The organism is Variovorax sp. FW305-3-2-15-B-LB1 (assembly GCF_058787635.1).
In genome coordinates, this window is record NZ_JBYSZY010000003.1 from 56,700 (window position 1) to 112,341 (window position 55,642).

Here is a 55,642-nt window from a genome sequence, read left to right on the forward strand (position 1 = left end):
CGGCGGTCATGGTGGTAATCATTCGTGCATTCACTGCGTCGCTCGTTCGCACGCAGGCGGCGAACGGCATCGTGCGGCCGACAACGGCGGCGCTGGATGCTGCAACGGGGGAAAGTGAAAGGCACGACATGAGCCGGCGAGTGTACACGCGGTGCTTGCGGCACGCCCCGATCCGGGCAAACTAGGGCATGGACAAGCATTTCCTGACCCCCCTGTTCGCCCCGGCGTCGATCGTGGCCTTCGTCGGCCAGCCCAGCGATCCGGGGGGCCAGACCGCCTTGGGCCGCACGCTGCGCGAAGCCTTCCGGGCCGACCGCTTCGACGGCACGCTGCGCTTTCTGGACGTGCGCACCCAGGGCACGCTCGAAGAGCTGGCGCAGACGCATGCCGACCTGGCGCTGATCGCGCTGGCGCCGCACGACGTGGCGGCCGCCCTCGAGATCGCGGGCCGCATCGGCTGCAAGGCCGCGGTGGTCATCTCCACCGGCATCGCCGCCGAGCAGGCCGCGCAGTGGCGCAAGATCGCGCGCCGCGAAGGCGTGCACCTGCTGGGCCCCAACTCGCTGGGCTTCCAGCGCCCGCCGCTGCACCTGAACGCCAGCGTGGCCGGCCCGCTCGCGCGCACCGGGCCGCTGGCGCTGGTGTCGCAGTCGGGCGCGCTCACGGCGTCGATGCTCGACTGGGCACGGCAGAACGGCGTGGGCTTTTCGAGCGTGGTGTCGCTCGGCCCGCACACCTCGGTCGACATTCCGCAGGTGCTCGACTTCCTGGCCAACGATTCGAGCACGCACAGCATCATCGTGTACCTCGAAGGCATTGCCGACGCGCGCCGCTTCATGAGCGCGCTGCGCTCGGCCTCGCACGCCAAGCCGGTGGTGGTGCTCAAGGCGGGCCGCAAGCCGGCCGGCAACGAGGCCGCGCAGACGCACAGCGCGGCCATCGTGGGCAGCGACGACGTGTTCGATGCCGCCCTGCGCCGCGCGGGCGCGGTGCGGGTGCGCTCCTTCGTCGAGCTGTTCTCGGCCGCCAAGTGCCTGGCCTCGCGCTACCGGCCGGTGGGCAAGCGGTTGGCCGTGGTCACCAATGGCGGCGGCCCCGGCGTGCTCGCGGCCGACTGGATCAACGAGATCGGCCTCGACCTGGGCCGCCTCTCTGCACCCGCGCAGCGGTCGCTGCAGCCGTCGCTGCCGGCGCTCGCGTCGCTCACCGACCTCATCGACCTGTCGGAAGACGCCACGCCCGCGCACTTTCGCGCCGCCATCGACACCGCCTCGGCCGACAGCCAGATCGACGGCGTGCTCGCCATCTTCTCGCCCAAGGCCGGCGTCGACGCGGCCGCCACGGCGCGCGCGCTGGCCGACATTCCGCGCCCCATGCCCAAGCCGCTCTTGTCGTGCTGGATGGGCGACGCCTCGGTGGGCAATGCGCGGGCCGTGCTGGCCGAGGCCACCATCCCGAGCTTTCGCACGCCCGAGGCGGCCGTGGGCGCCTTCGGCAACATCGCGGCCTTCTACCAGAACCAGCAGCTGCTGCAGCAGACGCCGCCGCCGCTGTCGGCGCTGGCCAAGCCCGACATCGACGGCGCGCGCCTGCTCATCGAGAGCGTGCTGGCCGAGCGGCGCAAGGTGCTGACCGAGATGGAGTCGAAGTCGCTGCTGTCGTGCTTCCACATCCCGATCACGCGCACCCTGCTCGCGCGCAGCGCTAACGAGGCCATGATGATCGCCACGCAGCTGGGCTTTCCGGTGGCGCTCAAGATCGACTCGCCCGACATCTCGCACAAGTCCGACGTCGAGGGCGTGGCGCTGAACGTGATGAACGGCACCAGCGCGCGCGACACCTACCTGGAGATGATGGAGCGCGTGGCGCGCCTGGCGCCCGACGCCCGCATCAACGGCGTGACCGTGCAGAAGATGGTGCGCGCGCGGCGCGGACGCGAAATCTACGTGGGCCTGGTCACCGACCAGCCCTTCGGCCCGGTGATCGTCTTCGGGGCGGGCGGCACCATGATCGAGCTCATGAACGACCGCGCGATGGAGCTGCCGCCGCTGAACCAGTTCCTGGCGCGCCACCTCATCGAGCGCTCGCGCGTGGCCGAGACGCTGGGCGAGTGGCGCGGCGCCAGCCCCGTGAACATGGAGGCCATCGAGGACGTGCTGCTGCGCGTGTCCGAAATGGTGTGCGAGCTGCCCGAGCTGCGCGAGATGGACATCAACCCCATCATCGTGGACGAGCACGGCGCGGTGTCGGTCGATGCGCGCATCGTGGTGGACAGCAGCACGCAGGCCGTGGCGGGCCCGGTGGGCAACGGCTACCAGCACCTGGCCATCATGCCGTACCCCGCGCGCTACCGGCGCGAATGGCCGTTGCCCGGTGGCGGCGCGTACGTCGTGCGGCCGGTGCATCCGAACGACGCGCAGATGCTGCAGGCGCTGGTGCAGGGTTTATCGCCCGAGAGCCGGTGGTTCCGCTTCGTCTCGCGCTTCCATGAGCTGCCGCCGTCGATGCTGTCGCGCTTCACGCTCATCGACTACGACCGCGAGATGGCGCTGGTCGCCACCGTGATGGAACGCAGCACCGCGCCCGACGGCAGCATCCTCGAGAGCGAGCGCATCGTGGGCGTGTCGCGCTACATCACCAACCCCGACCAGACCAGCTGCGAGTTCTCGCTCGTGGTGGCCGACGAGTTCAGCGGCAAGGGCATCGGCTCGCGCCTCATGGAAAGCATCATCGACGTGGCGCGCGACCGCGGCCTCTCGGAAATGGACGGGCTGGTGCTGGCCGGCAACCCCGACATGCTCAAGCTGGTGCGGCGGCTGGGCTTCTCGGTGAAGTCCTTCCCCGAGGACCCGGACTTCAAGCTCGTGACCTACCCGCTGTAGCCCGACGGCGGCGGCTGCAACTCGACGAGAATCGGCCGCCCTCCACCTCCGCGTTTCTTCATGCTCCGAATCCTCCTGCGCTCCCTCGGCCGTCTGCTGGTGAGCTTCGCCGTGTTGCTGTCGGCCGCCTGGGCCTGCGCGGCCCTCTGGTACCAGTTGCCGATGGCGACGCCGCTCAAGGTCGGCGCGATGGTGCTGTGGGGCCTCTTCGGCCTGGCGGCGATCGTGCTGCTGTGGCGCGGCAAAGCCGGCCGCTCGCTGCTGGCCTACGCCATCGGCTTCGTCGTGCTGCTCGAGTGGTGGGGCACCATCGCGCCCTCCCAGCATCGCGAATGGGCCGACGACGTGGCGCGCCACCTGAAGCCGCGCGTCGAGGGCAACGTGGTCACGATGGAGAACGTGCGCAACTTCGACTGGCGCAGCGACACCGACTACACCGTGCGCTGGGACACGCGCCGCTACGACCTGGACCGCCTGCGCTCGGTCGACGTGTCGCTGTCGTACTGGACCGGCCCGGCCATCGCCCACACGCTGGTGTCCTTCGGTTTCGATGACGGCCAGTTCGTCACTTTTTCCATCGAGATCCGCAAGGAGCGCGGCGAAAGCTTCTCGTCCGTGGGCGGTTTCTTTAAGCAGTTCGAGAACAGCCTCGTGGCGGCCGACGAGCACGACATCCTGCGCGTGCGCACCAACGTGCGCGGCGAAGACATCTACATGTACCGCGTGCGCCTGCCGCAGGCCGAGATGCGTTCGCTGTTCCTGGGCTACGTGGGCGAGGCCAACGCCCTGGCGCGCGCGCCGAGCTTCTACAACACGCTCACCGCCAACTGCACGACCATCGTCTACAGCCTCGCCCGGCACGTCGTGCCCGGCCTGCCGATGGACTACCGCCTGCTGGCCTCGGGCTACCTGCCCGAGTACCTGCACGACGTGGGCGGCCTGACGCCCGGCCTGAGCATGGACGCGCTGCGCGCTGGCGGCCGCATCACCGACCGGGCCATCGCCACCGACCAGCAGCCCGGCGTGAACTTCTCGCAAGCCATCCGCCACGGCCTGCCGGGCGTGACGCCATGAGGCGCATCGGCTTCCTCCCCGCCCTGCTGCTGGCGCTGTCGCTGCTCACGGGCTGCGCGGGCGTCACGGTCGGCACCATCTCGCCGGCCGACTACCTGGCGCAGCGGCGCGGCGACGTGCTCACCACCGGCCAGCTCAGCAGTTCGGCGCAAGAGGTGCTGCGCGTCATCGGCTCCGATGCCGACCAGTGCCGCAAGGACGGCCGCGCCTGCCGCCAGAACCTCGCCACCTCCGCCGGCCTGAGCGACGAGCAACGCATGTCGGCGCTGTCCGAGGTGTGGCTGCAGCTCGCGCTGGCGGGCGGCGACGGCGGCTCGGCCGCGCAGCCCATGGCGCCCGAGGCCATCGAGGCCTGGCTGGAAACCGCGCGCCACGCCTACGCCTACCTGTTCCACACGGCGCGCAAGCCGCGCGACCGCGCCTTCGAAGACCGCCAGACGCAGGTGCGCGACTACTACAACTACGCCGTGCAGCGCGCCATCACCGGCCTGTTCAGCCGCTACCGCAAGAGCGACATGTCGGTGGCCGCCATTCCGCAGGTGAGCGGCTGGCGCATCGACGCCGACCTGTCGGCGCTGCAGCTCGCGCCCGACGCGCCCCCGCCCAAAGAGCTGATTCCCGCCGCCTCGCTGACCTTCTCGGGCCTGCGCAACATCTACCGCCGCGACGGCTTCGGCGCCGAGCTGGTCGCCGCGGGCGACGACCGCCCGACCGCGGTGCAGGCCGACGAAGACGCCCCGCCCTTCAGCGAGACGCCCTTCCCCGCCCTCACCGCGCTGCTGCAGTTCGACGGCGCCACGCTGCAGGACGTGCTGGCCACGCGGACGCTGCGCATCGCTGTGTTCGACCCCTACCGCACCAGCACGATCAAGCTGGCCGGCGAAGAGATTCCGCTGGCCGCCAACTTCACCTCGGGCTACGGCCTGTGGCTGGCCCGCTCCGACTTCGCGCTGCAGGCGCTGCGCAGCCTGCTCGGCGGCGCCGAGGGCCTGACCCGGCCGCACATCTACCTGATGCAGCCCTACGACCCGAAGCGGCGCACCATCGTCATGCTGCACGGCCTGGCCAGCAGCCCCGAGGCCTGGATCAACGTGGCGAACGAAGTGCTCGGCGACGAGACCCTGCGCCGCCGCTACCAGATCTGGCAGGTGTACTACCCGACCAATGCGCCGCTGCCGCTGAACAACCTCGCCATCCGCGAAGCCATCACGCAGACGCTGGCGCACTTCGACCCGCAGGGCCGCGCCGAGGCCTCGCGCAACGTCACGCTCATCGGCCACAGCATGGGCGGCGTGCTGTCGCGCCTGCTGGTGTCGTCGTCGGGCGACGTGCTGTGGGACGCGCTGCGCGAGGGCTACCCCATGCCGGCCGCGCAGCGCCGCCGCATCGAGGAAGGGCTGGGGCCCTACCTGCGCTTCGAGCCGCTGCCCCAGGTCAGCGACGCCATCTTCATCGCGTCGCCACACCGCGGCACCTCGTTCGCCAACAAGCGCATCTCGCGCTGGGTGGCCAACCTCATCACGCTGCCGGTGGCCATGCTGGGCCAGCTCAACGACATCTCGCGCGAGCTGATGCGCGTGGCGCCCAGTTCGCAGGACATGGGCCCGCTGCGCATTCCCAACAGCATCGACAACCTCAGCGACCGCGATGCGTTCGTGCGCCTGTCGTCCGGGTTGCCGCTGAGTCCGAAGGTGCGCTACCACTCGATCATCGGCAACGACACGCCCGGCCTGCCGCTGGCCGAGTCGAGCGACGGCATCGTGCCCTACACCAGCGCGCACCTCGACGGCGCGGTATCGGAGCTGGTGATTCCGTCGGCGCACAGCGTGCAGGAGCACCCGCTGGCGATTCTGGAGATCCGGCGCATCCTGCGCGAGCAGCTGCAGCGCGTGCCCTGAGGGCACTTCATGCCGTGACGAGCACGGCCGCAGCCGGTGCATGCCGCATGTCCGGCACCGCTGCCATCAGCGCCTGGGTGTAGGCGTGCTTCGGCGCATCGAGCACCTCGCCCGCGCTCCCCTGCTCCACCAGCCGCCCGCGCTGCATCACGCCCACGTCGTCGCACATGTGGCGGATCACCGCGAGGTTGTGGCTGATCAGCAGGTAGGTCAGGCCGAACTCGTCTTGCAGGTCGCGCATGAGGTTCAGCACCTGGGCCTGCACCGACACGTCGAGCGACGAGGTCGGTTCGTCGCAGACGATGAACTCGGGCTGGCTGGCCAAGGCCCGCGCGATGGCGATGCGCTGGCGCTGGCCGCCGGAGAACTGGTGCGGGTAGCGCCGACCGTCGTCGGGCGACATGCGCACGCGGCGCAGCGCCTGGGCCACGCGCTCGGCGGTTTCGTCGGCGCTGGCGGCCAGGCCCAGCACCTCGACCGGCTCGGCGATGAGCCGGTCCACGCGCCAGCGCGGGTTGAGGCTGGCATGCGGGTCCTGGAAGATCATCTGGAAGCGCCGGCGCAGCGCGGCCGTCTGCGCGGCGTCGCCCCAGCGGTCGATGCCGTCGAAATGCACCGTGCCGGCCGTGGGCCGCGTGAGGCCGGCGATCATGCGCGCCACGGTCGACTTGCCCGAGCCCGACTCGCCGACCAGCCCGAAGGTGCGGCCGCGCGCGATATCGAAGCTCACGCCGTCGACCGCGTGCAGCACTTTCTTCGGCTGGCGCGCGAGCGTGCGCACGAGCCAGCCGGCCGAGAGATCGAACTCGCGCGACAGACCCTGCACGCGGATCAGCGGCGGGCTGTCGGCCGGTGCTGGCGGCACCACGGTCTCGGCCTGCGCGGGCGGCAACGCGGCGGCCACGGAAATGTCCGCGCCGATCTCCGGCACCGGCAGCCGATGCAGCCTGTCGTGCACCGAGGGAATCGCGGCCATCAGTGCGCGCGTGTACGGCTCGCGCGGGTGGTCGAGCACCTGGCGCACCGGGCCGGTCTCGAGCACGCGGCCCTGGTACATCACCATCACGCGGTCGGCCGCCTCGGCGATCACGCCCATGTCGTGCGTGATGAGCATCGCGGCCGTGCCGCGCTCGCGGCAGACGCGCCGGAACACACGGATCACCTGCGCCTGCACCGACACGTCGAGCGCGGTGGTGGGCTCGTCGGCAATCAGCAGCTGCGGCTCGGCGCACAGCGCGAGCGCAATCGCCACGCGCTGGCGCATGCCGCCCGAGAACTGGTGCGGGTACTGGTCGATGCGGCTTTCGGGGTCGGGAATCTCCACGTCGGCCAGCAGCGCCAGCGCGCGCCGGCGCGCCTCCTGCTCGCTCACTGGCAGGTGCGTGCGGATGGTTTCGACGAGGTGCCGGCCGATCGGATAGACCGGGTTCAGGCTGGTCAGCGGGTCCTGGAACACGCTGCCGATGCGGCGCCCGCGCACGCGGCGCATGTCCTCGCCGCGCAGCGTGTCGATGCGCTCGCCGTGCAGCTCGACCGTGCCGCCCGCGATGCGCCCCGGCGGCGGCACCAGGCCGATGACGGCCGCGCCGACCATCGACTTGCCCGCACCCGATTCGCCGACCACGCCCAGGATTTCGCCCGGCGCGATCTCGAAGGAGACGCCGCCCAGCACCTGCACCGTGCCCCGGTGCGTGTCGAAGGCCACGTCCAGCCCGCGCACCCGCAGCACGGGCGTTTCGCCGCGGGGCGATGGCGAGGGGTCGCGCGCGCTCATTGCAGCCTCGGGTTCAAGGCGTCGCGCAGCCAGTCGCCCGCCAGGTTGACCGAGAGCGCCAGCGCCAGCAGCACCAGCGCCGGAAACAGCAGGATCCACCACTCGCCCGAGAACAGGAAGCCCTGCCCGATGCGGATCAGCGTGCCCAGCGACGGCTGCGTGGGCGGCAGCCCCACGCCCAGGTACGACAGCGTCGACTCCGCCACGATGGCCAGCGCGAAGCTGATGGTGGCAATCACCAGCACCGGCGCCAGCAGGTTCGGCAGGATGTGCCGCACCAGGATGCCGGTGCGCGAACGGCCGATGATCTGCGCGGCGGCCACGTAGTCCTTGTGCTTCTCGAGCATCACGGCGCCGCGCACCGTGCGCGCGTACTGCACCCATTCCGACAGCCCGATGGCCGCCACGATCACGTACACCGCCATGTCGTCGCGGTAGCCCTCGGGCAGCAGGCCGCGCGCAATGCCGAAGATCAAGAGCGCCACCAGCAGCACCGGAAAGGTCAACTGCACGTCGGCCACGCGCATCACCAGCGTGTCGAACCAGCCGCCCGCATAACCGGCGGCCAGCCCGAGCGGCACGCCGATGGCCAGCGACAACCCCACCGCGCTCACGCCCACCAGCAGCGACATGCGCAGCCCGTAGAGGATGGCCGAGAACACGTCGCGCCCCTGGTCGTCGGCGCCCAATGGGTAGAACGCACCCGAGGCGCCTTGCTGCCCCGGCGGCGTGAAGGCGTCGATCAGATCGAGCACGGCTGGGTCGAAGGGGTCCTGCCGTGCGATCCACGGCGCGAACAGCGAGGCCAGCGCGACCAGCAACAGCACGAAGGCGGCCAGCTGCACGGTGCGCGAACGCGCGAAGGCGCGCAGCACGGGCGACTCGGCGTTGCGCCAGCGGCGCGGCGCGGGGGCGCCGGTCGGAGAAGGAAGCGTCATTCGGAAAAGAAAGAAGGAGTCAGGCGCGCCGCAGGCGCGGATCGACCAGCACGTACAGCAGGTCGACGATGAAATTGATCGCCACGTACAGCAGCGCGATCAGCAGCAGGTAGGCCGCCACCACCGGCACGTCCACCCCCTGGATCGACGTGATGAACAGCAGGCCCACGCCGGGCCACTGGAACACCGTCTCGGTGACGATGGCAAAGGCCACCAGCGAGCCGATCTGCAGCCCGGTGATGGTGATGACCGGGATCAGCGTGTTGCGCAGCGCATGGCCGTAGTTCAGGTCGCGCTCGCGCAGCCCGCGTGCGCGGCCGAAGCGGATGTAGTCGGCGCGCAGCACCTCCAGCATCTCGGCGCGCACCAGCCGCATGATCAGCGTCAGCTTGTACAGGCCCAGCGTCAGCGCGGGCATCAGCAGCGAGGCCCAGCCCGAGGCCGTGAGCAGCCCGGTGCTCCAGCCGCCCAGCTGCACCGTGTCGCCACGCCCGAACGAGGGCAGCCAGCGCAGCTCGACCGCGAACAGGTAGATGAGCCCGATGCCGATCAGGAAGGTGGGCAGCGACACGCCGACCAGCGACACCGCCATGACCGCGCGGCTGGCCACGCTGTCGCGCCGGATCGCGGTGTACACGCCCAGCGCCACGCCGCCCGCCACCGCCAGCACGGCCGCCACCAGCGCCAGCTCCAGCGTGGCCGGCAGCCGCTCGGCGATGAGTTCGACCACCGGCCGCTTGAGCCGGTACGACACGCCCAGGTCGCCCTGCAGCGCGTGGCCCACGTAGCGCAGGTACTGCACTGGCACCGGGCGGTCGAAGCCCAGTTCGGCCGTCAGCGCGGCGCGTTCTTCCAGCGTGGCGTCTTCGCCGAGCAGGCTGATGGTCGGGTCGCCGATGTGGCGGAACACCAGGAAGGACACGAACGACACCGCCAGCAGCACCAGCACGGACTGGCCGAGCCGGCGCAAGAGATGAACCCACATGGTGTGCGTGCGTGTGTGTGCTTAGGGCTTCGCCACCTTCACGTTCTTGAAGAACACACTGCCGTCGGGGCTCACGGGAATGTCCAGCTTCGGGGTCGAGGCGAAGTTGAGCACCTGGTCGTGCAGCGCGATGTAGATACGCTCCTTCTGCACGGTCTGCCAGATGCTTTTGATGGTGGCGTCGCGTTTCGCCTTGTCGCTCTCGGCGGCCAGCGACGCGATCTGCGCGTCGACCTCGGCGTTGCTGTAACCGGTGGCGTTGGTCGGGCCGCGGCCGTCCTTGCCGCGCGTGTGCACCAGGTAATCGAAGATGTAGGCCGAGTCGTAGGTCGGCACGCCCCAGCCGAACAGGTAGAAGTCGGTGTCGGCCGAGTTGATGGCGGTGCTGTGCAGCGCGATCGGGCGCGCCGCCACCGTGGTCTTGATGCCGATGCGCCCGAGGAAGCCCGACACCGCCGTGCTGATGGCCTCGTCGTTCACGTAGCGGTCGTTCGGCGTGTGCAGCGTGATCGCAAAGCCGTTCGGGTAGCCGGCCTCGGCCAGCAGCTTCTTCGCCTGCGCCGCGTTGGCCTTCGGGTAGGCCGCGAAGCCCTTCTCGTAGCCGTGCACGAACGGCGGCGCGATGATGCCCGAGGGGTTCGACAGCCCGCGCATCACCGCCGCCTTGATCGCATCGCGGTCGATCGCCAGGCCGATGGCCTCGCGCACCTTCGGGTCGGCCAGCGGGTTCTTGCCCTTCACGTCGGCGTACTTGAGCTCCTTCGCGCCCACGTTCAGGCCCAGGAAGATCGAGCGGTTCTCGGGCCCTTCGGTCACGCGCAGGCGCTTGTCGGCCTTGAGGCGGCCCACGTCCTGCGCCGGCAGGTCCTGCACGAAATCGACCTCGCCCGACAGCAGCGCGGCCACGCGCGTGGCGGGCGACTTGATCGGCACGTAGACCAGCTCGGTCACGTCCAGCGGAAACTGGCCGCGGCCCCAGTACTGCGGAAACTGCTTGAGCACCGTGCGCGCATCGACCTCGCGCGAGGCCAGCACGTAGGGGCCGGTGCCGTTCTCGTTGCGGGTGGCGAAGTTCTCGGTCTTGCTGGCCATGTCCTGCGACTGCTCGGCCTTGTTCGCCTTCGCCCAGGCTTCGTTGAGGATGAAGAGGTTCGTGAGGTTGTTCGGGAAGATCAGGTTCGGGCCCTTGGTCCTGACCTGCACCGTGAGCGCATCGACCTTCTTCACCTCGGCAACCGACGACAGCAGCGACTTGAGCGCCGAGCTCGGCGCCTGCGCGCGCTGCAGCGAGAACACCACGTCGTCGGCCGTGAGCAGCGCGCCGTCATGGAACTTGACGCCGGGACGCAGCTTGAACTCCCACACCGTCGGGTCGGCCGTGAGCTTCCACGAGGTGGCCAGCGCGGGCTGCAGCTTGCTGTCGGCGCCGCGCAGGATCAGCGGCTCGTAGATCTGGTGCAGCAGCCCGAAGTTGGTGCCGGTGTTGACCGCATGCGGGTCGAGCGTGGCGGGGTCGGCGCTGCGCGCCCATCGCACGGTTTCGGCGGCGGCAACAGGCGCCTGCAGCAGGCCGGCGGCCAGCAGGGCCGCGGTCAGGAGTGGTCGGAGCATGGAATCCCTCGGGTGTTCTTTGGAAGAGAAGACAGGCGGACGACCGCGCGGGGCGGCGTCGTCCTGTGCCTGTGCGTGAGGGACTGTGCCCTGCCCCGCGCCGTCCCGAAAGAAGGACTCCGCATATGGAAATGCGGTGTCTGCCGCGTGACGATGAACCGAGCGCTACGCCCTCGTCGCCAGCCGCTTCAATCGCAATCCACCCCACACCGCCAGCAGCACGCTCGCGCCGAACACCCACCCCGACAGCGCACCGGCCATCGTGCCCGACAGCAGGTTGCCGACCGTGCAGCCCAGCCCGGTCATCGCGCCCCACCCCAGCAGCACGCCGCCGCCGAGGCCACGCACGACCTGCCCCACCGTGGGCCATGCGGGCTTGAACTGCCCGCTCGCCAACGCCGCGGCCAGTGCGCCAGCCACGAGGCCACCGACCAGCAGTGCATTGGGTGTCTGCCAGAGGCTTTCGACGACCGCCGTGACGCAGCCGCCGAAACCGTCGAGCCCGTCCAACCGCTGCGGCAGCAGGCCGTGCGCGTTGCCGAAGTCACGCGCGGCGCTGCCCAACGCAGCCGTCACGCCCAGCGGGCGCAGCCGCAGCACCACGATCACGGCGATGGCGCCGACCGCGAGGCCGCCCCACGCATACGGCCAACGCCCGTGCAGCAGGCGACGCGCGGCGTCGATGAAGCTGCGCGGTGCGGGCAATGCCGCGCCGCCCGCCGGCAGCTTTCGCCAGAGCCAGGCGCTCAACGCCGCGAACACCGCCAGCTGCAGCACGGCCGAGCCCGCATAGCCCAGGTGATGCGGCAACCACACCACAGGCGCGGTGGCGATGGTGGCGCTGTAGAGCCAGTTCCAGCTGGTGAATCCCAACAGAAATCCCGCGCCGGCACCGAGCAGTGCAAAGGGTGCGGTCGGCGAACCTTCGCCCAGCCGGTACCAGTGCGCGCTGATGCACGAGCCCGACACCACCATGCCCGCGCCGAAGGCCAGCCCCGCGAGCACCAGTGCGCCGCTGACCGGTCCGATGTGCGCATCGGGCGGCAATCGCCCCGGCTGCGGCACGGGCAGCCAGCCGGTCATGACGACGTGCATGCCCACGGTGCCGACCGCGAGCGCGGCCACGATGGCCAGCAGGCCGCGTGCGTCGCCGCCGTCGAAGTAGTCGCGCGCATGGCAGTAGAAGCAGAAGCGCGAGCGCTGCAGCACCACGCCGAGCACCGCGCCCAGCCCGAGCGCGAAGGCCAGTGCACGGCCGCCGCTGCGCTCGCCCAGCAGATGCACGCCGGCGGCGACCAGCAACAACACGACGGCGCCGGCAGCCAGGCCCGTGCGAGAAAGCGGCACAGGCGCCGCATGGATTGACGAAGCGGACATGCCCCGGTCCCTCTTTTTTGGGTCCAAAAAAAAGCGAGCCCGAGGGCTCGCCCAATGTCGCTCATCAGAGAGGCCGCGAGGTCCCTCCAACGCCGACTCACCTCGAACTCATCTCACCTCAACTCATTCATTTGGACGCCCACACCGTGCCGGCCGGGTTGTTGACCGGCACGCCGACGGCGTTGCCGTACTCGGTCCACGAGCCGTCGTAGTTGCGCACGTTCTTGTAGCCCAGGATCTTGTTCAGCGCGAACCAGGTGTGGCTCGAGCGTTCGCCGATGCGGCAGTAGGTGATGGCCGGCTTGCTGCCGTCGATGCCCACGGCCGCGTAGATCGCCTTCAGCTCGGCGGCCGACTTGAAGGTCCCGTCTTCGTTCACCGCACGGCCCCAGGGCACGTTGGCCGCGCCGGGCACGTGGCCCGCGCGCACCGCCAGTTCGGCGGCGCCGGCCGGCGCGAAGATCTTGCCGCTGTACTCGTCGGCCGAGCGGATGTCGACCAGCTTCGCGTCGGAGCGGCCCTCGGCCACGGCCAGCACGTCGGCCAGCCGCGCGCGCAGCTGCGGGTTGGGCTGCGTCACCTTGAAGCGTGTGGCGACGTGCTCGGGCGCGCGGTTGTCGAGCACACGGTTCTCGGCCTCCCACTTCTTGCGGCCACCGTCGAGCAGCTTCACGTTCTGCACGCCGTACTGGTCGAACACCCAGGCGCCCCAGGCCGCGAACCAGTTGTTGGTGTCGCCGTAGAGGATGACGGTGGTGTCCTTGTCGACACCGGCCGCCGACAGCAGCTTCTCGAACTCCGCCTGGCTCACGATGTCGCGGCGCACGCGGTCGTTGAGGTCGTTGTGCCACGAGAAATTCACCGCGCCCGGAATGTGGCCGCGCTCGTACAGGCCCGGGTTCACGCTGACCTCGATCACGCGCAGCTTCGGGTTGCGCAGGTTCTTCTCGAGCCAGTCGGTGGAGACCAGCGGGCCGCTGCCGTCGGCCGAGGCCTGCGCGAAGGCCGACGGTGCGGTGGCCAGGAAGGTCAGCGTGGCGAGGGACGCGGCGCGCCACCATCTGCTGAAGATCGACATGCGGGACTCCTTGTGTTGAATGGAAGACATCTGAAACAGATCAGAGCGAACTCTAGGCAGGCAGCACGCGATCACCAACGAAGCGTTTGCGATAAGCGCATGCGCAAAGCGTCTGAGGCTCAGGCGAGCGCGGCCTCTTGATGTGGCAGCTCGGCGCGCACGCGCCAACCCAGCTCGGGCGCGATGCGCACGGCCAGGTCGTCCAGGATCTGCTCGTAGGCCTCGCTGTCGAAGTTGTAGGGCAGCTCCACGCGCAGCTCGCTCACCAGCGGCAGCACCGGGTCGCGGTGCAGGCGCTCCAGGATCTCGTCCACGCTGCCCACGAGGTCGCCGGCGAACAGCGTGCGGCGTTCGCCCTGCGGCGACAGCGTGCGCTCGACGCGGCCCGCCGCAAACGCGCGGTAGCGGCGTCGCGTGGCGGCATCGGCGCCGTCGAGCGGCACGATCACGCGGCCCAGCGCGATCCGCCCGCGCCGCGCGCCCGGCACTTCGCTGGCGCGGTAGCGTTCGACGAGGCCGGTCTGCGCCTCGAGGAAGTCGTCGGTGGTCTCGCCCGTGAGCACATTGCCCAGCAGCAGGTGAAAGCCGTTGCGCCCCGCCCATTCGGCCGAGCGCAGCGACCCGCCGCCGTACCAGAGCCGCCCGACGAGGCCGGGCGCATAGGGCTGCACACGCGGACGCACGCGCCCGCCGGCCGATTCGACCACCGTGTCTTCGTCGCCCAGCAGCACGTCTTCGAGGTTGGCGCGCAGCCGCGCCACGCGCTTGTGCGTGAAGTCGACCGTGGCCGGCGGTGCATCCTGGAAGCGACCGCCCAACAAGGCACCGTGCGGCGGCGCGCCCGCGCTCAGGCCCACCTGCAGGCGGCCGCGCGAGAGCACGTCGACGGTGGCCAGGTCTTCGGCGAGCCGGAACGGGTTTTCGTAGCCCATCTGGATCACGGCCGCGCCGAGTTCGATGCGGCGCGTGCGCTGCGTGGCGGCGGCAAGGAAGGTCGGCGCCGACGACACGGCACGCTCCAGGTGGCGCTGGCGCACCCAGGCGCTGTCGAAGCCGCGCCGCTCGCCGAATTCAAAGAGCCGCAGCGCAGCCTCGAGGCCCGCATGCGGGTCGGCCTCGTCGTAGTTGCCGGGCGTGAGGAAACCGATGTGATGGATGGTCATGGTCGTGTCGCTCGCAGGGTCAGAACTTCGGCAACCCCGGCGGGTTGACCTCCGATTTCGGCAGCGCCTCTTCGGCCAGGCGCCAGCGCGCGAGTGCCTTGGCGTAGGTGCCGTTGCGGATCAGGTTGTTGGCCGCGGTGCTCAGCGCCACCGCCAGGCCGCTGCCCTTGCGCGTGGCCACGGCCACGTCCGACTTCAGCGGCCAGCCCGCGTTCACCGTGCCCGCGAGTCGCAGCTGCCCGTTCTTCGCGGCCTCGTAGGCCTGCGGCGCGTTGGGGTTGAAGTTGGCGTCGACGCGCTTGGTCGTCACGGCCAGCCAGCGCGTCACATCGTCGTCGTAGTACTGGATCGACACCGGCTTCAGGCCCGCGGCCACGTTCTGCCGGTCCCACTCGAGCAGGATGCGTTCCTGGTTGGTGCCCGCACCGGTCGTGAGCTTCAGGCCCGCCACGTCCTTCGGCTCCTTGATCGACTGGATGGCGCTGTCGGTGCGCACGTAGAAGCCGTGCAGGCCGAGCCGGTAGGTCGAGAAGTCGAACTTCTCCTTGCGCTGCTCGGTCACGCCCACATTGGAGATCACGGCGTCGTACTTGCCCGAGCTCAGGCCCAACGGCCAGTCGGCCCAGGCGACGGGCCGCAGCTCCAGCTTCAGGCCCAGCGCCTCGGCGATGAGGTGGGCAAAGTCGGGGTCGAAGCCCACCACCGTCTTCGCGTCGGTGGCGTAGGTGGAGATCGGCGGCGCGAACGGCGCAATGGCGATGGTCAGCACGCCCTCCTTCACGAACTTGAAGCTGGGCGGAATGGCGTTGACGGCCTCGGCGTCCTTGCCGGTGTGCAGGCGGCCCTTCTGCTCGGGGCTGAAGTCGAAGGTGTCGGCGGCGTGCGCCGGCGCGAACGCCATCAGCCCGAGGGCGGCCAGCGCCCCCAGTGTCTTCTTGAGCGACATGGTCCCCTCCCCTCAGTTCTTCGGCAGGCCGGGCGGGTTGGTGCGCGCCACCTCGATGGCTTCGGACGCCAGATTCCAGCGCGACAGCGCCTTGCCGTAGTTGCCGTTCTTGATCTGCGTGTTCAGCGCCAGCGTCACGGCCTCGGCAATGCCCGAGCCCTTGCGCGAGGTGACGGCGATCTCGGCATTGAGCGGCCAGCCGCCCGACACCAGGCCTGCGAGCCGGGTCTTGCCGTCGCGCGCCTCGTAGGCCGCGATGGCGTTGGGGCCCACGTACGCGTCGGCGCGGCCCGACTGGATGGCCAGGCGCTGCACCACATCGTCGTCGTAGTACTGGATCTCGATGGGCTTGAGGCCGGCGGCGAGGTTCTGCTTGTTCCAGCGCAGCAGGATCTGCTCCTGGTTCGTGCTGGCCGTCACGATGAGCTTCAGGCCCGCGATGTCCTTCGGCTCCTTGATGGCGCCGAGCTTGCTGTCCGACTTCACGTAGATGCCCAGCTGGTCGTTGCGGTAGGTCGAGAAGTCGAACTTCTCCTTGCGCTCCTCGGTCACGGTCACGTTGGACACCACCACGTCGAACTTGCCCGACTGCAGGCCCAGCGGCCAGTCGGCCCAGGCGGTGGACACCAGCTCCAGCTTGCGCCCCAGGCTGTCGGCCACGAGCTGCGCGATGTCGGGCGCGTTGCCCACGGGCGTCTTCGTGTCGGTGGCGTAGGCCGCGAACGGCAGCCGGCCGGTGGTGGTGCCCACGACGAGCACGCCTTCCTTGAGGAACTTGAAGTCCTTCGCGAGCCGCACGGCCTCGTCGATCTTCTGCGCGCGCGGGCGGCCCGGCTGCTCGGGGCTCAGGTCGGGCGCCGGGGCGGTCTGGGCCGTGGCGGCGATCGGCAGCAAGGCCGCCAGGAGAACGGACAGGAGAAGGCGTCGATGGGTCATGAAAGCGGTCGGTTGGAGAAAGAGAAAAAGGGAAAGAAAACTCAGAGCACCTTGGCCAGGAACTCGGCCGTGCGCGGATGCCTCGGCGCGTTGAACACCTGCTCGGGCGTGCCGGTCTCGAGGATGCGGCCCTGCTCCATGAAGACCACGGTGTCGGCCACCTCGCGGGCAAAGCCGATCTCGTGCGTCACGATGACCAGCGTGGTGCCGGAGCTCGCGAGCTCCTCGATCACCGCGAGCACCTCGCCCACCAGTTCGGGGTCGAGCGCCGAGGTGGGCTCGTCGAACAGCAGCACCTTGGGCTTGAGCGCCAGCGCCCGCGCGATCGCCACGCGCTGCTGCTGGCCGCCCGAGAGCTGGCGCGGGTAGGCGTCCTTGCGGTCGGCCAGGCCGACGCGGGCCAGCAGGTCGGTGGCCAGCGCCTCGGCCTCCGCGCGCGGCAGGCCGCGCACCGACTGCGGCGCCTCGACGATGTTCTCCAGCACCGTGAGGTGCGGGAACAGGTTGAAGTTCTGGAACACCATGCCCACGTCGACGCGGCGCGTGAGGATGTCCTTCTCGTGCAGCTCGTACAGCGTGTCGGCGTCGCGCCGGTAGCCGATGAGTTCGCCGTCGATGGCAATGAAGCCGTCGTCCACGCGCTCCAGGTGGTTGATGGTGCGCAGCAGCGTCGACTTGCCCGAGCCCGAGGGGCCGAGGATCACGGTGACGCTGCCGCGCGACGCGGTGAAGGTCACGTCGTCGAGCACCTGCAGCGCGCCGAAGCGCTTGGACACGCCGTGGATCGTCACCTCGCCGCCCGGCGCGCGCGAGCCGCTCCAGCGCGGCACCTGCGCGGGGGCCGGCGCCGGTGTCGACACGGGCACCACGGCCGGCGCCCTGCCCCGCGCCCACAGCCCGTGCACCACGCCGCCCAGCCACGAGCGCGGCGCATGGCGCAGCGCCCCGCGCGAGAAATGCCGCTCGATGTAGTGCTGCGCCACCGATAGCACCGTGAGGATCACGAGGTACCACACGGTCGCCACCATGAGCAGCGGAATCACTTCCAGGTTGCGCCGGTAGATGATCTGGATCGTGTAGAACAGCTCGGGCAGCGCGAGGATGTAGAGGTTCGAGGTGCCCTTGGCCAGACCGATGATGTCGTTGAAGGCCGTGGGCAGGATGCTGCGCATGGCCTGCGGCAGCACGATGCGCGAAGCCTGGCGCCGGCGCGAAAGACCCAGCGCGGCGGCTGCTTCAAGCTGCCCCTGGTCCACCGACAGGATGCCCCCGCGCACGATCTCCGAGGCGAAGGCCGCCTGGTTCAGCGTGAGGCCCAGCAGCGCCGCCACGAAGGGGCTGATGAGCTGCGTGGTCGGGTACGAGAAGAATGTCAGGTCGGTGAACGGCACGCCCAGCGACACGGTCTCGTACAGGTAACCCAGGTTGTTGATGATCAAGAGCAGCACGATCACCGGCACCGAGCGAAAGAGCCAGGTGAACACCCAGGCCAGCCGTGCCAGCAGCGGCGAGCGCGACACCCGCGCCAGCGCCAGCCCCGTGCCGAAAAAGAAGCCCAGCACCGCGCCCAGCGCCGTGAGCAGCAGCGTGCGGCCCAGCCCAGCCAGCACCGGCTCCGAGAAGAACCACTGCGCGAACACCGACCAGCCCCAGCGCGGGTTGGTGAGCACCGAATGCAGCACGAGGCCGATCACCGCCACCGCGAAGACGGTGCCGACGGTGCGCGCCGGGTAGGTCGCGGGGACGATGCGAAAGTGCGAGTAGTCGCCCTTGGCGGGCGGTGCCGCATCGCTGCGGCCGATTGGTCGTGCGGGTGCCGTGGGGGTACGAGGCTCCGGACCGGCGTCGAGCACGGTGGTCGTGTTCATCGCGACACCGCCCCGCTCAGCGCCGCACCGGCGCGGCCTTGCGCGGCCCACTGCGCCAGGTGCTTCTCGAACGGCAGCTTGCGCGGCGTCTCGGGGTCGGCGTCGTCCGTGAACAGCGCCGTGTAGCCATGGCTGCGGTACAGGCCCACGGCCTCGGGCTGGCGAAAGCCGGTCGTGAGGTAGATGCGCTCGTAGCCCTGGCGCAGCACCTGCGCCTCCAGCTCGGCCAGCACGCGGCTGGCCAGGCCCTGGCGGCGCAGCGCGCCGTGCGTCCACACGCGCTTGAGCTCGGCGGTGCGCTCGTCGTGGCGCATGAAGGCCCCGCCGCCGATCGCCACGCCGTCGCGCAGCAGCAGCACGAAGTTGCCGTGCGGCGGCGCGAACACCTCGGGCGCGTAGCGGTCGATCTCGCGCGGCGCGCCGGGCTCGCGCAGCACGTCGCCGTAGCGGCTGTCGTACTCGAAGGTGAGCCCTTCGATCAACGGCCGGGCCAAGGGGTCCAGCGGCGTGGTGTAGAGAAACTGTTCGCTCATGGGGTGGTTTCCTGGGTGTCGCCGTCGGCGGAAAGAAAGCGCTCGGCCAGCCGGGCCCAGTACACGGCCGCGGGCGCGAGGATCGCGTCGTTGAAGTCGTAGCGCGGGCTGTGCAGCGAGGCGCTTTCGCCGTTGCCGAAGAACACGTAGCTGCCGGGGCGCGCCTGCAACATGTAGGCGAAGTCTTCGCTGGCGGTGCGCGGGCGGAAGGCCGGATCGACGCGCTGCGCGCCGAAGGTGTCCAGCGCCACCGCGCGCGCGAAGGCGGTTTCTTCGGCGTGGTTGACCACCGGCGGAAAGCCCGGCCGGTAGTCGACCTCGGCCTGCGCGCCGAAGCTCTCGGCCTGCGCCCGTGCCAAGACGGGAATGCGCTGCGCCAGCAGCGCGCGCACCTCGGGCTTGAACGAGCGTGCCGTGAGCTTGAGCTCGACCGTGTTCGGGATCACGTTGGAGGCCTCGCCGCCGTGGATGGAGCCGACCGTGATCACGCCCATGTCCAGCGGATCGACATTGCGCGACACCACGGTCTGCAGCGCCGCGATCAGGTGCGCGCTCGCGACCACGGGGTCGACCGTCTCGTGCGGCTGCGCGCCGTGGCCGCCTTTGCCACGCACCGTGATGTGCGCCTGGTCGATGGCCGCCATCGCGGGGCCGGTGACGCAGCCCACGTGCCCTGCCCCCACGCCGGGCCAGTTGTGCAGGCCGAAGACGGCGTCGCACGGGAAGCGCGTGAACAGGCCTTCGTCGATCATCTTCTTGGCGCCCGCGCCGAGTTCTTCGGCGGGCTGGAAGATCAGGTGCAGCGTGCCGCGAAAGCTGCCCGCCTCGGCCAGGAAGCGCGCCGCCGCGAGCAGGATCGCCGTGTGGCCGTCGTGGCCGCAGGCATGCATCACGCCCGCGTTCTCGCTCGCATACGGCAGGCCCGTGGCTTCGTGGATCGGCAGCGCGTCCATGTCGGCGCGGATGCCGAGGCTGCGCCCCGGTCCGCGCCGCAGCGTGCCCACCACGCCGGTGCCGGCCAGGCCGGTCGTGACCTCGTAGCCCCAGGCCGCGAGCCGCTCGGCCACGAGGGCCGAGGTGCGGTGCTCCTTGAACGACAGCTCGGGGTGGCGGTGAATGTCGCGCCGCAGCGCAATGAATTCGTCGCCGTAGCCGGCAATGGTGGATTCGACGCGGTGGATGTCCTTCAGGGCCGGTCGTGGCAGCGCGGCGCCCATCAGGCGGCCTTGCGCTCGGCAGTGGCGCCGCCCTGCGGCGCGGCATGGCGGCTCGCCTTGCGCGGCAGGCCCAGGTGGTCGCGCAGGGTCCGGCCGGGCAGCGTGCGCTGGTAGCGGCCGCGTGCCTCCAGCGCGGGAATCACGAACTCGATGAAGTCATCGAGGCCCTGCCCCAACACCGGGAAACCGAGGATGAAGCCGTCGGCCGCGCCCTCGTCCACCCAGCGGATGATCTCGTCGGCGATGCGCTCGCCCGTGCCCACGAACTGCGTGCGCGGCGTGGCGACTTCGAGTGCCACCTCGCGCAGCGTCTGGCCCTTGGCCTTGGCATTCGCCTTGATGCGGTCGGTGGTCGAGCGGAAGCTGTTGCGGCCGATCTCGCCCAGCTCGGGGAACGGCGCGTCCAGCGGGTACTGGCTGAAGTCGTGGTGGTCGAAGAAGCGGCCCAGGTAGGCCAGCGCCTCCTCGACCGTCAGCAGTGCGCGGATGGCGAGGTACTTGGCCTCGGCCTCCGCCTCGGTGGCGGCGACCACGGGGCCGATGCCCGGGAAGATCTTCACGTCGCCGGCCTGCCGCCCCTGCGCCACGGCGCTGGCCTTGACCTGCTTGAGGAAGGCGCGCGTGTCTTCGAGCGAGGGCGAATGGGTGAACACCGCGTCGGCGTACTTGCCTGCGAGGCCGATGCCCGCATCCGACGAGCCGGCCTGGAAGATCACCGGCTGGCCCTGCGGCGAACGCTGGATGTTCAGCGGCCCCGCCACCTGGAAGAAGCGGCCCTTGTGGTCCAGCGTGTGCAGCTTGTCGCGGTCGAAGAAGCGGCCGCTCTCGCGGTCGCGCACGAAGGCGTCGTCGTCCCAGCTGTCCCACAGGCCCTGCGTCACGGCCAGGTACTCGTCGGCGATCTCGTAGCGCAGCGCGTGCTCGGGGTGGGCGCGGCTGTAGTTCTTGGCGCTGCCTTCGAGCGGCGTGGTCACCACGTTCCAGCCTGCGCGCCCGCCGCTGATGAGATCGAGCGAGGCGAACTGCCGCGCCACCGTGAACGGGTCGCTGTACGAGCTGGAGATGGTGCCCGCCAAGCCGATCTTCGTGGTGACGGCGGCCAGCGCTGAGAGGATCGAGATCGGCTCGAAGCGGTTGAGGAAGTGCGGGATCGACTTCTCGTTGATGTAGAGCCCGTCGGCCACGAAGGCGAAGGCGATGCCCGCGGCCTCGGCCTTCTGCGCGCTGCGGATGAAGAAGTCGAGGTTGACGCTGGCATCGGCCGGGCCGCCCGGGTGCTTCCACGCATTCATGTGACTGCCGGCCCCTTGCAGCATGACGCCGAACTGGATGTTGCTCATGACGATCGTTCTTGTGGTGGGAAAGGAAGGAAGAAGGAGCTCAGGCCAGCGCGGGTTCGCGGGCCTGCGCCAGCAGTTCGACCGCCGTGGCGCGCGCGGCGAAGTCCGCCACCGGGATGTCGATCACGAACTCCTCGATGCCGTGGCGCGCGCTGAGGGCCTCGAGCGCATCGCGCACCTCCTCGCCAGTGCCGGCGATGACATGCGGACGCCGCTCCTCGGTGCGGTAGTCGCTGGCGCCGGCCTGCCGTGCGAACTCGGCAGCGGCCTCGAGGCTGGGCAGGTTCACGCTCTGGCCCGTGGGCAAGGTCACGCGGAAGCTGCGCAACGCGCCCACGCGCTCGGCGGCCTCGTCGTGCGTTTCGGCGGCGAAGGCGAACAGCGCGAGCAGCGGCGCGCGGCCGGTCGCGCCGCGGTAGGCGTCGATCGATTGCTCGATGTTCACGGGGTCGCCGTTGAAGTGGCCCGCGTAGACGAACTGCCAGCCCAGCCGCGCCGCGAGCAGTGCGCTCTCGGGGCTGCCGCCGAGCAGCACGCGCTGCGGCGCCACCGGCGGGAACGGCGTGGCCACGGCACCGGCCAGCGCATGGTCGGCGGGCACGCCGTCGTGCAGGAAGGCATCAAGCTCGCGCAGGCGCGCTTCGAAATCGAGGGCCTTCGCCTTCGCCGGGTCGTGCAGCGATTGCAGCGCCTTGCTGGTCAGCGGCAGGCCGCCCGGCGCCTTGCCGATGCCCAGGTCGACACGGCCCGGCGCCAGCGAGGCCAGCACCTTGAAGGTCTCCGCGACCTTGAAGGGGCTGTAGTGCTGCAGCATCACGCCGCCGGTGCCGATGCGGATGCGCGAGGTCTTCGCGAGCAGGTGCGAGGCCAGCACCTCGGGTGCCGAACCGGCGTAGGTGCGGTTGCCGTGGTGCTCGGCCAGCCAGTAGCGGCGGTAGCCCAGCCGTTCGGCGCGCCGGGCCAGCGCGATGGTGTGCTGGAACGCTTGCGCGGCGTCGGCACCTTCGGGGATCAGGCTCTTGTCGAGCAGGGAGAGCGAGTAGGACACGGTGTTCGGCGATGGCGCAGTGGAAGCGGGTGTGCTTCAAATTCTGCGAGCCATCGCACGGGCCGTTTGCGCTGAATTTCTCTATCGATATCTGGAATCTGCGGGGTCGCGCGGCTCACCATGCATAGGGCAGGAGCGCCGCCACGGCCGTGGCGTGCAGCCGCCTGCGCACGCGCAGCGGCACATGGCCATGCGGCGCACGGCGTGCCACTTCATGCGGCGACGCCGGCGCGATGCACCAGGCAATGGCGGTCAGCGCAAGGACGTGGCGGGCCTGTGCGGCCGGGGACGAAGAGGCGACGGTGTGCAGTGGCATGGCGGGCGGTTTCCCTGGTTCGATGCCGCCGATTCTGCGAAGCGCGTCCGCGGTTGCCAACGACGGATTGCGAATGTCCTGATGCGGTTTGCATCGCATCCACGCGCCCAAAGGTGTTGCCTCGCGCCCCCTGCGCTGGCTACGATGGGCACGCAACCACCCAAGGAGCAGCCGCCATGTCGAACCATGTCTACAAGTCGCTCGAGCTGACGGGCTCGTCCAAGACCAGCATCGAGGACGCGGTGCAGACCGCCATCACGAAGGCGCACGAGACGGTGCGCAACATCCAGTGGTTCACCGTCACCGAGACGCGCGGCCATGTGGTCGACGGCAAGGTCGCGCACTGGCAGGTGACGGTGAAGATCGGCTTCACGCTCGAGTAGCCGCAACGCGGCCTTGACGGGTCAGGCGCGCAGCGCCGAGGTGCCGTCGTAGATATAGCGGCGCGACCACGGCAGCGTGCTTGCCGCCCTGCCCGCCTTGTGCCCCACGATCTGGTAGATCGCCACGTCGTCGTTCTCGAAGGCATAGGCGCAGCCTGCAAGGTAGATGCGCCAGATGCGGAACTTCTCTTCGTCGACCAGCGCGCGCGCCTCGTCGGCATGGGCCTCGTAGGCGTCGCTCCAGTGGCGCAGCGTCTGCGCGTAGTGGCGGCGCAGGTTCTCCACGTCGAAGGCTTCGAGCCCGCCCTGTTGCATGGCCTGCAGCGCCAGGCTGATGTGCGGCAGCTCGCCGTTGGGGAACACGTAGCGGTCGATGAAGTCGCCGCCGCCGTACGACACGCCGCCGCCCTCGGGGTCGGACGAGGTGATGCCGTGGTTCATGACGATGCCGTCGTCGGCCAGCAGCTGCTGCACGCGCTTGAAGTACTCGGGCAGGTTCTTGCGGCCCACGTGCTCGAACATGCCGACGCTGGTGATGCGGTCGAACTGGCCGGTCACGTCGCGGTAGTCCTGCAGCCGGATCTCGATGCGGTCTTGCAGGCCCGCAGCCTTCACGCGTTCGGTCGCCAGGTCGAACTGGTTCTGCGACAGCGTGACGCCCACGCAGCGCGCACCGAACTTCTGCGCTGCGCGGATCACCAGCGCGCCCCAGCCGCAGCCGATGTCGAGCAGCGTTTGTCCTGGCTTGAGTTCGATCTTCGTGAGGATGTGGTCTATTTTCTTCAGCTGCGCGGTGGCCAGGTCTTCGTCGCCGTTCTCGAAGTAGGCGCACGAATAGACCATGTTCGCGTCGAGCCAGAGTTGGTAGAACGCGTTGGACACGTCGTAGTGGTACTCGATCGATTTCTTGTCCGACGACTTGGTGTGCGCAAAGTAGCGGGCCATGCTTTGCAGCGCGCCGCCGGGCTTGTCGAGCGAGGTCTTCGCCAGGCCGTAGGCGATGTCGATCACGTCGCTGAGCTTGCCTTCGATGTCGATCTTGCTCTTGACGTAGGCCTCGCCCAGGTTGTCGAGCGTGGGCTGCAGCATCAGCGACAGCGCCGCGGGCGATTTCACATGCAGCGTGACCGCCGGCCCGCTGAAGTCACCGAAGTCGTAGGACTGACCGTCCCACAAGGTGAGCCGCGCGGGCAGGTTGGCCCGTGCGCGGACCGCGGCGCTCCACTGCGCCAGCTTCTTTTCCCAAAGCATGCATCTCTCCGAGTTGTTGAGTAGTCCCGCCTCCACGGGCGGACGGGTGCTGCAGCGAACAAAACGATAGCGAGATTTGGCGAAACCTGCATTTCCACGACGACGCAAGAAATCGCGGCAGGTGCTATGTTGAAAGACCCCTCGCGCGGGGCCCTGGGCGGCCTACGCGGCTTCCATCGAGGTCGCGTCGTTGCCGGCCTCGCCGAGCCAGCGGCGCTTGTCGCGCAGCGGCGGCGCGCCGAACATGCGGCCGTACTCGCGCGCGAACTGCGAGGGGCTTTCGTAGCCCACGTTGTGTGCGGCGCTGGCCACGTCGGTGCCGGCGATCAGCATCTGGCGGCGCGCCTCCTGCAGGCGCAGCTGCTTCTGGTACTGCAGCGGGCTCATCGCGGTCACGGCCTTGAAGTGGTGGTGGAACGACGACACGCTCATGTGCACCGCGCGCGCCATGTCTTCCACGCGCAGCGACTGCGCGTAGTTGGTGCGCAGCGCGCTGATGGCTTTCGCGATGCGCTGCGTGTGGCTGTCGTGCAGCGCGATCTGGCGCAGCCGCGCGCCCTCGCCGTTCACCAGCAGGCGGTACATGATCTCGCGCTTGATGAGCGGCGCCATGATCGGAATGTCTTCAGGCGTGTCGAGCAGCCGCAGCAGGCGCAGCACGGGCTCCAGCACCGGCATGGCGATGCGGTTGACGTACATGCCGCGCGAGGCCGGCGCGTTGGCCTTGGCCGGCAGCTTCTCGTCGCCGATGAGGTCGCCGATCTCGTCGAGCGCCAGCTCCAGCCGCACGCCCAGGTAGGGCTCGTTCTCGCTGGTCACGCACACCTGGCCGCACACCGGCAGGTCGACCGAGGTGACGAGGTAGTTCATGGGGTCGTACACGTAGATGTCGTCGCCCACGATGATCCGTTTGGAGCCCTGCGCGATGAGGCCCAGCGCCGGCGTCGCGAAGCCGTGCTTGGGGCCGTCGGGCTTGCTGATGCAGTGCACCTGCAGGCCGGGCACGGCGCATTCGACCGTGCCGTCCTGCCCGCGTGTGATGTGGCGGATGAGCTGCACCAGTTCTTCGCGGGCGGCATCGAGTTCGGGTTCCAGCGGCATCGGCATGGCGAGGACGGTGGCGGTGTCGGGGGTTTCATCAGACATGGGTAGGCCTCTGACAAAGGGGAGCGGCCGCGGTGGCGGCCATGGAGGATTGGGCTGCCCGCAGCTTAGCGTCGCATCCTCCTCTCTGCACCGCCCCCGCACGAGGTCTGGAGAAATAGGCAAAGACTTTGCAGAAACGCGCTCGCCCGCCGGGGCGCGCCGGCGGGATACTTTTTCGCAACCGCCGGCCATTCCTCAAGCCGGACGGCCCCTCCCCACCCAAAGGACAACTTTCGATGCAATACCGCCAATTCGGCCGCACCGGCCTCCTGGTTTCCGAACTCTGCCTCGGCACGATGACCTTCGGCGGCGCGCCGGGCATCTGGGACCACATCGGCCAGCTGCAGCAAGGCGAGGCCGAAGGCCTCATCGGCCGCTCGCTCGACGCGGGCATCAACTTCATCGACACGGCCGACGTGTACTCCGAGGGCCTGTCCGAGACCATCACCGGCCAGGCGCTGAAGAACCTGAAGGTGCCGCGCGACCGCGTGGTGGTCGCCACCAAGGTGCTGGGCGAAACCGGCAGCAAGGGCGTGAACTCGGCCGGCGCCTCGCGCTACCACATCATGGACGGCGTGAAGGCCAGCCTGAAGCGGCTGCAGCTGGACCACATCGACCTGTACCAGATCCACGGCATCGACCCGATCACGCCCATCGAGGAAACGGTGCGTGCGCTCGACGACCTCGTGCGCCAGGGCCACGTGCGCTACGTGGGCGTGTCGAACTGGGCCGCGTGGCAGATCGCCAAGGCGCTGGGCATCGCCGAGCGCGACCGCCTCGCGCGCTTCGAGTCGCTGCAGGCCTACTACACCGTGGCCGGGCGCGACCTGGAGCGCGAGCTGGTGCCCATGCTGCGCAGCGAGCAGCTCGGCCTGATGGTCTGGAGCCCGCTGGCCGGCGGCCTGCTCAGCGGCAAGGTCGACCGCCACACCGCCACCGCGCAAGGCAGCCGCCGCGCGAGCTTCGACTTTCCGCCGGTGAACGTGGAGCGCGCCTACGACTGCATCGACCTCATGCGCCAGTTCGCCGAACCGCGCGGCGTGTCGGTGGCGCAGATCGCGCTGGCCTGGCTGCTGCACCAGCCGGTGGTGACCAGCGTGATCGTCGGTGCCAAGCGCATCGACCAGTTGGACGACAACATCGCCGCCACCGAGGTGCGGCTCACGGCCGACGAACTCGCGGCGATCGACAAGGCCAGCGCGCTGGCGCCCGAGTACCCGGGCTGGATGCTCGCGCGCCAGGGCGGCGTGCGCGCCCAGCGGCTGGCGGATTCAGGCCGTCGCGGCTGACACGGCCGGGGCCTCGGTGCGACGCGCGGCATGGGCCGCGCTCGCCCGCAGCGCGCGCAGGTCGAGGTGTTCGGCGGCACGCGCCGCCGAGGGCGCGGCCAGGTGCGGCACCACGCCCAGCAGCGGCGCACCGAGCCGGGCGCGCAGCGTCTGCAGGTTGCCTTCGGGCGAGAGCATCTGCGGCTCGACCACGCTCGCGACCCAGCCGGCCAGCACCAGCCCGCGCGCACGGATCGCCTCGGCGGTGAGCAGCGCATGGTTGAGGCAACCCAGCCGCAGCCCGACCACGAGGATCACGGGCAGGCCCAGCGCCACCGCGAGGTCGGCCGTGTCCAGGTCGTCGCCCAGCGGCACGCAGAAGCCGCCCACGCCCTCCACCACCACCGCATCGGCCTGCGCCGACAGCCGCTCGAAGGCATCGAGCAGCACGGGCAGCGCGACCTGCACGCCCTCTTCCCGCGCCGCCAGGTGCGGCGACATCGGCGCCTTCAGCACGTAAGGACAGCGCCAGGCCAACGGCGCGTCGACATTGCCGGCCGCCTGCAGGCGCTCGACGTCTTCGTTGCGCCATTCGCCGTCGATGGCATCGAGCCCCGCCGCCACCGGCTTCATGCCGACCGCGCGCAGGCCCGAGGCGGCCAGCAGCGCGAGCATGGCGCTGCTGACCAGCGTCTTGCCCACGCCGGTGTCGGTGCCGGTGACGAACCAGCGGCGCTGTGTCGCTGCTGCCGCCGCCGTCATGCCGCCTCCGGCCACGGTTCGGCCAGGGCCTCGCCCAGCGCGCCGATGAGCCGCGCCACGTCGGCCTCGGTGTGGCTGGCCGACAGCGCGATGCGCAGCCGCGCGGTGCCGGCAGGCACCGTCGGCGGACGGATCGCGCCCACGCGCAGGCCGTGCACGTCGAGCCGTTCCATGGTCTGCATGGCGCGCGCGTTGTCGCCCACGATGAGCGGCTGGATCGCGGTCGGGGAATCGGCCAGCCAGGCGCTGCCGTCGGCCGGCAGCACCTGCTTCAGGCCGCTGCGCAGCTGGGTGATGCGGGCGCGCAGCTGGGCGCGGCGGCGCATGCCTTCCTCGCCCTCGATGAGCGCCAGGCTGGTGAGCAGCGCATGCGCCACCGCCGGCGGCGCGGCCGTGGTGAAGATGTAGGGGCGCGCGCGCTGCACCAGAAAGTCGATCACCGTGCGGTGCGCCGCCACGAAGGCGCCCGACACGCCGGCCGCCTTGCCCAGCGTGCCGATCAGCACCAGCCGCTCGGAGCGCAGCGCCAGCGCCTGCAACGCGCCGCGCCCAGTGGCGCCGAGCACGCCGAAGCCGTGCGCGTCGTCGATCACCAGCCAGGCGTCGTGCTGCTCAGCCAGCGCCAGCAGGCCCGCGACCGGGGCGATGTGGCCGTCCATGCTGAAGACGGCGTCGCTCACGATGATCTTGACCGGCGCGTCGCAGGCGGCCAGTTGCGCGTCGAGCGCCTGCAGGTCGCAGTGCGGGTAGCGTTCCACGCGGGCGCGGGCCAGCCGCGCGCCGTCGATCAGCGAGGCGTGGTTCAGCGTCTCCGAGAAGATCACCGCCTCGCCGTCGCCCAGCGCAGACAGCACCGCCAGGTTGGCCATGTAGCCGGTGCAGAAGAACAGGCTGCGCGCCTCGGGAATGTGCGGCGCCATCCATTCGCCCAGCCGCTCCTCCAGCTGCGCATGGGCGCGCGAATGGCCCAGGATCAGGTGCGAGCCGCCGCTGCCCGTGCCGTAGCGCGCCGCGCCTTCGGCCAGCGCCTCGGCCAGCGCGGGGTGCGCGGCCAGGCCCAGGTAGTCGTTGCTGCTGAAGCCGAGCATGGTGCGCGGCGCGTTGGCGCCGGCCAGCGTGAGGATCTGCTCGGGCGCGCAGGCGGTCTCGGCGATCTGCCGGCGGCGGCGCAGCGAGCGCGCGTCGAGCGCGGTGATCTCGTCCTGCAGGCGTTCAAGCAAGCGCAGCATCGCGGGCTCCTTCGTCGGCGGTGGCGCCGGATGCGGTGGTGACGGTCTTGAGCGTGGCGAGCGTGCCGTCCACGAGCTGGTCGATCTCGCCGTCGGCAATGGCATACGGCGGCATCAAGTACACGGTGGCGCCGATGGGCCGCATCAGCAGGCCGTGGTCGCGCGCCGCGAGGTGGAAGCGCTCGGCAAAGCGCGCGCCGGGCTCGCGCACGTCGAAGGCCGTGATCATTCCGCGCTGGCGCAGGTGGTCGATCGGCTGGCCGGCGAGCCCCTCGCGCAGCCGCGCCAGCAGGCGCGCGGACCGCGAGAGGTTGCGGTTCAGCGCGTCTTCCTGCTCGAACAGATCGAGCGTAGCGAGCGCCGCGCGGCAGGCCAGCGCGTTGCCGGTGTAGGAATGCGAATGCAAAAAGCTGCGCGCGGCATCGTCGTCGACGAAGCCCTGGTAGATGGCCTCGCGCGTCATCACCAGCGCCAGCGGCAGGTAGCCGCCGCTGATGCCCTTCGACAGGCACAGGAAGTCGGGCCAGATGCCGGCCTGCTCGCAGGCGAAGAAGGTGCCGGTGCGCCCGCAGCCGACCGCGATCTCGTCGGCGATCAGGTGCACGCCGAAGCAGTCGCACAGCGCGCGCACGCGGCGCAGGTAGGCCGCGTCGTGCATCGCCATGCCGGTGGCGCACTGCACCAGCGGCTCGACGATGACGGCGGCGATGCTGTCGTGCTGCGCGGCCAGGAGCGCCTCCAGCTCGTCGGCCGCGCGGTTCGCCACGGCGGCGGCGTCTTCACCGGGCCGGGCGGCGCGCGCATCGGGCGAGGCCACGAGGTGCGCGCTGGCGAGCAGCGGCGCGTAGGCGTCGCGGAACACGGGCACGTCGGTGACGTGCAGCGCGCCCAGCGTCTCGCCGTGGTAGCCGCCGCGCAGCGCCACGAAGCGGCGCTTGCCGGCGCGGCCTGCGTTGCGCCAGGCGTGGAAGCTCATCTTGAGCGCGATCTCCACGGCCGAGGCTCCGTCGGAGGCATAGAAGCAATGGCCCAGCGCATCGCCCGTGAGCGCCGCCAGCCGCTCGGCCAGTTCAACCGCCGGCGCGTGCGTGCAGCCGGCGAGCATCACGTGCGGCAGCGTGTCCAGCTGCGCCTTCAGCGCGGCGTTGATCGCCGGGTGCGCGTGGCCGAACAGGTTGACCCACCACGAGCTGGTGGCGTCGAGGTAGCGCCGGCCTTCGTGGTCGGTCAGCCAGACGCCCTCGCCGCGCGCGATGGGCAGCGGCGGCGCCACGTCGAGGCGGATGCTCTGGGTGCAGGGGTGCCAGACATGGCGGCGGCTGCGCTGTTGCCAGTCGGCGTTGGCACCGGCGGCGGCTGGCGCGGTCGTGGGGGAGAAAACGTTCGAGGGAGGCACCCGCGCGTTCCTTTCTGGAGGGCAAGGCGGCGGATCGTATCGACGCGGACGCGCCCCGGCAAACGCCCGGAACGCGTGCAAAAAGAAGGCGGAATGACCGAGGTTGGCCGGTGTAGCGCGTGCGTTCAGGCCAACGTCGCGCAAGCTAGCGACTTCGTGCGGGGCCGCGCCGGCGCGGGGCCGATGCAAGTTGTCCGGCTGCCGTCACAGATGGCGAAGGAATGTCCGCTTTTCAGGGTGCGCGGTGGGTGGACTTCGCCTTTCGGACAGCCGATATGGCTGGTATTCGCAACCGGCCTCAGCCGCGCTTCTCGGCGTTGCGCTTGCGCGTGGCGGCGCCCTTCCTCGCGGACGCCGAGCGTTCGGCGGCGGTGCGGTGTGCCGCCGCGGCGCCACCGAGGCGACCACCCTTGCGAGACGGTGCATGGTTCTCGGGCCGGCCGCGGCCCGCACCGCTCTTCTTGCCGCCGCCGGTCTCGGCATTCACCGTGGCCCAGGCGCGGCGCTCGGCCTCCCCCTTGGCCACGCCGCGGTGCTCGTAGCCTGCCTCGATGTGCTCGGCCTTGCGTTTCTGCTTGTCCGTGTAGGACGACTTGTCGCCTCGTGGCATGTCTGCGCTCCTTCAATCAAATGGGATGAAAGAAGCCTTCATGCTGGCCGCCTGTGAGCCGCCATGGGTCGGAAGAGGCAGGCGCTGCGCGTCAGCGCAGTCTGTCGTGCGCGCTCAGGCCGACAGCACGTTCGCGAGGTCGGTCTTCAGGGCCGTGGCGCGTTCCGGCGCCCGCGCGAGCCCCGCCTCGACCAGCGCCTGTGCCCGTGCGCGGTCGCCCAGATGCATCGCGATCCGTGCGAAGTGCAAGGCGGTGCGCGCATGGATCTGGTGCGGGTCGGTCTCGCGCAGCATCTGTTCGAAGCTCTGCGGATAGCTGCCATGGCGTGCGAAGAAAGTACGCCCCGGCCCTTCCCACTCGCTCACGATGAATTCGACGTTTTCTTCGGCCTGTTCTTTCGTCTCGCCATAGGCCCATCCGAACGCCGCGCCGGGCGGTGGGTCCAGGCGGTCGCGGAACACGCAGTGCGATTCTTCGAGCGCCTCGGGCGCCACCGGCGTTCCGCCCTCGGGCGGCAAAAAGTCCAAGTGCGTGCCGAGGTTCAGGTAGCAGGCCTTGCCGCCGCTTGCACCCTGCACGTTGAACACGTGGATCACCGGCCCGTCGATGCGCCGCAGCGTCTGGCCCGAACCCTGGAAGCCTTCGGCCTTCAGCACGGGGAAGAGGCGGTGCGTGAGCAGCTTGAGGAAGGTGGTGCGGTTCATGGCGCGCGGGGTCTCCGGGTACGCAAGGTGATCGAATAACGCAGGCCCTCGGTCGGGGCGACAGCATGTTGCCATGCCCAGCGCGCCGGCCCGCGCAGCAGGTACACGGAGCGCGGTTCGACGAGAACATCGAGTGCGGCCGGCCCCGACGCGGGCGCACCGGGCACATACGGCCGGAACTGCATCACCGCGTCGCCGCACAGCGAGACGCCGACGATGTCCTCGAAGTCGGGCACGTCGCGGTGCCAGCCCAGCGGCGCGCCGGGGCGGTACTCGGCGATCAGCACGTGGGTGAGGTCTTCGGGCGCCAGGCCGGCCCAGGCGGCCGCCTTCGCGCGCAGCGGGTGCAGCGCCTCGGGCAGCGGCGCGCCGGGCTTGAGGCGGTTGGTGTCGAAGTCGTAGCTGCCGCCGAAGCTGGTGCCGCGTCGGCGGGCCGTGTATTCCTTGTAGCGCATCTCCTTGAGCGGCAGGCCCTGCACGATGCGCAGCAGGCCGGCCTCCTCGTCGCGCGACAGGAACCCGGCTTCGTAGCGCAGACCCTCGATGGCCGCCACGGGCGCCTCGCCGAACAGGTCGGGCTGGCCGGCGTGCTCAAGGCGTCGGGTGGCGCGCATCGCCTTCCCCGGCCTGCCCGGCCTCCCCGGCCAGCTGCACATGCCACCAGCGCGGCAGCAATTCGCGGATCTCGGCGCGCGCAAAGCGGTCGTCGAGCAGGTGCAGCACCCCCGTGTCGGCCTCGGTGCGGATCACGCGGCCGGCGGCCTGCACCACCTTCTGCAGGCCCGGGTAGAGGTAGGTGTACTCGTAGCCCTTGCCGAAACGCGACTGCATGCGCTCGCGCGTGATCTCGTTGAGTTCGTTGTACTGGGGCAGCCCCAGGCTGGCGACGAAGGCGCCGATGAGCCGGCTGCCCGGCAGGTCGATGCCTTCGCCGAAGGCGCCACCGAGCACGGCGAAGCCGATGCCCTGCCCGCCTTCTTCGAAGCGCGCGACGAAATCGTGGCGGTCGGTTTCGCGCATGCCGCGCGTCTGCGTCCACACGGGCACGCCGGGGTGGCGCAGCGAGAACGCGGCGCAGGCCTTGTCCAGGTAGTCGAAGCTGCTGAAGAAGGCCAGGTAGTTGCCGGGCAGGCGTTCGAACTGCGCGCCGATGATGTCCGTCACATGGCGCAGCGAGCCGGCGCGGTCGCGAAAGCGCGTGGAGACGCCGGTCGCCACCTCGACGCGCAGCTGCTGGCCGCGAAACGGCGATTCGACGTCGAGCAGCGCCGTGTCTTCGGGCAGGCCGAGCGCATCGCGGTAGAACGCGAACGGCGCGAGCGTGCCCGAGAAGCAGGTGACCGACACCGCATCGGCGAAGCGGCCTTCGAGAAACGGCCCGGGCACGAGGTTGCGGATGGCCAGGCCGCGTTGTTCCTGCGTGGCGCCCAGCGTGCGCTCGAACACCGAGTGGTCGTCGAAGACCTCGGCCAGCCGCGCGAAATGCAGCGCATCGAAGAAGAAGCGCTGCAGCGGCCCCTGCGCCGCGTCGGGCGTGGCGGCGAAGTGCTCGGCCATCGCGGTGTTGGCGGCCTGCAGCGTGCGCAAAAAGCGCTCGGGGATTTCGTCGGCGGTGTCGTAGCCGGCGGTCTGCGCCTGCTGCAGCGTGTCCCATTCGCGGAACAGCCGCGCCAGCGGGCCGCGCACGGCCGCAGGTGCGGCGCGGTGCGCTTCTTCGAGGGCCGCACCTTCGAGCTTGGCGGTGTACATGCCGCGTGCGCGCTCCAGCAGGTTGTGGGCCTCGTCGACCAGCACGGCCACGCGCCAGTTCGCGTCCTTCATGCTGGCGAAGAGGAAGGCGCTGCCGTCGAAGTAGTAGTTGTAGTCGCCCACGACGACGTCGCTCCAGTGCGTCATTTCCTGCGCCAGGAAATAGGGGCAGACCTCGTGCGCGAGCGCGACCCGCCGCAGCGCCTCGCGGTCGAGCCAGCCCACCTGCGCGGCCTCGGCGCGCGCGGCGGGCAGGCGGTCGTAGAAGCCGCGCGCCAGCGGACAGGCCTCGCCATGGCAGGCGCGGTCGGGGTACTCGCAGACCTTCTCGCGGGCCGCGAGTTCGAGCACGCGCGGCCGGTGGGCGCCGCCCTGCCCCAGCACGCGCAAGGCGTCGAGCGCCACGGGTCGGCCCGAGGTCTTGGCGGTGAGGAAGAACACCTTGTCGAGCTTGTGTGCCGCGCGCGCCTTGAGCAGCGGAAAGAGCGTGGCCAGCGTCTTGCCGATGCCCGTGGGCGCCTGCGCCAGCAGGCAGCGCCCGCCCACGGCGGCGCGGTAGACCGCCTCGGCCAGTTCGCGCTGGCCGGTGCGGAAGTCGGCGTGGGGAAACTCGAGTTGCGTCAGTGCGTCGTCGAGCGCGCCGCGGTGCGCTGCCTCGCGCTGCGCCCAGTCGCTGTAGCAGGCGCACAGGGTCTCGAAGTGCGTGCGCAGGGAGTCGCGCGTGTGCTGCTCTTCCAGCACGGTCTCGTCGCCGCTGGCCAGGTCGAGGTAGACCAGCGCGACGGTCAGCTGCTCGTGCCCTTCCTGCTCGCACAGCATCCAGCCATAGCAACGCACCTGCGCCCAGTGCAGCGCGCGGTGGTTGGCGCGGATGGCGTCGAAGTCGCCGCGGAAGGTCTTGATTTCTTCCACCCGTGCCTGCGCCGGGTCGTAGCCGTCGGCCCGGCCGCGCACGCGCAGCGTGCCGCAGGTGGTGGCCAGCGGCACCTCGCTCTGGTAGTCGCCGCCGCGCCGGGCCTGCACCAGCGCATGGCCGGCCATGCCTTCGAGCGCGCTGGGCGCGGGCACGAAGCGCAGGTCGAGATCGCCCGCCTTCGCGCCGAAGGCGCACAAGGCCTTGACGGACACGACGTGCGCCGCCGAAACGGCGGCTGACGGAGCGGAATGGAGGTCGGAAGGCATGCTGCCGATACTGGATGAAATTACAGTATAACGAGCACCGAATGCGGCAATACGTCACACAAATCGGTATCGAGGCCTTCTCCGACAGGTCAAATGATCTTTTTCGGCAAGACTTGACAAGTTTTGCTTACAAATGCATTCATGAAAACTCCCACCGCGATCGACCCCGTCGAATTCGACCGCCTGCTCAGCCGCAATCTCAAGCTGCCGCTGCTGGGCGGACTGATCGGCGCCGTGGCGTTCGTCGCGCTGATCCTGTATCTGCTGACGAGCCTGAGCTGGGTCGAGCACACCGACCAGGTCACGCGCGCCGCCAGCGAACTGCAACGCCGCTCCATCGACATGGAAACAGGCATGCGCGGCTTCCTGATCACCGGGGAGGAGAGCTTTCTCGAGCCCTACCAGTCCGCCCTGCCGCGCCTGAAGGCCGACACCGATGCGCTGCGGCGCCAGGTGTCGGACAACCGCCAGCAGGTGGAGCGCGTCGACCGCATCGTCGGCCTGCAGGAGTCGTGGCTGACCTTCGCGCGGGAAATGATCGAGGCGCGGCGCAACGGCATCGATCCGCAGGCCACCGTCCGGCTGGGCCGCGGCAAGCGCCTGACCGACGACCTGCGCGCCGAGTTCACGGCCTTCATGGACACCGAGCAGACGCTGCGGTTCCAGCGCAACACCGAGGCCAACCGCACCAGCTGGTGGGTGGTCGGGCTGTTCCTGCTCTTTACGCTGGTGTACTCGGGCCTGGTGGCGTTCTTCGGGCGCCGGCAGCTGATGCGCCTGTCCGACAGCTACGACGTGGTGCTGGGCGAACAGGCGGCGCACGCCGAGCGGCTGTCGCAGGAGGCCTGGCTGCGCAACGCGCAGACCGAGCTGGTGGGCGAGCTGGTCGGCGAACTCAGCGCGCCGGACATGGGCCGCAAGATCCTCGCGTTCTTCTCGCGCCATCTCGGCAGCTCGGTGGGCGCGCTCTATGTGCGCGAACGCCACGGCCCGCTGCGCCGCGCCGCGAGCTACGGTTTCTCCAGCGAGGCCGAAGCCTCGCCGCAGGTGTTCTCCCCCACCGAAAGCCTGGTCGGCCAGGCGGCGGCCGAGCAGCGCCGCATGCTGATCGACCCGGTGCAGGCCGACTACCTGAAGGTGAATTCCGGCCTCGGCGAGATGACGCCCAAGGCCGTGCTGCTGCTGCCGGTGGCGGCCGACGGCGCCGTCAACGGTGTGCTCGAACTCGGCCTGCCGGGCACGCCCGACGCGCGCAGCGAGCAGCTGTTCGACCTCGTGGCCGACGACATCGGCACCTCGCTGGCGGCGGCGCGCTACCGCGAGCAGTTGCAGGACGTGCTGGCCGAAACGCAGCAGCTCAACGAAGAGCTGCAGGTGCAGCAGGAAGAGCTGCGCACCGCCAACGAAGAGCTCGAAGAACAGTCGCGCGCCCTGCGCGCCTCGCAGGCCATGCTGGAGAACCAGCAGGCCGAGCTGGAGCAGACCAACAGCCAGCTGTCGGAACGCACCGAAGCGCTCGACCAGCGCAACACCGCGCTGCGCCGCGTGCAGCGCGACCTGGAAGACCGCGCCGACGAGCTGCAGCGCGCCAGCCGCTACAAGTCGGAGTTCCTGGCGAACATGTCGCACGAGCTGCGCACGCCGCTGAACAGCGCGCTGATACTGGCCAAGCTGCTGGGCGACAACCCGCAGGGCAACCTGTCGCTGGAGCAGGTGAAGTTCGCGGAATCGATCTACGCCTCGGGCAACGACCTGCTGGTGCTGATCAACGACATCCTGGACATCGCCAAGGTCGAGGCCGGCAAGCTCGAACTGGTGCCCGAGGAGGTGCCGCTCGACAAGCTGGCCCAGAGCCTGGAAAGCACCTTCCGCCCGCTCGCGACCGACAAGAACCTGGAGTTCCGCCTGGAGCTGCGGCCCGACGCGCCGGCCCTGCTGGTCACCGACCGGCAGCGCGTGGAGCAGATCCTGAAGAACCTGCTGTCGAACGCGATCAAGTTCACCGAGCGCGGCGAAGTGGCGCTCACGGTCTCGGCCACGGCCGACGGCGGCGCAGCCTTTGCGGTGCACGACTCGGGCATCGGCATCGACCCGCAGCAGCACGAGCTGATCTTCGAGGCCTTTCGCCAGGCCGACGGCACCACCAGCCGGCGCTACGGCGGCACGGGGCTGGGCCTGTCGATCTCGCGCGACCTCACGCAGCTGCTGGGCGGCTCGCTGACGGTGAAGAGCGAAGCCGGCCAGGGAAGCACCTTCACGCTGCAACTGCCGCCGCGCGCGCCGCAAACCTCGCCCGCGCCGGCCACGCCCGTGGGCACGCTGCGTTCGGTGTCGACGTCTTCGTCTTCACATGCGCCTGCCGTGCTGTCGCCGCCACCGCTCGCGCCCCCTGCCCCGGCGCCCGTGGTGCCGGCCCCGCGCTTCGCGGACGACCGCTCGATTCCGCGCGACCAGGTGCGCCGCGTGCTGGTCATCGAGGACGAGCCGCAGTTCGCCCACATCCTGTACGACCTGGCGCACGAGCTGGGCTACCGCTGCCTGGTGGCGCACGGCGCGGCCGACGGTTTCGAGCTGGCCACGCAGTTCGTGCCCGACGCGATCCTGCTGGACATGCGCCTGCCCGACAGCACCGGCCTGGATGTGCTGCAAAAGCTCAAGGACTCGCCGCACACGCGCCACATCCCGATCCACGTGGTCTCGGCCGCCGACAACGCGCAGGCCGCCGCGCTGCACATGGGCGCCATCGGCTTCGCGCTGAAGCCGGCCACGCGCGAGGAGCTGACCAAGGTGTTCGGCCGGCTGGAAGAAAAGCTCACGCAGAAGGTCAAGGTCGTGCTGCTGGTGGAAGACGACGCCTTGCAGCGCGAGAGCGTGATCAGGCTGATCGGCGACGACGACATCGAGATCGTCGCGGTCGGCTCCGGCGAAGAGGCTCTGGCGCTGCTGCGCACGCGCGTGTTCGACTGCATGATCACCGACCTGCGGCTGCCCGACATGCAGGGCAGCGAGCTGCTCAAGGCCATGGCGGCGGAAGAGATCGTGTCGTTCCCGCCGGTCATCGTCTACACCGGGCGCAACCTCACGCGCGACGAAGAGACCGAGCTGCAGCGCTACTCGCGCTCGATCATCATCAAGGGCGCGCGCTCGCCCGAGCGGCTGCTCGACGAGGTGACGCTGTTCCTGCACAAGGTGGAGGCTTCGCTGTCCAGCGAACGCCAGGGCATGCTGAAGACGGCGCGCGGACGCGACCGCATCTTCGAGGGCCGCACCATCCTCCTGGTGGACGACGACGTGCGCAACATCTTCGCGCTCACCAGCGCGCTGGAGCAGCGCGGCGCCACGGTCGAGATCGGGCGCAACGGCCGCGAGGCGCTGGAGCGGCTGGACCAGGTCAGCGAGATCGACCTCGTACTGATGGACGTGATGATGCCGGAGATGGACGGCCTGGAAGCCACGCGCCACCTGCGCGCCGACCCGCGCTTCGCGAAGATGCCGGTGATCGCCATCACCGCCAAGGCCATGAAGGACGACCGCGACCAGTGCCTGGCCGCGGGCGCCAGCGACTACCTGGCCAAGCCGGTCGACCTGGAGCGCCTGTTCTCGCTGTTGCGCGTGTGGATGCCGAAGATGGAGCGCCTGTGACCCGCAAGCCCCTGCCCGCCGCGCTGCAGGACCCGGCCACCGCCCCCATGCAGCCCCAGCCACTGAGCGACACCGAGATCGAGCTGCGCCTGCTGATGGAGGCCATCTACCTCAAGTACAGCTACGACTTCCGCAACTACACCACCGCCTCGCAGAAGCGCCGCGTGCTGTATGCGCTGGAGCAGCTCGAGCTGCCCAGCATCTCGGCGCTGCAGGACCGCGTGCTGCGCGACGCAGCGCTGTTCGGCCAGCTGCTGCAGTTCCTGACCATTCCGGTGAGCGAGATGTTCCGCGACCCGGCCTACTTCCTGGCGCTGCGCCGGCATGTGGTGCCGATCCTGCACACCTACCCTTCGGTCAAGGTGTGGGTGGCGGGCTGCAGCACGGGCGAAGAGGTGTTCTCGCTGGCCATCCTGCTGCGCGAGGAAGGCCTGCTCGAGCGCACGCAGATCTACGCCACCGACATCAACCCGGCCTCGCTCGAGAAGGCGCGCCAGGGCATCTTTCCGCTCGAGGCGATCCGCGGCTACACGGCCAACTACCAGCGCGCGGGCGGCCTGAGCGCGTTCTCCGACTACTACACCGCCGCCTACGAGGCCGCGCGCTTCGACCCCTCGCTGTGCGCCGACGTGATCTTTGCCGACCACAGCCTGGCCACCGACAGCGTGTTCGCCGAGACGCAGCTGGTGTCGTGCCGCAACGTGCTGATCTACTTCAACCGCCAGCTGCAGGACCGCGCGCTCGGGCTGTTCCACGAGTCGCTGTCGCACCGCGGTTTTCTCGGCCTGGGCTCGAAGGAGAGCATCGACTTCTCGGGCTACGCCGACCGCTTCGACGCCCACGCGCGCGCCGAGCGCATCTACCGCAAGGTCGCATGAAGCGCGCCGGCACGCAGCACCGTCCGTTTCCGGTTCGCCGCGTCGAAGCCGTGGTGCTCGGCGCCTCGGCGGGCGGCATCGACGCGCTCAGCGCGGTGCTCGACGGCCTGCCGGCCAACTGGCGCATTCCGATGGCGGTGGTGCTGCACCTGCCCGAATCGCACGAGAGCCACCTGGCCGAGATCTTCGCGCAGCGCCTGCCGATTCCCGTGCACGAGGCGCTCGACAAGATGCCGCTGGTGGACGGCTGCCTGTACTTCGCGCCGCCGGGCTACCACCTGTCGATCGAGCGCGGGCGCCGCTTTTCGCTGAGCTGCGAGCCGCCCGTGCTGTTCTCGCGCCCGTCCATCGACGTGCTCATGGCCTCGGCCGCCGACGCCTACGGGGCGGCGGTGGCCGGCTTTCTCATGACCGGCGCCAACGAGGACGGCGCCGAAGGCCTGCTGCGCATCCACCGCGCCGGCGGACTCACCGCCGTGCAAGACCCGAAAGAAGCCCTGGTTCCCACCATGCCCCTCGCCGCCATTGCGCGCCACGCCCCCGACCACGTGCTTCGGCTGCGCGACCTGCGCATCCTGCTGCAGCTACTGGAGCCCGCCCATGCCCATTGAGGTCGAAAGCAAGCTGCTGATCGTCGACGACCTGCCCGAGAACCTGCTGGCGCTCGAGGCGCTGATCCGCGCGCCCGGGCGGCTGGTGTACCGCGCCGGTTCGGCCGAGGCTGCACTGGCGCTGCTGCTGGAACACGAATTCGCGCTCGCCATCGTCGACGTGCAGATGCCCGGCATGAACGGCTTCGAGCTGGCCGAGCTGATGCGCGGCACCGAGCGCACGCGGCACATCCCGATCATCTTCGTGAGTGCCGCCGGGCGCGAGATGAACTACGCCTTCCAGGGCTACGAAAGCGGCGCGGTCGACTTCCTGCACAAGCCGCTCGACCCACATGCGGTGGTCAGCAAGGTCAGCGTGTTCGTCGACCTGCACCAGCACCGCAAGGCGCTGCGCCACGAAATGGAGTCGCTGGCCGCCGCGCACCGCAAGCAGGAAGAGCTGGTGCAGCAGCTGCAGCACACGCAGCGCGAGCTGGAGCGCGCGGTGCGCATGCGCGACGACTTCATGTCGATGGTGTCGCACGAGCTGCGCACGCCTCTGAACACGCTCTACCTGGAGGCACAGCTGCGGCAGCTGCACCTGTCCAAGGGCAAGCTCGACAGCTTCTCGCCCGAGAAGCTGCCCACCATGATCGAGCGCGACCAGCGCCAGATCCGCAACATGGTGCGGCTCATCGACGACATGCTCGACGTGACGCGGCTGCGGCGCGACGCGCTGTCGATCCAGACCAAGCCGGTCGACCTGGCCGAGCTGGCCCGCGCCGTGGTCGACAACCTGCGCCACCAGGCCGAGGCCGCGGGCTGCAGCATCAGCCTGGACGCGCCCCCGGCGTTGCGCGGCGTGTGGGACGAGTTCCGCATCGAACAGGTGCTGACCAACCTGCTGACCAACGCGCTGCGCTACGGTGGCGGCAAGCCGGTCGAGATGACGGTGCGCCAGGACGGCGACCACGCGGTCGTGAGCGTGCGCGACCAGGGCATCGGCATCTCGCCCGAGGACCACCAGCGCATCTTCGAGCAGTTCGAACGCACCGACGTCAGCCGCAAGCACGCGGCCGGCCTGGGCCTGGGCCTGTACATCACGCACAAGATCGTGAGCCTGCATGCGGGCCGCATCGGCGTGGAGAGCACGCCGGGCCACGGCGCGCGCTTCTTCGTCGAGCTGCCGCTGCAGCCGCCGCCCGCCTCGGCCGGCACCGGGAAGTAACAAACAAGGCCTCTGTTACGGATTCCGGTAGGCACAGCGTCGATACTGCGGGATCGCAATCAATGGATGCCGAGAGAAAACAACTGTGAATGTGCTGATCGTCGACGACAACGAGGCCGCGGCCGACCTGCTGCGGGAGCTGCTGACGCTGCAGGATCACACCGCCCGCTGCACCTACACGGCGCAACAGGCGCTGGACGCGGCGGCCGGCGAGCGCTTCGATGCGGCGCTGATCGACCTCACCCTGCCCGACTTCCCTGGCACCGAGGTGGCGCGCCGGCTGCGTGCCACCGCCGCCGAAGGCACGCCGCGGCTGCTGGTGGCGATTTCCGGTTTTTCGGAACGAGATGCGGCGAATGCGGCGCCGGGCGAGGTGCTGTTCGACCACCACCTGCAAAAGCCCATCGACATCGGGGCGCTCGAGCGCATCCTCGCGCCCAGCTGACCCGGCCTTCTATCGCCCTTCAGCGCATCGCGCGGTAGCGGTAGAGGCGAAAACCTTCCTTCTGGATGAAGCCGCTGGGCTCCCAGCCGCGTGCGAGCGCACGGTCGGTAATCTGCGCCATCTGCAGGCCGATGCTGTCCTGGAGGTTGTCCCCCACGGCCAGCTCGAACTTACGGAGTTCGCCGTCCAGGGCCTCCACCGCCGCAATGGCGGCCTCGACATCGGTGAAAGGCCGAACGCTGGTCTGCATTTTTTGTCGCTCCTTCGGCACTCTGCGCGCCTGTTGAACGATCCAAGGCAAGTGTCATGCCCCGGGCCCGAACCCGCTCTCAGGCATGAAATGAATTCTTTGATCTTACAAATGTGACTGAATGTGACGTTTTCGTCAGAGTTCACGCCAAGAATTGGCATGCCTGCAAGCTTGCGGATCGCCGGTCAATCGCGGTCGTCATCGTCGTCGTCATCGTTCGGCGCACGGTAGGGATAGCCGGGGCCGTAGTACAGGCGCCCGCGCGGCGGGACGTAGATCGGGGCCGGCCGGTAGTACACGGGCGGCGGCGGACGGTAGTAGGCCCGCGGCGGTGGCGGTTCGTAGTAGATCGGGGCCGGATAGCCGTAGACGGGCGGCGGCACGTAGTACGGCGGCGCGTAGACCGGGCCGGGCGCGCCGATCTGCACCGACCAGCTCGTGCGCGCGCTGGCAGCGCCCGTAGCGAGCAGCGCGCCGGCCGCGATCGCGGCGACGGCGGCCCATCTGAAAACGGAAGAATCACTTGGGGAATGCATGGTGGCTCCAGGCCTGGCGCGAACGGCGCCGGCGTGGTCCTGCAACGCCACATGTCCCTGCGTGGTGCACCTCGAAGCGCACCAGCTGGTTGCCAAACGTGAACGGGATTCCCAGTCGGCCTTCAGTTCACGATGGCCCGGCGCGACAGCATCACGTCGTCGCCTGTCGTGTTGAAGGCGATGGTCGGCGCGCTGAAATCGCTCAGCGGCGCGCCCAGGCCGATCTCGCCGCGGCCGTGCAGCACGCACTCGTCGCGCCGCAGCGCGATCTCGTGGCTCGGCCCACCGTTGCCGTGGAAGCGCACCCAGGTGCCGTAGGTGCTGACATCGATCAGCACGCAACTACCCTGCCGCTCCTCGATGCGCGCATGCAGCCGCGACACGCGCGGGTCGTTGACCACGAACTGCGCGTCGCCCACGCGGCCCAGGTGAATGGGCAACTGGTCGATGCGGAACATGGAGCGCACGTCGAGCCACGCGAGTTCGATGCGGCCGAAGGTGGAATCGGGCAGGCGCGCCGGCAGCAGCGCGGCCGGCACGGTGAGAAAGCTCGTCAGGTCTTCCTGCCAGTCGATGCGGTGGACGATCGACATCTCGGTGCGCCCGCGGATGCTGATCGGCCCGAGGTCGCGGTGCTGCACGGCGCCTTCGTGCAACTGCTGGATCACCGCCTCGGTGACCCAGATCTGGCCGGGGCCGGCCAGGTCGCTCAGGCGCGAGGCCAGGTTGACGGCGTCGCCGAAGCAGTCGCCCTCGACCTCGACCACATCACCGCTCGCCACGCCGATCTGCAGCGCCATGCGCAGCGGCACGGGCCAGCCGGCCAGGCGCTTCTGGTGGTAGCGCTGCAGCTCGATGACCGCGTGCGTGGCGGCGGCGCCGCTGGTGAAGATGGCGAACACGCCGTCGCCCAGCGATTTCACGACCCGGCCGCCGTGGGCCTCGCACACACGCCCGATCCATTGGGTCAGCCGCGTCACGGTTTCGGTGGCACGTGCATTCCCCATGGCCTCGAAGACCCTGGTACTTCCGGTCAAGTCCGCGAAAACGACTGTGGAATTGACACCCATACTGTTTTTTCTTGGCGGCAAGCGCTGGTTATGTTGCTCTGGACCTTTCGCCGCTCCTGCGAGAAGTTTCCCCGACATGCGCCTTCACATGCAAGGAACGATCCGCAGAAGCTTCTTGTTGACGCTGCATCGACTGGGCCAGCTTGGCGCATCGTGCAGATGAATGCCAAAGTTTTTTAATACTTTTGCGCTCAAAATTCAAATGACAACAAAAGAGACCGCTAAAGCTTGTTGTTTGCAAACAAGAAACGGTGTTTCACATCTTGTGTCCCGGCGAACTGAGGCTTAAGGTAGCGACCGTCTCAGCTCCCGGCAATACGCTTTTCGTGACATGCTGCTCTTTCGCCGCCTTTTTCAGCTCCTGAACGTACCCGGCCTGGGCTCGCGGCAGGTTGCGGAAAGTCAGCTCGGGCGCATCCGCACGGCGATGCTGTCGGTGCTCCAGGGCCGCGGTGGCCAATCGATCCAGCGTGTCAGCCAACGCGTGCGCTTTGCGGTCGATGTCGAGACCCTCTGGTACCTGCGTCAGGACGTGATGGTGGCGCTGAGCGCCATCGACGGCGAATCGGCCGCGCGGCGCCAGATGAAAGAAATCAACAGCATGTTCAAGGGCGGCCTGCCCGGCTCGATGGGCCCGCGCGTCCATCAGCGTTTCACCAACCAGTGATGTCCTGATCGGCCGGCATCGCAGCGGCACCGGTGGCCGCCTGCGTGCTGGTTCAATGGTCGTGGCCGTGATGGGCGTGACCGTGGTGCGCATGGTCATGGTGGCCGTGCCGATGGCCCCACACCAGGAACACGTCGCGCCCCTCGGCGGCCAACGCCACCTTCGCACCCACCGGCAGCAGCACCTTGGTCTGCACGTGCCCGAACGGCAGGCCGGCAATGACCTGCACCTTCTTCAGGCTGGCGCGCAGCCGGTCGATCACCGTGTTCATGCCGAAGCCGCGGTCGTAGCCGGCGATGTTGCGCACGCCCGTGAACTGGCCGAACACGACGGCCTTCTGGCGTGCCAGCACACCCGCGAGCTTCAGCTGGTCGAGCATGCGCTCGATGCGGTACGGGTGTTCGTTGGTGTCCTCGATGAAGAGCACGCCCTTGTCGACCACCGGGAAGTACGGCGTGCCCAGCAGGCTGGTCAGCACGCAGAGGTTGCCGCCCCAGAGCACGGCGTCCTCGATCGGCTTGACCTTGAGCTCGGCGTCGCGCGCCGGCATGCGCCAGCCGGTGCCCTCGCCCTGCCCGCTCAACAGGTCGTCGAAGCAGGCTTCCATGATGTCGTCGGCACCACCTTCGGCGCCGAAGTCTTCGCCGACCGCGGGGCCCGACCAGGTGACGGCGCCGTTCTTGGCCAGCAGTGCGTTCTGCAGGGCCGTGAAGTCGCTGCAGCCGACGAACTCGGTGCCCTTGTCGATGGCCTTGGCCAGCGCCTTGTACGGCAGCGCGTCGAGGATGCGCGTGAGGCCGTAGCCGCCGCGCGCGATCAGCGCCACGTCGGCGCCGCTGGCGGCCGCACGCGAGATGGCGGCGAGCCGGGTGGCGTCGTCGCCTGCGAAACGCTGGTACGCCGAGAGCGCGGCTTCATCGACTTCGACTTCATGGCCCAGGGCCTTCAACCGCGCCACGCCACGCCGGAAGGCGGCCTTGTCGCGGATGGCACTGGAGGGGGAATAGATGTAGATATGTTTGGACGTCACGTCGTCGAGTATCCCATTGCGTCCCGGATCTGCCGGGCCAGGGGGGCGGCCTGTGCGGTGGTCGGCCCGCCCGATGCGGCGCGCGCACCGAGCGCGCGCAGCGCGGCTTCGTAGCCCCGGTCGGGGAACGGCGCGCGCCAGGCGTCCTTGGCGCGCACGCCGCTGTCGGGTGCGGCGAGCGTCGCGGTGAAGCGGCCTGGTGCCGCCGTTTGCAGCAGCGCGGCCAGTTCATCGCCCGCCTCGCTGTGCACCAGCGCGAGCGGTTCGGGATGCACCTGGTCGAGCCACGCCAGCAGCACGTCGCGGTGCCATTCGAGCCGGTGCGTGGCTTCGCGCTTGGGCTTGTCGCTCTTGCCGAAGCCGATCAGGTCGGGCACCAGCGTGCGCAGGCCGGGCGTGCCGACGAGGTGGCGGAAGAAGTAGCCCCACTCGCCCGGACCATGCAGGCACAGGCAATCGGCCACGCGACCGTCGCCGCCGGCCGGGCCGGATTCGTCGATCCAATGCAGGCGCCAGCCTTGCAAGATTGGCAGGTCCTGGGCGTGATGCGGCGCGAAGTCGAAATCGACGAGCGTGGCAAAGCGTTCGGCAGGCGTGCGCAAGGCGTCGTCGCGCAGCGGCTCGGCCTGCGCGCGCGCGGCGCTGCGGCGTTGCTGGAAGAAGCGCTGCAGCAGCGCACTGCAGTCGTCGGCCAGCACGCCGCCCTGCACGCGCGTGTGATGGTTCAGCTTCGGCTCGGCGAAGAGATCGAGCACCGAGCCCGCGGCGCCGGTCTTGGGGTCGGCGGCGCCGAACACCACGCGCGCCAACCGCGAATGCAGCATCGCGCCCGCGCACATCGCGCAGGGCTCGAGCGTGACGAAGAGCTCGCAGCCGTCGAGCCGGTAGTTGCCGAGCGCGGCGGCGCCGGCACGCAGGGCGTTGATCTCGGCGTGCGCGCTCGGGTCGTGCTGCGCCACGGGCGTGTTGCGGCCGGTCGCGATGACCTGGCCGTCCTTCACCAGCACCGCGCCCACCGGCACCTCGCCCGCGTCGGCCGCGCGCTGCGCTTCCTGCAGCGCGAGCGCCATCCAGTGCGCGTCCGAGGTCGATGCGGCCGACTCAGTTGTCATCGGGCATCTTGCGGGCCTGGGCCGCGGCATCAAGGGCGTCCTTGACCTGTTGCTGGACCTGCTGCGCCTGCGTGCGCGCATCGACCGCCGCCGGCGCAGATGCGCCAGGTACGGCCGGTTGTTTGGCGACGACGTTGCGGGAGAGCTGCTGCTTCGCCAGCAGCCCGACAACCACCAGCGCGAGCACGAGGCCGATCAAACCGAACATCCGCATCTCAGCGCGCCTCCGGTGCGACGGCCATGCCGAGCCGGTCCATCCACACGGCCAGCGCCTGCTCATCGGCCGAGCCGGCGCGGTAGACCTCGCGCATCGCCGCATGCGATTCGGGCCGGTGCTGGTTGAGCTTGATCTTGCATTGCAGCGCCGTCACGTGCAGCTCGAAGCCCATGATGCCGGCCAGCATCTTGCGCTGGAACTCCTCGCCGAGGTCTTTCCATTGCTGGGCGTAGGCCGGCTCGTGGTCACCGATGAGTTTCTTGAGCAGCGCGTCCTTGGCCTCGGGCGTCTCGACGAGCCGGGCTTCGACGGTGCAATGGACCGCGAGGTAGTTCCACGTCGGCACCCGCGCCAGGTCGGGATAGACCGAAGGCGACAGGTAGGCGTGCGGCCCCTGGAACACCACCACCGCGCGCGGCCGCGCCTGCAGGTAGCGCCAGTGCGGGTTGGGCTTGGCGCAGTGCCCCAGCAGCACCAGCGCATCGCCCTCGCGCTGCTCGGCCACGATGGGCAGGTGCGTGACGAAGGGGAGGCCCTCGTTGTCGTTCGAGATCAGGTTGGCAAAGGGGTGGTCGCGCATGAGGCCCAGCGCGACGGCCGGGTCCTTGGCGTTGAACTGCGGAGGCATGTACATGGGGCGGATTCCTCGTGGGGAGGTCCGATTGTCCCCGAGTCGCCCCGGCTTCCGCTGCGGCAGGCTACTTGGCGCGTGCCGCTTCGAGCTGCTTCACCATCGCCGTGTAGCCGCGCGCCTTTGCGAGCTGCAGCGGCGTGAGGCCCTGGCGGTCGGCCAGTTGCAGGTTGGCACCGCCGGCGATCAGCGCGGCCAGCATGCGCTGGTGGCGAGCGCCACCGTCGCCGAGCACGATCGACTCGATCACCGCCGTCCAGTGCAGGTTGTTCACGTGGTCCAGCGGCGCACCGGCCGCGACCAGCCGGCGCACGACCTCGTCGTGCCCCAGGTGCGCAGCGGCAATCAATGCGGTGCCGTCGTAGCGGCTGGTGACCTGCCCGGGCTTGGCGCCCAGTTGCAGCAGCAGCGTGAGTGTGGTCACGTCGTCGGCCACGGACGCGATGGTCACGGCGTCGTAGCGGTCGTCTTCGAGCAGGTCGATGTTCGCGCCCGCCTTGGCGAGCAGCGTCACGGCATCGCGTTGGCGCGCGTAGGTGGCGACCTGCAGCGGCGTGCGGCCGCGCGCGTCGCGCACATCGAGGCTGGCGCCGGAAGCGATCAGGCTCTTGAGCTTGGGCAGGTCGCCGTGCCAGGCGGCGCGGTGCAGGCCCTCGTAGGCCAGCACTTCGGCGGCCAGCGGCGGCACCTGGGCCGCCGCGCCGGGCGCGGCGCTCCAGCCGATCGCGGCGGCGAGCACCGCCGACCAGAGACCGCGCGCCGTCATCAGAGCTGGCCCTTGACCTTCTCGAGCGCGGCGTTGGCGCACTGCTCGTCGAGGTGGCCGCCGGGCGCACCGCCCACGCCCACGGCGCCGATCACTTCGTTGCCCGACTTGATCGGCACGCCGCCGCCCAGCAGCAGGAAGCCCGGCAGGTACACGAGGTTGGCGGCGCCGGGGTTCTTCTGGGCGCCTTCCATCATGGCTTGCGTGGGGCTCTTGGCCGAAGCCGAGGTCCAGGCCTTGCGTTCGCTCGACGACAGCGTGTGCGGGCCGGCGTTGTCGGCGCGCTGCACGGCGCGCACGGTGCCGGCGCGGTCGACCACGGTGGCGGCCACGTTGTAGCCGTTGGCGGCGCAGGCTGCCACGGTTTCTGCGGCGATCTGGTTGGCCAGCGCGAGCGAGATGTTTTTCTCGGTGCGAACAGCGGGGGCCGGCGTCTGGGCCTGGGCGACGGAAGCAGCGAGCAGAACGGCGAGACCGCCAACGCGGATGATCGATTGCATGTGTTGTTTCTCCAGTGATGAGAGGGTTCGTGCCGGCCTGTGCCGACCACGGTGTCACTGTAAAAAATACGGCACGATGCAACCATTCGTACGGCTACGCCCGGCGCTCCGTAGAACTACGGAGCGCCCTCTTCTCCCGCATCCGACGCCAGCACGGCATAGCGCCGGATCAGCTGCGCCAGCGAGTCGCAATCGAGCTTGGCGAACAGGTTGGCGCGGTGGGTCTCGACGGTGCGCGGCGACAGCGCCAGCACGCGCGCGATCTCCTTGTTGGTGAGCCCCTGCACGATGAAGGCCAGCACCTCGCGCTCGCGCTCCGACAGCTGCGCCACCCGCTCGCGCGCGGCGTTGTCGGCCTGCGAGCGCTCGCGCGTGCGCACATGCTGGCGCACGGCCTGCTGCAGGGCTTCGAGCAGCTGCTCATCGTCCACCGGCTTCTCCAGGAACTCGGCCGCGCCGGCCTTGAAGGCGCGGCGGCACATCTCGACCGTGCCGTGGCCGGTCAGCATGATCACGGGCTGGTCGACGCTCTGCGCCACCAGCCGGTCAAGCACCGTGAGGCCGCTGATGCCGGGCATGCGCACGTCCAGCACGATGGCGCCGACGCTCGCGCGATCGAAGCCGTCGATGAAGGCCTGCGGATCGGCCCAGCCCTGCACGCGCAGGCCGACCGTGCCGATCAGCAGCGACAGGCTGTCGCGCACGGCCTGGTCGTCGTCGATCAGGTGGATCAGGGGCGATTGGGGCTGATCGGCGGTGGTTGGCGTGGTCATGTCGAAGGTGCCACCAGCGGCAGCAGCAAGGTGAAGCGCGCACCGCGCGGCGAGGCATTGGCGGCGCTCAGGCTGCCGCCCATGCCGCTGGCCAGCGTTTCGCTCAGGCTCAGGCCGAGGCCCAGGCCGCCTTCGCGCGTGCTGAAGAAGGGTTCGAACAGGCGCGGCAGCGCCTCGGGCGCGATGCCGCGGCCGTTGTCGGTGACGGTCAGCACGCCCTCCTCGCCGTTGCGGCCGACCGAGACCACGAGGCGCCGCTCGGCCGCGGGCACGAGGTCCAGCGCCTGCATCGCGTTCATCAGCAGGTTGTGCACGATCTGCTCCAGCGCCACGGCCTCGGCCTGCACGCGCACGGGCGCCTGCGCGCTGGCGTCGAACTGGGCTGCCACGCCGTGGCGCGCGAACTCGGGCGCCAGCAGGTGCATGGCGCTGCGCACCACCTCCTGCAGCACCAGTGGCTTCACGTCGCCACCGGCCTCGGGGCGCTCGATGACGCGGCGCAGGCGGCCGACCACGCCGGAGGCACGGCGGGCCTGCTCGACGGCCTGCCCCATCGCGTCGCGCGCGGTGGCGAGGTCGGGCGGGTCGTCGTCGAGCAGGCGGCGCGCGGCCTGGGCGTTGGCCAGCACGGCCGTGAGCGGCTGGTTGAGCTCGTGCGCCAGCCCGGCCGACAGTTCGCCCAGCGCATTGAGCCTCGCCACCTGCCCCAGGCGCAACAGCTCCTCGGCGCGGCGCCGCGCGATGCGCTGGCGCTGCGCGGCCCACAGGCCCGCCAGCAACAGCGCCATCGCCACCGCCCAGCCGCCGATGGTGCGCCACGGCAGCTCGGCCCAGCCGACCTGGCGCTCGGCCACCAGCTCGAAAGGCTGGCTCGGCGACGCCAGTTCCTTGCTCAGGCTGTAGCGCCAGCCATGTTCGGCCGACTGGCCGTGCTGCAGCACCAGTTGCTGGCCGTCGCGCTGCAGGACCAGTCGCACGGGGCTGCGCTGCGGGTTCATCGGCCAGTCGCGCCAGGGCACCGAGCCCACGAGGTCGATCTCGAGCGCGTAGCTCAGCGGCTCCGAGCCGATCACGAGCTGGTAGCGACCGTGCGCGAGGTCGAGCACGGCCAGGTCGGCGCGGCGTTCGGCGCGCGAGCGGGCCTCGGCGGCGGCCAGCGCGTCGGCGTGCTCGGCATCGGGCCAGGACTCCTCGGCCGCGCGCCGCTGCACGCGCAGGATCGACGAGTACACCGACGGCAGGCGCCGCTCGGGGTAGTCGGCGCCGGCGTTGGGCTCCAGCAGCGCGAGCGTGGCCAGCACGGCGTCGTACTGCACCACCTGCTGACTCATGAGCCGGTGCGCGATGCGCGCGTCGGTCTCGAAATCCTGCTGGAGCCGGGTCAGCTCGGCGCGCGCGAACCACACGGCGCCGGCGGCCGTGAGCACCACCCAAGCCAGCCACCAACCGCCCCGCGTACGCAACCACTGTGTCATGGCGCGGATTGTGCCCGGCGCCGACAGGCCTCCCCGCTTGGCCGAAAATGCCGACCCAGACATGGCTGACGTGCAGGACTCCCTCTTTTCCGACCTCCCCGAACTTCCGCGCCCGGCCGAAGCGGCCGACGCGCCGGCGCCTTCGCCGAAGAAATCGCGCGGTGCCACCGTGAAGCCGCTGGCCCCCGACGCGGCGCTGGTCGCTCTCGCCGCCGAGTTGCCGCCGCAGCTGCGCCTGGGCACCTCGTCGTGGAGCTACCCCGGCTGGGCCGGCCTGGTCTGGGACGGCGACTACGCAGAAACCGTGCTCTCGAAGAACGGCCTGTCGGCGCTCGCCCAGCACCCGCTGCTGCGCACCGTGAGCCTGGACCGCAACTTCTACCGCGCCCTCACCGCCAGCCAGTACGCGCGCTACGCGGCCATGGTGCCCGACGACTTCCGCTTCGTCGTGAAGGCCCCGAGCCTGGTGACCGACGCCACGGTGCGCGACGAAAGCGGCCGCGGCACACAGGCCAACCCGGTGTTCCTGAGCCACGAGATCGCGCTGCAGGAGTTCGTGCAGCCGGCGCTCGACGGGCTGGGCCACCGCATCGGCGCGCTGGTGTTCCAGCTGAGCCCGATCCCGGCGCACCTGCTGGCCGACCAGCCTGCGCTGATCGCACGCATCGGCGCGATGCTGGCGGCGATGCCCGACCTGAAGCCGACCGCACCCGACGCCGTGCTTGCCGTCGAGGTGCGTGACCCGCAGCTGCTGTGCCCCGCCTTCGCCGACATGCTGCGCAGCGTGGGCGCGACCTTTTGCATGGGCCTGCACGCGAAGATGCCGCCCATCGAAGACCAGCTGCCGATGCTGCGCGCCCTGTGGCCCGGGCCGCTGGTGTGCCGATGGAACCTGCACCGCCGCCACGGCCGCTTCGGCTATGAAGATGCCGAAAAACTCTACGGCCCCTTCGACAAGGTGCTCGACCCCGACCCGGAAACCCGCGCCGCGCTGGCCAAGGTGATTGCCGGCACCACGGGCGCCGGGCAGAACGCCTTCGTCACCGTGAGCAACAACGCCGAAGGCTGCGCGCCGCTGACCATCGCGTCGCTGGCGCAGGACATCGTCGACCGGATCTCCCGCTAGAACGCCCGCCATGCATTCGATCTCGTTCCGGCCCCTGCAATCCACGGATTTCGCGATGCTCCACGACTGGCTGTGCCGCCCGCACGTGGCCGAGTGGTGGACACCCGTGCCGACGCTCGCCGAGGTCGAGGCCGACTTCACGCCGATGCTGGCGCCCGAGTCGCCCGACCGCGGCTACATCGCATTGCTCGGCGAGCAGCCCTTGGGATTCATCCAGTCGTACGTCGTGATGGGTTCGGGCGACGGCTGGTGGGAAGACGAACGCGACCCGGGCGCGCGCGGCATCGACCAGTTCCTGGCTCGGGCGGACCAATTGAATCGCGGACTCGGCAGCGCGATGGTCCGCGCCTTCACGGACCAGCTGTTCGCCGACCCGGCGGTGACGCGCATCCAGACCGATCCGTCGCCGCGCAACGCCCGCGCGATCCGCAGCTATGCCAAGGCCGGCTTCCGCGCGCTGGGCGAGGTGGTCACGCCCGACGGGCCCGCGCTGCTGATGGTGCGCGAGCGCGGCGACTAAGTCGAAGACCGTGTCGCGTCGAGGTCGCACCACATGTGGACCTTCGACGAGAACACGCCATCGAGCACGGTGGCCATCGGCTCGACGCCGAAGACCTGGAAGCCGCAGCGTTCGTACAGCGCCTGCGCCGGGCGGTTGCCTTCCGTCACCGTCAGTTGCACCACGCGCACGCCGTCGAGCGTGCGTGCATGCGCGAGCAAGGCCCGCACGAGTTGTCGCCCGGCGCCCGCACGCCGTGCCGATTCCGCCACCACCATGCCGAACAAGGTCGCCTTGTGGCGCGTGCGCTGCCGCGATTCGCGGCCCAACCCCGCCGCGCCGATCAGCGCGCCGGTGGCATCGAAGGCGCCATACACCACCTCGGCCGCGTCGGCGTCCGTGCGCAGGCGCGTCTCCCACCAGGCCGGCGGCAGGCTGGCGCGCTCCTCGACCGTGGACGTGAACGCCTCGGGGTGCCGCGCGTAGGCGTCGAGCATCAGCGCACGGTAGGCCGGCGCGTCGGCAGGAATCAGTCGGCGAACGGTGGGAGCGGCTTCAGAAACGGGCACAGACGGACTGCCTTTCCTGCAACACCGCCTCTTGCGCGAAGCGCTGGCGGTAGGTGTCGATCAACACGGCGATGGCCGCGTCGGCCTTCGCGTCGCGCGGGTGCAGCAGCACGACCAGCTTCGAGGGCTCGCGCACCACCTGCCCCGACGCGCCGCGCCACTGGCCAGCGGCGTCGAGCACCGTGAAGCCTTGCGGAAAGGTCGGTGTCACGCGGGTGTCGAGAAAGTCGGCCCAGTCGGCGTCGGACACCTGACCGCCCGTGGGGATGGCGCGGCCGAAATAGAGGGTGTCGCGCTCGAAGGCCTCGAAGCCCGCGGCGCAGGGGCCGGACGGCCCAGCGGCGCACCCTGCAAGCACCGCAGCGGCCAGCGCGCCCGCCACGCCTGCGAGAGGCAGCCGGTGGCGTGCGACGTTGTTCATGCCGGCCCCTCGGTGTTGGCTCAGGCCTCGGGCGCGATCGACTCGGCGTACTCGTACAGCGCGCCCAGGATTTCTTCGCCGCGCTCGTCGGCGTTCTCGGACAGCGCATCGACCTCGCTGAACAGCGCCTCGATGGTGCGCGCCCCGCCCTCGCCCTTGAACAGGCGCGCCACGCGCAGCGCTTCCCAGCGCTCGGTTTCCTCCTCGTTCAGGGACTCGGGCCAGTTGCGTGCGCGGTAGCGGAAGAGGATTTCTTCGAGCCGCCCGTCGTCGAAGGCCACGCGCTCCTTGGCGAGCCCCTCGGGCGACAGCCCGCGCAGCTGGTTCAGGCGACGGCGGTCGCCGTTGCCGACAAAACCGCCATAGAGGTCTTCATCGACATCGGGCGTCGCCTCCTTCGGGCGGGAAAAGACCTGCGACCAGATCGCGCTCATGTCGGGCAGGTCGCGCGCGATGGCGGCGTGGCGCATGGCGGTGTCCATGTCGACGCCCCAGCGCTCGGCCATGGCCGGTGCCAGCGTGCGCAGGTTGCCGACCACCATCGGCGACTTGTTCAGGTGCACGCTCTTCATCGGCAGCCGCGTCATGCCTTCGGGCAGGTCGGCGGTGCGCGTGAACAGGCGCAGGCGCAGCGTCTCGGCGTCGAGGTCGCGCAGCTCGCTTGGGTCTTGCGACAGGTCCCAGGCCAGCAGTTCGTTCTTGTTGGTCGGGTGGCTGGCCAGCGGCCACATCACGGCCAGGCAGCCGCGCTCGACCGGGAACATGCCCGACACGTGCAGGAAAGGCTTGGCGGTCTCGCGCATCGCGGGCAGGCCGAGCTCCATCGCCACGCGGTCCTTCTTGTGCAGGCCGAAAGCGAAATCGAACAGCTTGGGCTGCTTGTCGCGGATGAGTCGCGCCAGCGCAATGGTGGCGCGCACGTCGGACAGCGCATCGTGCGCCGATTCGTGCAGCAGGCCGTTGGCGCGCGCCAGGTCCTCGAGCTTGAAGCTGGGCTTGCCGTCTTCCTTCTTCGGCCACTCGATGCCGTCGGGGCGCAGCGCATACGTGAGGCGCACCACGTCGAGCAGGTCCCAGCGGCCGCAGTCGTTCTGCCATTCGCGCGCGTACGGGTCGATGAGGTTGCGCCAGAACAGGAAGCGCGTGACCTCGTCGTCGAAGCGGATGGTGTTGTAGCCCACGCCGATGGTGCCGGGCTGCGAGAAGGCTTGCTCGATGTGGGCCGCGAACTCGTGCTCGGGAATGCCGCGCTCCAGGCAGACCTGCGGCGTGATGCCGGTGATCAGGCAGGCCTCGGGGCTGGGCAGGTAGTCCGGCGCGGGCTTGCAGTAGATCATCAGCGGCTCGCCGACCTCGTTGAGCTCGGCGTCGGTGCGGATGGCCGCGAACTGCGAGGGACGGTCGCGGCGCGGCACGGCGCCGAAGGTTTCGTAGTCGTGCCAGAGAAAGGTGTGGTTCATTCAGAGCAAGGGAGAAAACAGTCGCGCAATGGCGTCGCCGAGGCGACGCCAGAAAGTCTGCGGGCGGTGGGCGCGCACCGCGCCAGAGCTGTGCAGGTCGGTTTCGAACTGCGCCGCCAGCGGCTGGGTCAGCGCGGGCCCGTAGACCACGGCGCAGACCTCGAAGTTGAGCCGGAAGCTGCGGTTGTCGAAATTGGCGGTGCCGATCATCGCGCAATGGTCGTCGACCACCAGCGTCTTGGAGTGCAGCATGCGTTCCTTGTACTCCCAGATCTTGACGCCCGCGGCGATCAGCTCGTCGAAGTACGAACGCGCGGCAGCGCTCACGATGGCCGAGTCGCTGCGGCGCGGCACGAGCAGCCGCACGTCGACGCCGCGCAGCGCCGCGCTGGTCAGCGCCATCAGCGCAGGCTCGCCCGGCACGAAGTACGGCGTGGTGAGCCAGGCCCGGCGCGTGGCCGAATGGATGGCCTCGACATGCATGCGGTGGATGGCCTCGAAGGCGTTGTCGGGGCCGCTGGTGACGATCTGCACCGGGATGTCGCCCGCCTCCACCTGGGGCAGCAGCGCGTCCAGCACGGCGTCGGAGCGGTGCTGCTTTTCGCCGGTGGCGTAGCTCCAGTCCTCGAGGAAGGTGGTCTGCAGCCAGCGCACGGCGCTGCCCTCGATGCGCACATGCACGTCGTGGTACGCGTCCTTGGGGTTGGTGCGCTTGTCTTCCTCGTCGGTGATGTTCACGCCGCCCGTGAAGCCCACGCGGCCGTCGCACACCACGATCTTGCGGTGGGTGCGGTAGTTGGTCACGGGGCGCAGGCGCCGGCCGATCTTGGTGTCGTGGAACAGCGCCACTTCCACGCCCGCCGCGTGCATCGGCGCCATGAACTTGCGGCCGATGCGCTTGGAGCCGAGCGCGTCAAGCAGCAGGCGCACCCGCACGCCGGCCTGCGCGCGCTCGACCAGCAGGTCGCGCAGCGCGGTGCCGATCCGGTCAGGCTCGAAGATGTAGTACTCGAGGTGGACGTGGTCGCGCGCCGCGCGCACGGCCTCGAAGATCGCGTCGAAGGTGCGCGCGCCGCCCGACAGCAGCTCGAC

Annotated in this window: 52 protein-coding genes (1 of these 52 running past the window's edge); 13 read left to right on the forward strand and 39 right to left on the reverse strand. The window is 69.8% G+C overall.

Going from position 1 to position 55,642, the window contains the following annotated elements:
* Positions 1-188 precede the first annotated feature (188 nt).
* From AC3WQR_RS02915 to AC3WQR_RS02925, 3 genes are read left to right on the forward strand one after another with little or no spacing between them, the layout of a single operon-like run.
* Positions 189-2,882 (forward strand): bifunctional acetate--CoA ligase family protein/GNAT family N-acetyltransferase, encoded by a 2,694-nt coding sequence (locus AC3WQR_RS02915; RefSeq protein WP_447743951.1) that lies wholly within the window; start codon positions 189-191, stop codon positions 2,880-2,882.
* Positions 2,883-2,942: 60 nt separating this feature from the next.
* On the forward strand, positions 2,943-3,956 hold the full coding sequence (locus tag AC3WQR_RS02920) for an Lnb N-terminal periplasmic domain-containing protein (protein ID WP_492741104.1): 1,014 nt from the start codon (positions 2,943-2,945) through the stop codon (positions 3,954-3,956).
* On the forward strand, positions 3,953-5,854 hold the full coding sequence (locus AC3WQR_RS02925; RefSeq protein WP_492741105.1) for an esterase/lipase family protein: 1,902 nt from the start codon (positions 3,953-3,955) through the stop codon (positions 5,852-5,854). Before AC3WQR_RS02920 ends, AC3WQR_RS02925 begins: the two co-directional genes overlap by 4 nt.
* A 7-nt stretch (positions 5,855-5,861) precedes the next feature.
* Here the strand turns inward: AC3WQR_RS02925 and AC3WQR_RS02930 are convergent, their stop codons facing one another.
* From AC3WQR_RS02930 to AC3WQR_RS03000, 15 genes are all read right to left on the reverse strand, one after another.
* Positions 5,862-7,628 carry a dipeptide ABC transporter ATP-binding protein gene (locus AC3WQR_RS02930; RefSeq protein ID WP_492741106.1) on the reverse strand — a complete coding sequence of 589 codons (1,767 nt, stop codon included), beginning with the start codon at positions 7,626-7,628 and terminating at the stop codon, positions 5,862-5,864.
* Complete coding sequence (locus tag AC3WQR_RS02935; RefSeq protein ID WP_307638254.1) at positions 7,625-8,566, reverse strand: ABC transporter permease; 942 nt, start codon at positions 8,564-8,566, stop codon at positions 7,625-7,627. The genes AC3WQR_RS02930 and AC3WQR_RS02935 overlap by 4 nt, the downstream gene beginning before the upstream one ends.
* 19 nt (positions 8,567-8,585) lie before the next feature.
* Positions 8,586-9,551, reverse strand: a complete 966-nt coding sequence (locus AC3WQR_RS02940) for an ABC transporter permease (protein WP_070060589.1) — start codon at positions 9,549-9,551, stop codon at positions 8,586-8,588.
* A gap of 21 nt (positions 9,552-9,572) precedes the next feature.
* Positions 9,573-11,162 (reverse strand): ABC transporter substrate-binding protein, encoded by a 1,590-nt coding sequence (locus AC3WQR_RS02945; protein ID WP_492741107.1) that lies wholly within the window; start codon positions 11,160-11,162, stop codon positions 9,573-9,575.
* A 165-nt stretch (positions 11,163-11,327) separates the two neighbouring features.
* A complete protein-coding gene (locus tag AC3WQR_RS02950; RefSeq protein ID WP_492741108.1) occupies positions 11,328-12,539 on the reverse strand; it encodes a YeeE/YedE family protein in 1,212 nt (403 codons plus the stop codon).
* Positions 12,540-12,666: 127 nt separating this feature from the next.
* Positions 12,667-13,617, reverse strand: coding sequence for a sulfurtransferase (locus AC3WQR_RS02955; protein ID WP_492741109.1), 951 nt, complete (start codon positions 13,615-13,617; stop codon positions 12,667-12,669).
* 119 nt (positions 13,618-13,736) lie between these two features.
* Positions 13,737-14,780: an LLM class flavin-dependent oxidoreductase gene (locus AC3WQR_RS02960; protein ID WP_492741110.1), complete on the reverse strand. Its 1,044-nt coding sequence runs from the start codon at positions 14,778-14,780 to the stop codon at positions 13,737-13,739.
* A 19-nt stretch (positions 14,781-14,799) separates the two neighbouring features.
* On the reverse strand, positions 14,800-15,726 hold the full coding sequence (locus AC3WQR_RS02965; RefSeq protein ID WP_492741111.1) for an ABC transporter substrate-binding protein: 927 nt from the start codon (positions 15,724-15,726) through the stop codon (positions 14,800-14,802).
* A gap of 12 nt (positions 15,727-15,738) precedes the next feature.
* Complete coding sequence (locus AC3WQR_RS02970; protein ID WP_159271873.1) at positions 15,739-16,662, reverse strand: ABC transporter substrate-binding protein; 924 nt, start codon at positions 16,660-16,662, stop codon at positions 15,739-15,741.
* Positions 16,663-16,703: 41 nt separating this feature from the next.
* A complete protein-coding gene (locus AC3WQR_RS02975; protein WP_492741112.1) occupies positions 16,704-18,530 on the reverse strand; it encodes an amino acid ABC transporter permease/ATP-binding protein in 1,827 nt (608 codons plus the stop codon).
* Positions 18,527-19,063, reverse strand: coding sequence for a GNAT family N-acetyltransferase (locus tag AC3WQR_RS02980; protein ID WP_307583621.1), 537 nt, complete (start codon positions 19,061-19,063; stop codon positions 18,527-18,529). The genes AC3WQR_RS02975 and AC3WQR_RS02980 overlap by 4 nt, the downstream gene beginning before the upstream one ends.
* Positions 19,060-20,280, reverse strand: coding sequence for a M20 aminoacylase family protein (locus AC3WQR_RS02985; protein ID WP_492741113.1), 1,221 nt, complete (start codon positions 20,278-20,280; stop codon positions 19,060-19,062). Before AC3WQR_RS02985 ends, AC3WQR_RS02980 begins: the two co-directional genes overlap by 4 nt.
* Positions 20,280-21,620: an LLM class flavin-dependent oxidoreductase gene (locus tag AC3WQR_RS02990; protein WP_492741114.1), complete on the reverse strand. Its 1,341-nt coding sequence runs from the start codon at positions 21,618-21,620 to the stop codon at positions 20,280-20,282. The genes AC3WQR_RS02985 and AC3WQR_RS02990 overlap by 1 nt, the downstream gene beginning before the upstream one ends.
* A gap of 40 nt (positions 21,621-21,660) precedes the next feature.
* Entirely contained in the window at positions 21,661-22,668 is a 1,008-nt protein-coding gene (locus AC3WQR_RS02995; protein ID WP_492741115.1) for an LLM class flavin-dependent oxidoreductase, read from the reverse strand.
* 115 nt (positions 22,669-22,783) lie between these two features.
* Positions 22,784-22,984 (reverse strand): hypothetical protein, encoded by a 201-nt coding sequence (locus AC3WQR_RS03000; RefSeq protein WP_062482175.1) that lies wholly within the window; start codon positions 22,982-22,984, stop codon positions 22,784-22,786.
* A 176-nt stretch (positions 22,985-23,160) separates the two neighbouring features.
* Between AC3WQR_RS03000 and AC3WQR_RS03005 the strand changes: the two genes are divergently transcribed.
* Positions 23,161-23,367 (forward strand): dodecin, encoded by a 207-nt coding sequence (locus tag AC3WQR_RS03005; RefSeq protein ID WP_492741116.1) that lies wholly within the window; start codon positions 23,161-23,163, stop codon positions 23,365-23,367.
* 21 nt (positions 23,368-23,388) lie between these two features.
* On the opposite strand, the gene AC3WQR_RS03010 is transcribed toward AC3WQR_RS03005, so the two are convergent.
* Together AC3WQR_RS03010 and AC3WQR_RS03015 are read right to left on the reverse strand one after the other, a co-directional pair.
* Entirely contained in the window at positions 23,389-24,618 is a 1,230-nt protein-coding gene (locus AC3WQR_RS03010; RefSeq protein ID WP_492741117.1) for a class I SAM-dependent methyltransferase, read from the reverse strand.
* 162 nt (positions 24,619-24,780) lie between these two features.
* Entirely contained in the window at positions 24,781-25,764 is a 984-nt protein-coding gene (locus AC3WQR_RS03015) for an AraC family transcriptional regulator (RefSeq protein WP_062482185.1), read from the reverse strand.
* A 236-nt stretch (positions 25,765-26,000) separates the two neighbouring features.
* Between AC3WQR_RS03015 and AC3WQR_RS03020 the strand changes: the two genes are divergently transcribed.
* Positions 26,001-27,053: an aldo/keto reductase gene (locus tag AC3WQR_RS03020; protein ID WP_139706342.1), complete on the forward strand. Its 1,053-nt coding sequence runs from the start codon at positions 26,001-26,003 to the stop codon at positions 27,051-27,053.
* Here the strand turns inward: AC3WQR_RS03020 and bioD are convergent.
* The 7 genes from bioD to AC3WQR_RS03055 form a co-directional block, all read right to left on the reverse strand.
* On the reverse strand, positions 27,036-27,794 hold the full coding sequence (gene bioD / locus AC3WQR_RS03025) for a dethiobiotin synthase (RefSeq protein ID WP_492741118.1): 759 nt from the start codon (positions 27,792-27,794) through the stop codon (positions 27,036-27,038). The genes AC3WQR_RS03020 and bioD overlap by 18 nt on opposite strands.
* Positions 27,791-29,023 carry an 8-amino-7-oxononanoate synthase gene (gene bioF / locus AC3WQR_RS03030; RefSeq protein WP_492741119.1) on the reverse strand — a complete coding sequence of 411 codons (1,233 nt, stop codon included), beginning with the start codon at positions 29,021-29,023 and terminating at the stop codon, positions 27,791-27,793. The genes bioD and bioF overlap by 4 nt, the downstream gene beginning before the upstream one ends.
* Positions 29,007-30,419 carry an adenosylmethionine--8-amino-7-oxononanoate transaminase gene (locus AC3WQR_RS03035; protein ID WP_492741120.1) on the reverse strand — a complete coding sequence of 471 codons (1,413 nt, stop codon included), beginning with the start codon at positions 30,417-30,419 and terminating at the stop codon, positions 29,007-29,009. Before AC3WQR_RS03035 ends, bioF begins: the two co-directional genes overlap by 17 nt.
* 298 nt (positions 30,420-30,717) lie before the next feature.
* Positions 30,718-31,029 (reverse strand): plasmid stabilization protein, encoded by a 312-nt coding sequence (locus AC3WQR_RS03040; protein WP_070060574.1) that lies wholly within the window; start codon positions 31,027-31,029, stop codon positions 30,718-30,720.
* Between the two features lie 114 nt (positions 31,030-31,143).
* Complete coding sequence (locus tag AC3WQR_RS03045) at positions 31,144-31,734, reverse strand: DUF4304 domain-containing protein (RefSeq protein WP_492741121.1); 591 nt, start codon at positions 31,732-31,734, stop codon at positions 31,144-31,146.
* Positions 31,731-32,348: an alpha-ketoglutarate-dependent dioxygenase AlkB gene (locus tag AC3WQR_RS03050; RefSeq protein ID WP_492741122.1), complete on the reverse strand. Its 618-nt coding sequence runs from the start codon at positions 32,346-32,348 to the stop codon at positions 31,731-31,733. The genes AC3WQR_RS03045 and AC3WQR_RS03050 overlap by 4 nt, the downstream gene beginning before the upstream one ends.
* Positions 32,326-34,665, reverse strand: coding sequence for an ATP-dependent DNA helicase (locus AC3WQR_RS03055; RefSeq protein ID WP_492741123.1), 2,340 nt, complete (start codon positions 34,663-34,665; stop codon positions 32,326-32,328). The genes AC3WQR_RS03050 and AC3WQR_RS03055 overlap by 23 nt, the downstream gene beginning before the upstream one ends.
* A 141-nt stretch (positions 34,666-34,806) precedes the next feature.
* On the opposite strand from AC3WQR_RS03055, the gene AC3WQR_RS03060 reads away from it, so the two are divergent.
* The 5 genes from AC3WQR_RS03060 (at position 34,807) to AC3WQR_RS03080 (ending at position 41,448) form a co-directional block, all read left to right on the forward strand.
* Positions 34,807-38,307, forward strand: a complete 3,501-nt coding sequence (locus AC3WQR_RS03060) for a response regulator (protein ID WP_492741124.1) — start codon at positions 34,807-34,809, stop codon at positions 38,305-38,307.
* A gap of 47 nt (positions 38,308-38,354) precedes the next feature.
* Positions 38,355-39,185: a CheR family methyltransferase gene (locus AC3WQR_RS03065; RefSeq protein ID WP_062480071.1), complete on the forward strand. Its 831-nt coding sequence runs from the start codon at positions 38,355-38,357 to the stop codon at positions 39,183-39,185.
* Entirely contained in the window at positions 39,182-39,796 is a 615-nt protein-coding gene (locus AC3WQR_RS03070; RefSeq protein WP_492741125.1) for a chemotaxis protein CheB, read from the forward strand. Before AC3WQR_RS03065 ends, AC3WQR_RS03070 begins: the two co-directional genes overlap by 4 nt.
* Entirely contained in the window at positions 39,786-41,003 is a 1,218-nt protein-coding gene (locus tag AC3WQR_RS03075) for a hybrid sensor histidine kinase/response regulator (protein ID WP_492741126.1), read from the forward strand. The genes AC3WQR_RS03070 and AC3WQR_RS03075 overlap by 11 nt, the downstream gene beginning before the upstream one ends.
* Before the next feature lie 85 nt (positions 41,004-41,088).
* On the forward strand, positions 41,089-41,448 hold the full coding sequence (locus AC3WQR_RS03080; protein WP_095745227.1) for a response regulator: 360 nt from the start codon (positions 41,089-41,091) through the stop codon (positions 41,446-41,448).
* A 19-nt stretch (positions 41,449-41,467) separates the two neighbouring features.
* On the opposite strand, the gene AC3WQR_RS03085 is transcribed toward AC3WQR_RS03080, so the two are convergent.
* From AC3WQR_RS03085 to AC3WQR_RS03095, 3 genes are all read right to left on the reverse strand, one after another.
* Positions 41,468-41,698 (reverse strand): hypothetical protein, encoded by a 231-nt coding sequence (locus AC3WQR_RS03085; RefSeq protein WP_070060568.1) that lies wholly within the window; start codon positions 41,696-41,698, stop codon positions 41,468-41,470.
* A gap of 185 nt (positions 41,699-41,883) precedes the next feature.
* Positions 41,884-42,234 (reverse strand): hypothetical protein, encoded by a 351-nt coding sequence (locus tag AC3WQR_RS03090; RefSeq protein WP_492741127.1) that lies wholly within the window; start codon positions 42,232-42,234, stop codon positions 41,884-41,886.
* Positions 42,235-42,356: 122 nt separating this feature from the next.
* Complete coding sequence (locus AC3WQR_RS03095) at positions 42,357-43,304, reverse strand: adenylate/guanylate cyclase domain-containing protein (RefSeq protein ID WP_062480056.1); 948 nt, start codon at positions 43,302-43,304, stop codon at positions 42,357-42,359.
* A 331-nt stretch (positions 43,305-43,635) separates the two neighbouring features.
* On the opposite strand from AC3WQR_RS03095, the gene AC3WQR_RS03100 reads away from it, so the two are divergent.
* Complete coding sequence (locus tag AC3WQR_RS03100) at positions 43,636-43,971, forward strand: hypothetical protein (protein ID WP_062480058.1); 336 nt, start codon at positions 43,636-43,638, stop codon at positions 43,969-43,971.
* A gap of 52 nt (positions 43,972-44,023) precedes the next feature.
* On the opposite strand, the gene AC3WQR_RS03105 is transcribed toward AC3WQR_RS03100, so the two are convergent.
* The 8 genes from AC3WQR_RS03105 to AC3WQR_RS03140 all read right to left on the reverse strand — a co-directional run bounded on the left by AC3WQR_RS03105 (position 44,024) and on the right by AC3WQR_RS03140 (position 50,475).
* Positions 44,024-45,001, reverse strand: a complete 978-nt coding sequence (locus AC3WQR_RS03105) for an LD-carboxypeptidase (protein WP_492741128.1) — start codon at positions 44,999-45,001, stop codon at positions 44,024-44,026.
* Positions 44,998-46,113: a tRNA adenosine(34) deaminase TadA gene (tadA, locus tag AC3WQR_RS03110; RefSeq protein WP_492741129.1), complete on the reverse strand. Its 1,116-nt coding sequence runs from the start codon at positions 46,111-46,113 to the stop codon at positions 44,998-45,000. Before tadA ends, AC3WQR_RS03105 begins: the two co-directional genes overlap by 4 nt.
* Entirely contained in the window at positions 46,103-46,321 is a 219-nt protein-coding gene (locus AC3WQR_RS03115) for a hypothetical protein (protein ID WP_492741130.1), read from the reverse strand. The genes tadA and AC3WQR_RS03115 overlap by 11 nt, the downstream gene beginning before the upstream one ends.
* 7 nt (positions 46,322-46,328) lie before the next feature.
* On the reverse strand, positions 46,329-46,964 hold the full coding sequence (locus AC3WQR_RS03120) for an FMN-binding negative transcriptional regulator (protein WP_492741131.1): 636 nt from the start codon (positions 46,962-46,964) through the stop codon (positions 46,329-46,331).
* Positions 46,965-47,028: 64 nt separating this feature from the next.
* Positions 47,029-47,727 (reverse strand): ankyrin repeat domain-containing protein, encoded by a 699-nt coding sequence (locus tag AC3WQR_RS03125; protein WP_492741132.1) that lies wholly within the window; start codon positions 47,725-47,727, stop codon positions 47,029-47,031.
* A complete protein-coding gene (locus AC3WQR_RS03130) occupies positions 47,727-48,227 on the reverse strand; it encodes a GlcG/HbpS family heme-binding protein (protein ID WP_056581174.1) in 501 nt (166 codons plus the stop codon). Before AC3WQR_RS03130 ends, AC3WQR_RS03125 begins: the two co-directional genes overlap by 1 nt.
* Before the next feature lie 116 nt (positions 48,228-48,343).
* Positions 48,344-49,000 (reverse strand): response regulator transcription factor, encoded by a 657-nt coding sequence (locus AC3WQR_RS03135; protein WP_492741133.1) that lies wholly within the window; start codon positions 48,998-49,000, stop codon positions 48,344-48,346.
* Positions 48,997-50,475 (reverse strand): sensor histidine kinase, encoded by a 1,479-nt coding sequence (locus AC3WQR_RS03140; protein WP_492741134.1) that lies wholly within the window; start codon positions 50,473-50,475, stop codon positions 48,997-48,999. The genes AC3WQR_RS03135 and AC3WQR_RS03140 overlap by 4 nt, the downstream gene beginning before the upstream one ends.
* A gap of 61 nt (positions 50,476-50,536) precedes the next feature.
* Between AC3WQR_RS03140 and AC3WQR_RS03145 the strand changes: the two genes are divergently transcribed.
* Positions 50,537-51,601, forward strand: coding sequence for a DUF72 domain-containing protein (locus tag AC3WQR_RS03145; RefSeq protein WP_492741135.1), 1,065 nt, complete (start codon positions 50,537-50,539; stop codon positions 51,599-51,601).
* A 10-nt stretch (positions 51,602-51,611) separates the two neighbouring features.
* Positions 51,612-52,121 carry a GNAT family N-acetyltransferase gene (locus AC3WQR_RS03150; protein WP_492741136.1) on the forward strand — a complete coding sequence of 170 codons (510 nt, stop codon included), beginning with the start codon at positions 51,612-51,614 and terminating at the stop codon, positions 52,119-52,121.
* On the opposite strand, the gene AC3WQR_RS03155 is transcribed toward AC3WQR_RS03150, so the two are convergent.
* The 4 genes in view from AC3WQR_RS03155 to cls are tightly spaced (at most 20 nt apart) and all read right to left on the reverse strand, a layout consistent with a single transcriptional unit that may run on beyond the window.
* Positions 52,118-52,669 carry a GNAT family N-acetyltransferase gene (locus AC3WQR_RS03155; protein WP_492741137.1) on the reverse strand — a complete coding sequence of 184 codons (552 nt, stop codon included), beginning with the start codon at positions 52,667-52,669 and terminating at the stop codon, positions 52,118-52,120. The genes AC3WQR_RS03150 and AC3WQR_RS03155 overlap by 4 nt on opposite strands.
* Entirely contained in the window at positions 52,656-53,090 is a 435-nt protein-coding gene (locus AC3WQR_RS03160) for a DUF3574 domain-containing protein (RefSeq protein ID WP_492741138.1), read from the reverse strand. Before AC3WQR_RS03160 ends, AC3WQR_RS03155 begins: the two co-directional genes overlap by 14 nt.
* A gap of 20 nt (positions 53,091-53,110) precedes the next feature.
* Positions 53,111-54,550 (reverse strand): exodeoxyribonuclease I, encoded by a 1,440-nt coding sequence (gene sbcB, locus AC3WQR_RS03165; RefSeq protein ID WP_159271896.1) that lies wholly within the window; start codon positions 54,548-54,550, stop codon positions 53,111-53,113.
* A protein-coding gene (cls, locus tag AC3WQR_RS03170; RefSeq protein WP_139706230.1) for a cardiolipin synthase crosses the window boundary here: on the reverse strand, positions 54,551-55,642 show its 3' portion. The gene runs 357 nt beyond the window's last position; only the last 1,092 of its 1,449 coding nucleotides appear in the window; its start codon lies off the right edge, out of view; the stop codon is at positions 54,551-54,553.

Bases quoted from the DNA above. Each gene is read 5' to 3' on its own strand.
- AC3WQR_RS03065 (WP_062480071.1), top strand. From the start codon at position 38,355: ATGCAGCCCCAGCCACTGAGCGACACCGAGATCGAGCTGCGCCTGCTG.
- AC3WQR_RS02985 (WP_492741113.1), bottom strand. From the start codon at position 20,280: ATGGGCGCCGCGCTGCCACGACCGGCCCTGAAGGACATCCACCGCGTC.
- AC3WQR_RS03040 (WP_070060574.1), bottom strand. From the start codon at position 31,029: ATGCCACGAGGCGACAAGTCGTCCTACACGGACAAGCAGAAACGCAAG.
- AC3WQR_RS02965 (WP_492741111.1), bottom strand. From the start codon at position 15,726: ATGTCGCTCAAGAAGACACTGGGGGCGCTGGCCGCCCTCGGGCTGATG.
- AC3WQR_RS02935 (WP_307638254.1), bottom strand. From the start codon at position 8,566: ATGACGCTTCCTTCTCCGACCGGCGCCCCCGCGCCGCGCCGCTGGCGC.
- AC3WQR_RS02945 (WP_492741107.1), bottom strand. From the start codon at position 11,162: ATGCTCCGACCACTCCTGACCGCGGCCCTGCTGGCCGCCGGCCTGCTG.
- AC3WQR_RS03055 (WP_492741123.1), bottom strand. From the start codon at position 34,665: ATGCCTTCCGACCTCCATTCCGCTCCGTCAGCCGCCGTTTCGGCGGCG.
- AC3WQR_RS03075 (WP_492741126.1), top strand. From the start codon at position 39,786: ATGCCCATTGAGGTCGAAAGCAAGCTGCTGATCGTCGACGACCTGCCC.
- AC3WQR_RS03010 (WP_492741117.1), bottom strand. From the start codon at position 24,618: ATGCTTTGGGAAAAGAAGCTGGCGCAGTGGAGCGCCGCGGTCCGCGCA.
- AC3WQR_RS02940 (WP_070060589.1), bottom strand. From the start codon at position 9,551: ATGTGGGTTCATCTCTTGCGCCGGCTCGGCCAGTCCGTGCTGGTGCTG.
- AC3WQR_RS03000 (WP_062482175.1), bottom strand. From the start codon at position 22,984: ATGCCACTGCACACCGTCGCCTCTTCGTCCCCGGCCGCACAGGCCCGC.
- AC3WQR_RS03130 (WP_056581174.1), bottom strand. From the start codon at position 48,227: ATGCAATCGATCATCCGCGTTGGCGGTCTCGCCGTTCTGCTCGCTGCT.
- bioD (WP_492741118.1), bottom strand. From the start codon at position 27,794: ATGACGGCGGCGGCAGCAGCGACACAGCGCCGCTGGTTCGTCACCGGC.
- AC3WQR_RS03045 (WP_492741121.1), bottom strand. From the start codon at position 31,734: ATGAACCGCACCACCTTCCTCAAGCTGCTCACGCACCGCCTCTTCCCC.
- AC3WQR_RS03015 (WP_062482185.1), bottom strand. From the start codon at position 25,764: ATGTCTGATGAAACCCCCGACACCGCCACCGTCCTCGCCATGCCGATG.
- AC3WQR_RS03145 (WP_492741135.1), top strand. From the start codon at position 50,537: ATGGCTGACGTGCAGGACTCCCTCTTTTCCGACCTCCCCGAACTTCCG.
- AC3WQR_RS02920 (WP_492741104.1), top strand. From the start codon at position 2,943: ATGCTCCGAATCCTCCTGCGCTCCCTCGGCCGTCTGCTGGTGAGCTTC.
- AC3WQR_RS02950 (WP_492741108.1), bottom strand. From the start codon at position 12,539: ATGTCCGCTTCGTCAATCCATGCGGCGCCTGTGCCGCTTTCTCGCACG.
- AC3WQR_RS03140 (WP_492741134.1), bottom strand. From the start codon at position 50,475: ATGACACAGTGGTTGCGTACGCGGGGCGGTTGGTGGCTGGCTTGGGTG.
- AC3WQR_RS02980 (WP_307583621.1), bottom strand. From the start codon at position 19,063: ATGAGCGAACAGTTTCTCTACACCACGCCGCTGGACCCCTTGGCCCGG.
- AC3WQR_RS02955 (WP_492741109.1), bottom strand. From the start codon at position 13,617: ATGTCGATCTTCAGCAGATGGTGGCGCGCCGCGTCCCTCGCCACGCTG.
- AC3WQR_RS02990 (WP_492741114.1), bottom strand. From the start codon at position 21,620: ATGAGCAACATCCAGTTCGGCGTCATGCTGCAAGGGGCCGGCAGTCAC.
- AC3WQR_RS03095 (WP_062480056.1), bottom strand. From the start codon at position 43,304: ATGGGTGTCAATTCCACAGTCGTTTTCGCGGACTTGACCGGAAGTACC.
- AC3WQR_RS03150 (WP_492741136.1), top strand. From the start codon at position 51,612: ATGCATTCGATCTCGTTCCGGCCCCTGCAATCCACGGATTTCGCGATG.
- AC3WQR_RS03125 (WP_492741132.1), bottom strand. From the start codon at position 47,727: ATGACGGCGCGCGGTCTCTGGTCGGCGGTGCTCGCCGCCGCGATCGGC.
- AC3WQR_RS03070 (WP_492741125.1), top strand. From the start codon at position 39,182: ATGAAGCGCGCCGGCACGCAGCACCGTCCGTTTCCGGTTCGCCGCGTC.
- AC3WQR_RS03100 (WP_062480058.1), top strand. From the start codon at position 43,636: ATGCTGCTCTTTCGCCGCCTTTTTCAGCTCCTGAACGTACCCGGCCTG.
- AC3WQR_RS02915 (WP_447743951.1), top strand. From the start codon at position 189: ATGGACAAGCATTTCCTGACCCCCCTGTTCGCCCCGGCGTCGATCGTG.
- AC3WQR_RS03135 (WP_492741133.1), bottom strand. From the start codon at position 49,000: ATGACCACGCCAACCACCGCCGATCAGCCCCAATCGCCCCTGATCCAC.
- tadA (WP_492741129.1), bottom strand. From the start codon at position 46,113: ATGACAACTGAGTCGGCCGCATCGACCTCGGACGCGCACTGGATGGCG.
- AC3WQR_RS02960 (WP_492741110.1), bottom strand. From the start codon at position 14,780: ATGACCATCCATCACATCGGTTTCCTCACGCCCGGCAACTACGACGAG.
- AC3WQR_RS03115 (WP_492741130.1), bottom strand. From the start codon at position 46,321: ATGTTCGGTTTGATCGGCCTCGTGCTCGCGCTGGTGGTTGTCGGGCTG.
- AC3WQR_RS03120 (WP_492741131.1), bottom strand. From the start codon at position 46,964: ATGTACATGCCTCCGCAGTTCAACGCCAAGGACCCGGCCGTCGCGCTG.
- AC3WQR_RS03020 (WP_139706342.1), top strand. From the start codon at position 26,001: ATGCAATACCGCCAATTCGGCCGCACCGGCCTCCTGGTTTCCGAACTC.
- AC3WQR_RS02925 (WP_492741105.1), top strand. From the start codon at position 3,953: ATGAGGCGCATCGGCTTCCTCCCCGCCCTGCTGCTGGCGCTGTCGCTG.
- AC3WQR_RS02970 (WP_159271873.1), bottom strand. From the start codon at position 16,662: ATGACCCATCGACGCCTTCTCCTGTCCGTTCTCCTGGCGGCCTTGCTG.
- AC3WQR_RS03160 (WP_492741138.1), bottom strand. From the start codon at position 53,090: ATGAACAACGTCGCACGCCACCGGCTGCCTCTCGCAGGCGTGGCGGGC.
- AC3WQR_RS03050 (WP_492741122.1), bottom strand. From the start codon at position 32,348: ATGCGCGCCACCCGACGCCTTGAGCACGCCGGCCAGCCCGACCTGTTC.
- AC3WQR_RS02930 (WP_492741106.1), bottom strand. From the start codon at position 7,628: ATGAGCGCGCGCGACCCCTCGCCATCGCCCCGCGGCGAAACGCCCGTG.
- sbcB (WP_159271896.1), bottom strand. From the start codon at position 54,550: ATGAACCACACCTTTCTCTGGCACGACTACGAAACCTTCGGCGCCGTG.
- bioF (WP_492741119.1), bottom strand. From the start codon at position 29,023: ATGCTGCGCTTGCTTGAACGCCTGCAGGACGAGATCACCGCGCTCGAC.
- AC3WQR_RS03085 (WP_070060568.1), bottom strand. From the start codon at position 41,698: ATGCAGACCAGCGTTCGGCCTTTCACCGATGTCGAGGCCGCCATTGCG.
- AC3WQR_RS03005 (WP_492741116.1), top strand. From the start codon at position 23,161: ATGTCGAACCATGTCTACAAGTCGCTCGAGCTGACGGGCTCGTCCAAG.
- AC3WQR_RS03060 (WP_492741124.1), top strand. From the start codon at position 34,807: ATGAAAACTCCCACCGCGATCGACCCCGTCGAATTCGACCGCCTGCTC.
- AC3WQR_RS02975 (WP_492741112.1), bottom strand. From the start codon at position 18,530: ATGAACACGACCACCGTGCTCGACGCCGGTCCGGAGCCTCGTACCCCC.
- AC3WQR_RS03090 (WP_492741127.1), bottom strand. From the start codon at position 42,234: ATGCATTCCCCAAGTGATTCTTCCGTTTTCAGATGGGCCGCCGTCGCC.